A 55,878-nucleotide genomic window follows, 5' to 3' on the forward strand; every position below is an offset into this window, starting at 1 on the left:
AACGCCACCGCCACCGCGATCATCACGATCTCCAGCAGGAACGTCCTTCTCATGCGGTCACCTCGCGGTTGCGCAGGTAGTAGACCTGGATGAGGCTGACGGCCGCCACGAACAGCGCCAGCACCAGCGCGATGGCGGTGCTGTAGCCGAACTTGCCGAACACGAACGCCTGCTTGTACAGCACCGTGGACAGGGTCTCCGTGGCGTAGCCGGGGCCGCCGTTGGTGGCGGCGAAGATCTGGTCGAAGAGCTTGAGCCCGCCGATCGTGGAGAGCATGAGATTGATCGTCACGGCCGGGGCGAGCAGCGGCCAGGTGACGTAGCGGAAGCGCTGGAACGTGCCCGCTCCGTCGATCATCGCCGCCTCGTGCAGCTCCTTGGGCACGCCCTCCAGCCCGGCCAGGAAGATGACCATGGAGTAGCCGGCGTACTGCCAGACGACCATGCCGGCGATCGACCAGAGCGCGACCGACGGGTCGCCCAGCCAGTCCACCTGCAGGCCGAGCAGGCCGTTGAGGCCGGCTGACGGGTCGGGGTTGTAGACGTACTTCCACAGGAACGCCACCATGACCGGGCTGACGACCACGGGCGCGAAGAAGATCACCCGCAGCAGCGCCCGGCTCTTCAGCTTGGCGTTGACGCCCAGGGCGAGCAGCAGGCCGACGCCGTTCTGCACGGCCACGATGGCCACCGTGAGCAGCAGCGTGTTGCCGATCGAGCCCATGGCCTGCTCGTCGTGCAGGAGCGTGCCGAAGTTGGCCAGCCCGACGAAGGACATGTCCTGGCCGATGCCGCTCCAGTCCGTGAAGGCGTACACCACGCCGGCAGCGGCCGGGTAGAGCACGACCAGCGCGTAGACGACGAGGGCGGGCGCGGCGAACAGCCAGGACGGGGAGGCGGCGCTGAAGCGCCGCCTGCGCCGCGAGACCGCCGACCGCCGCCGCATGGTCAGGGAAGTCACTTCTTGTATGCCTCGTCCATCTTCTTCAGAGCCTCGTCGATGCTCGACTTGCCGGCCAGCAGCTCCTGGATCACCGCGAAGTGCACGGGCTGCACCTCGGCGTTGGGCCAGCGCTGGTCCATGAAGGGCACCGCCCGGTCCTTGGTGAACGGCAGGAACGACTCCACGGCCGGGTCGATGGTGGACGAGGCGTCCTGGGTGAGCGGGATGGCGGCGATGGTCTTGGCCCAGGCGTTGATGTTCTCCTGCTTGCCGAGGAAGTCGATGAACGCCTTGGCCTGCTCGACGTTCTTGCCCTTGGCGTTCGCGCCGAGACCGACGACCACGCCCGCCGGGATCCACACCTGGTTGGCGTCGTCGGCCCCGGGCACCGGGAACATCGACAGGTCGTCGGGCGAGGAGGCCGCCTTGCGGAAGTCGGGCAGCACGGCCGACACCTGGATCGCCATGCCGGCCTTGCCGGTGGCCACCATCGAGATCTGCTGCTCGAACGTGGTGCCGTTCGGCTTGTCGTTGAAGAAGCCGCGCTTCTGCAGCTCCAGGTACATCTCCATGGCCTGCCGCCAGCCCGACTGGGCGAACGTGGTCTGCCCGGCGAGCTGCTTGTCGTCGAACGTCGGGTCCTTGGCGTAGACGGTGGAGGGCACCAGCGCGTACGTGATGAGCTGGGTGACCCACGGCGTCTGCGCGCCCAGCGCGATCGGCACGATGCCGGCCTTCTTCAGCTTGTCGCAGACGGACAGGAACTCCGTCCACGTGGTCGGCGGCGCGTCCACGCCCGCCTTCTGGAAGGCCTTCTTGTTGTAGACGGCGCCGATGACCGACGAGCCGGCGGAGTAGATGTAGGTCTTGCCGTCGAGCTGGAAGGCGGGCTTGAAGCCGGCCGGGATCGTCTGCGTCCACGCCTGGGCGGACAGGTCGGCCAGCAGCCCGGCCTTGGCGATCTGGCTCATGGACATGGCGCTGCCGTTGCCCGGATAGACCACGTGCAGGTCGGGGCCGTTGCCCGCGCCGAGCTGGGTGCGTACGGAGGTCTGCACCTGGTCGGTGGGGGCGTACGAGGCGGTGAGCCGCACATCCGGCTTGACCTTCTGGTACGCGGCGATCAGCTCGTCCAGCGGCGCCTTCTGGTCGGCCACGCCCACGGCCTTCAGGTCGACGGCCGCCGCCCCTCCTCCTCCGGTCGTGGCGGTGGTCTCGGGCTTGGTCGAGCAGGCGGTGGCCGCCGCCGCCACCGCGAGGCCCCCCATCATGCGGAAGAACTGGACCCGGCTCATTCGGGCGTCGCGCAGATCGGTCATGTCATGTCTCCTCGCCCGGCGCTGGGGAGCCGATACGAACGTTTTAATGACGGGCCTGTTAAGTTAACAGCCAACATTGTTAAATCTGAGGGATGTCGGGAGGCTACGAGTCGCCCGAGGCGGGTGTCAAGAGTAGGATCCGCAACCGTCGTAACGAGGGTGAGGGCTTTGGTGAAGTCGCGGCAGCACACCTCCGGCAAGTCCGCCCGGTGGCGGGACATGGCCGAGCACATCGTCCGGCGGGGCTCAGCCACGGTGACGGAGCTGGCGGAGAGCTTCGAGGTGAGCGTCATGACCGTGCACCGCGACCTCGACGAGCTCGAGCGCCAGGGCATGGTGCGCAAGGTCCGCGGCGGCGTCACCGCCCAGGCCTCCAACGTCTGGGAGAGCAACATCGCCTACCGGCTCCAGGCGCACACCGCGGAGAAGGACGCGATCGCCAGGGTGGTGGCCGGGCTGATCGAGCCGGGCAGCTCCGTCATGCTCGACGACTCCACCACGGCGCTGGCCGTGGCCCGCCACCTGGGCGAGCTCGCGCCGCTGACCGTCCTGACCAACTTCCTCGAGGCGATCAGGCTGCTCGCCGGCACCCCCGACATCCGGCTCATCGCGCTCGGCGGCGAGTACCACGCCACCCACGACTCGTTCCTCGGGCTCGGCTGCGTGGACGCGGTCGAGGCGGTCAGCACGGACGTGGTCGTGGTCTCCACCTCGGCGGTCTCCGACGAGTACGCCTTCCATCAGGAGCAGGAGATCGTGCTGGTCAAGCGGGCGATGCTGCGCTCCGGCACGCGGCGGATCCTGGCCGTGGACGGCTCCAAGCTGGCCAGGGTGGCCCTGCACAGGGTCGCGCCGCTCGACGACTTCGACGTCGTCGTGGTCGACTCGGGCGCGCCCGCCGAGATGCTGCAGCGGCTGCGCGACCGGCACCGGCGGGTCGAGGTCGCCGAGTTGTAACAAGATTCTCTGTGATTTGTAACTTAAGCCTTGTTAAGACCTTGCCTGCTTGCTACAAAGTGAGGGCTTTCGCCCGCTTTCGCCCCCCATATGAGGAAGCAGCATGCACACGCGCCGTTCATTCCTCGGTCTCAGCGCTTTAGCCCTGGCGTTCAGCACCGACCTCGCCGACCCGTGGACGGCCGGCGCCACGGTCAAGGGCGACTATCCCTTCCAGCTCGGCGTCGCCTCCGGAGACCCGCTGCCCGACCGGGTGATCCTCTGGACCCGGCTGGCGGTCAGGCCGCTCGAGCCGCTGGGCGGGCTGCCGTACAACAAGATCAAGGTTGATTGGGAGATCGCGGAGGACGAGGGCTTCACCCGGCGCGCGGGGCACGGCTCCGTCTGGGCCACCCCCGAGTACGGCCACTCGGTCCACGTGGATGCCAAGGGCCTGCGCCCAGGCCGCGAGTACTTCTACCGCTTCCGCACCGGCGGCGAGCTCAGCCCGGTGGGCCGGACCAGGACGGCGCCCGCGCTGCGGAGCAGCCCCGAGTCGCTCCGGCTGGCCTTCGCCTCGTGCGCGTCCTGGCAGGACGGCTACTACTCGGCCTACCGCCACCTCGCCGAGGAGAACCCCGACGTGGTCTTCCACCTCGGGGACTACATCTACGAGTACGGCATCGTGCCCTCGGGCGGGAACCGCAACACGCCGGTGCCCGAGCAGTTCCGGGTGCAGTGCGACACGCTCGACCGCTACCGCGTCCAGTACGGCCTCTACAAGAGCGACCCCGACCTGCAGGCCGCGCACCAGGTGGCGCCGTGGATCGTCACCTGGGACGACCACGAGGTGCTCGACAACTGGGCGGGCAGGTACGGCCCAGGCGGCGAGGTGACCGAGCAGGACTACCTGGTGATCCGGGCCAACGCCTTCCGCGCGTACTGGGAGAACATGCCCATCCGGGTGCCCGCCGTGCAGGGGCCCGACGCGCGTATCTACCGCCGCTTCTCCTTCGGGGACCTGGCCGAGTTCAACGTGCTGGACACCCGCCAGTACCGCGACGACCAGGTCTGCGGCGACGGTCAGCAGATCGACTGCGCGGAGCGGCTCGACCCGGCGCGCCAGATGCTCGGTGCCGAGCAGGAGAAGTGGCTGCTCGACGGCCTGGGCGCCTCCCGCGCCAAGTGGAACGTGCTGGCCCAGCAGATCGCCATGATCCAGCTCGACTACGACGCGGGGCCCGCCCAGAAGCTCAGCATGGACCTCTGGGACGGCTACAAGGCCGCCAAGGACCGCGTGCTGAACGGCATGGTCGAGCGGCAGGTCAGCAACCCCGTCGTGCTGACCGGCGACATCCACTACAACCTGGCCGGCGAGCTCAAGTCGAACTTCGACGACCCCTCGTCGCGCACGGTCGGCGTGGAGTTCGTCGGCACCTCGGTCACCAGCGGCGGCAACGGCAACGCGAGCACCGGTCTGCCGCCCGGCGGCAGCGACCCGGTCAACCCGCATCTCCGCTTCTCCAGTTACCAGCGCGGCTACGTGTCCTGTGAGGTCACCAGGAGCCAGTGGCGGGCGGACTTCAAGGTGGTCCCGTACGTGGACCGGCCCGGCGCGCCGGTCTCCACCAGGGCCAGCCTCGTGACCCTCGACGGCCGGCCCGGCCTGCACGCGCTCTGACAGGAAAGGACCGATCATGCGACTCCTCACCGCCGCGCTGGCCGCCGCCACCGTCCTGACCGCCACGGCCGCGGCCTGGCAGCCCACCGACCCCCCGTCGGTCCCCTCGGTCAAGATCAAGCCAGGGACCTCCAAGGGCACCGGCAGGCTCACCCCGATCGCCGGGTCCGACCGCGTGGTCGCCCCGCTCGGCGTGGACCCCGCCTGCCCTGCCAAGATCGAGATCGGCATGCGCAGCGACGCGAAGGCTCCCTCGTACGCGAACCTGTCCGTGGAGATCGACCAGCCGCTGACCGCCTCCCGCTCGATGCTGACCAGCTATCTGCCGCCCGGCTACGAGCTCGGGGCGAAGCTGCTGATCGCCGTCCCGCCCACCACCTCCGAGGGTTCGTACGCGCTACGGCTCAAGACCCCGAGCCAGACGCTGTCCGTTCCGGTGCAGGTGGTGACCCTCGACCAGCTCGACAACGGCGGCAATGTCGCGCTCCGCCGCCCGGTCACCGCCTCGTCCCAGCACACCAACGCCAACTACCCGCCGTGCAGCGTCGCGGACGGCGACTCCGGCTCCAACGGCTGGGCCGGCGGCAACGGCTGGAACGACGCCACGGCCAGGGCCTGGCCCGACACAGTGGCGATCGCGCTCGGCGGCCCCAAGCAGATCTCCCGTGTGGACCTCTACACCCTGCACACCGAGCGCTACCCGGCCTCGATCTTCGGGCTGCGCGACTGGGACGTCCAGGCGGGGCTGAACGGCCAGTGGCAGACGGTGGCGCAGGTCCGCGGCAACACGGCGGGCTTCGTCCGCTCCGACTTCACGCCGGTGACGGCGGACGCGGTCCGCATCGTCGCCCTGGCCTCGAACGGCGCCAACGACTACACCCGCATCACGGAGGTGGAGGTCCGCTGAGAGAAAAATTCTCGCCAAAGCGCTGAACCTGTCCATCGGGGGTCTGCCCGTTCGTCGTGAGGGTGTCACGACAACACACGGGGCGCCCCCGAGCGGGCGCTGGACAGGAAGGCGCGTCATGCCCGATTTCCTCGCAGCCACCTACGCTCTGCGTCCGCGCAACGACTTCGCCCGCTCCGCGCTGCCCGGCTCCCCGGTCGAGGCCGTCAGGCGGCGGAAGACCTGGACGTTCCGGCTGCCTTTCGCCGGCGTGCTCATCAGGCGTACCGTCGAGCCGGTCAACTAGGAGGAGCCATGCGGTACGTGATGTTCGTCTGCGACAACGACTCCGTCGGGGTGCCCATGGAGGACGCCGACCCCGCCGCATGGGTGCGGGAGATGGACGGCCGGGGAGTACGCCTGCAGGGTGCCCGTCTGCGGCCCGGCAGTGACGCCACGACCGTCCGGGTGCGTGGCGATGAGGTGCTGCTGTCCGACGGGCCGTTCGCCGAGACGAAGGAGCAGATCGGCGGTTTCGACCTGATCGAGTGCGACAACCTCGACGAGGCGATCGAGATCGCGTCCAAGCACCCCTCCGCCAGGTTCGGCTGGGTCGAGGTGAGACCGCTTTGGGAGGAGTGAACAGCCGGTCGAGAGGAGGCTGCTTTGGCAGGAGTGACGGCCGAGGTCGAGGCGGCGGTCGCCGAGGCCTTCCACCAGGAGTGGGGCCGCGTCGTCGCGACCCTGATCCGGGTGACCGGCGACTGGGATCTGGCCGAGGAGTGCGCGCAGGAGGCCTTCACGCTGGCGCTGGAGCGCTGGCCGCGCGACGGCCTCCCGGGCCGCCCCGGCGCCTGGCTCACCACGACGGCGCGCAACCGGGCCGTGGACCGGTTGCGCCGCAGGTCGACCGAGGCGGCCAAGCTAAGGGAGGTGGCCGCGACGGCGGCCGTCGAGGCGTCCGAGGATGACGCCTTCGGCGCCGGAGACAGCGGCGTCCAGGACGACCGGCTACGGTTGATCTTCACCTGCTGCCACCCGGCGCTGCCGCTGGAGGCGCGGGTGGCGCTGACGCTGCGGACCCTGACCGGCATGACCACGGCCGAGATCGCCCGGGCCTTCCTGGTCACCGAGGCGACGATGGCCAAGCGCCTGGTCAGGGCCAAGGGCAAGATCAGCAATGCCGGCATCCCGTACCGGGTGCCGCCGGCCCACCTGCTGCCGGAGCGGACCGGCTCGGTGCTGGCCGTCCTGTATCTGCTGTTCAACGAGGGCTACTCCGCCAGCACGGGCAGCGACCTGGTGCGGTGGGACCTGTGCGCGGAGGCCATCCGTCTCGCCCGCCTGCTGGCGCGGCTCATGCCGGACGAGCCCGAGGCGTACGGCCTGCTCGCGCTCATGCTGCTGCACCACTCCCGCCGCGCCACCCGCGTCGACGCCGCCGGCGGGCTGGTGACCCTGGAGCGCCAGGACCGTACCCGATGGAACCGGGGCGAGATCGACGAGGGCGTCGCCGTCCTGGAGGCGGCTCTCCGGCATGACCGGGCAGGACCGTACCAGCTGCAGGCCGCCATCGCCGCCTGCCACGCCACGGCCGCCGACGCGGCCGACACCGACTGGACGCGGATCGCCGAGCTCTACCGGCAGCTGGTACGGGTCGTACCGTCGCCGATAGTGCGGCTGAACCAGGCAGTCGCCGTCGCCATGGCCGACGGACCGGCAGCGGGACTCGAGCTGGTGGAGACCCTCCACGCCTCCGGCGCGCTGACCGGCTACCACCTGCTGCCCGCCACCCGCGCCGACCTGCTCCGCCGCCTCGGCCGCCGCGCCGAGGCCGCCCGCGCCTACCGCGAGGCGCTCGACCTGGCTCCCACCGAGGCCGAGCGTCGCTACCTGGCCGACCGGCTCGCCGAGACCGTTCCCGGCGGCGGCGACTGAGAGAGCGGGGTCCGGCGGAACGAGGCTCACCAGGCGGGCCGGACCTCGCTGAACAGCCGGAGCGTCACCGGCCGCAGCCGCCACCTGGGCCAGCGCAGCTGCAGCGGGGAGAACGAGGCAGCCAGAACGATCTTCAGGTACGAGTCCCCGGCGCGCCCGAAGGGCACCTGGACGCAGAGCCCGGACACCCTGGTGACCGCCTCCCGGCTGCCGAGTCGCAGCCGGCCGACTCCTCGCACGTCGGGGCCGCCGTCGAGGCTCACCGAGTCCCAGAAGAGGGGCTCAGGCGCCCCCGGGAAGGTGAGCCGCAATTTGAAGCCCGCCAGCGATCCGGCCGGGCTCAGGTAGAAGGAGCCGTGGAAGGCACGCGTCCCGGCGCCGGTCGACAGGATCGCCTCGCTGGCGTCCATGGCGATCCGCCAGGCGCCGGGATCGGTGTAGGAAGCTGGGGCCAAGGTTCACCTCGCTGTGGAGTGCGCCGCACCTTTCAGGCCCCGCCCGCTGAGACGACGCCTACTAGAGAAGACGTCATTCCTCCTTCAAGTGTGACATCTCCCCGGCCTTGGCCCGGTTGCCCCAGCCTTTCCTCGCGCAGGCAAAGAAAAACGGGCCTGAGCCCGCACTGATGCGGACCCAGACCCGTGACGCGCGTCAGGTCAGGCGGCGACGATGTTCTCCGCCTGCAGGCCCTTCTGGCCCTGGACGACGTCGAAGGACACCTTCTGGCCCTCGGTCAGCTCGCGGTAGCCGCCGTTGGCGACGATGTTGGAGTAGTGAGCGAAGACGTCGGCGCCGCCGTCGTCCTGCGCGATGAAGCCGAAGCCCTTTTCGGCGTTGAACCACTTCACGGTTCCAGTAGCCATGTCGATCTCCTTCAGATACATGCGTAGACGGGCCAGGATTCGACTCGAATCCCGTGTCGCCGTGATGAGCCCATCCGGAGATGACCGGTTAAGAAAAACGCGCCTGCAGATCATGCTCTGTCAGGCGCGCATAAAGTCTTTATGGGTACCACAACTGCAACTTCCCTCAGTCTAGCACACGTTCGCCGTGGTCACCCCGCCACCGGCAGACTGCGGTCCAGACCGGTGATGCGCAGCAGCTTCGACATGAACGGCCGGGGCGAGGACAGGGCCACGGTGATGCCCATCGGCCGGGCGCGCTGCTGGATGCCGACCATGACGGCCAGGCCGGAGGCGTCGCAGAACGACACGTCGGACAGGTCGAGGATGAGCAGGCTCGTGCTGGACTTCAGGATGTCCAGCAGCCGCGAGCGCAGCGCCGGACTGGTGAACATGTCGAGCTCGCCGGACAGGCGGACGGTGGTCGGCGCCGACGGATCGCCTCTGCCGAGCGGGAAGGCGTCGACGACGGTCACGCGGTGCTCCGATCGGCGAAGAGACGCGGGCGGCTCCCGGCGGGGCGCGCCTTCCGTGTCCTGGTCGGCGAGGTGTCCGCCCTCGTTCTCCCATCCGGCCAGGTCGCCGGCCTCCGGTGGGCCGGCGGCCGACCCGGCGGGCCGGGGAGCGCCGGGCGGGCCCGCCGCCTGGTCGGGCACGGCGCCGCACGGGACGACCAGCAGCCTGACGGATCGACCTCCATCGAGGGTCAGGACGATCAGGTGCGGATCGCCCTCGCGCAGGCAGTCCACCCGGACCTGCCGGCCACGGGCCGGGATGCGGTGCGGGATGTCGTCCCAGGCATCGGCATGCAGACCGACGCGCAGGGTGGTCCGGCCCAGCCGCTGGTCGGCCGCGGCGATGAGGCCGGGCAGCTCGGCGGCGGCGTCCCCGGAGTACGGCCACCACGTTCCGTCCCTGGCGCTCTGCGGGTCAAGAACGGGATCCAGCCAGAACCGGACCGTGGAGCGCGCACCGGCGACGGCGCTCGGCGGCGCGGGATGCAGTGTCGAAGTCATGATCGTCGGCCTGTCTGGATATGCCAACGTACGAAAAGTCCTCGGTGTATTCAGAATATCTCCGGATCCCGAAATCATATTCTTTCAGAAGTAAAATGCCGGTCAGCGGTGGTACGCGAGGCTGTGGACGGGGTGCTCGCCCTCCGTCTGCAGGCGGTACTCCTGTCCGGACCTGGCCCGGTTCTCCTCGATGACCCGCTCGGACGGCGCCTTGTCGCCGCCCATCAGCGCGTCCTGCATCTTCTGGAAACGCTCGTGGGCCTCCTGGACGTACCCGGTCCCCAGGGTGGTGTAGTCGATCTGGGTGGCGATCAGCTCGCGCAGGTACGCCTTGTTCGGTTCGAAGGTGACCGGGGCGGGCAGCTCGGAAGCGCACACCTGCTCGGGGTCGCGCCCGTCGTGCCGCTTGAACAGCTCGCCGGCCAGCCGCAGGTGCTCCAGCTCCATGTTGAGGTGGAGCTCCCAGATGTTCTTCACCCTGGGGTCGGACTCGGTCTCCATGAACGAGTAGTACATGTAGCACTCGTTGTACTCATGGTTGAGCAGCATCTCCCACCAGCTCTCGCCCGGGTCCACCAGCGATTCGTAGTGGGTGACGTGCTCCTCCTCGATCAGGCCGATCTCCTGGTAGAGCCGGCGCGCGATCGGCTCCATGTACATGGGGCCGACGTTCATGTAGAAGTTCATGGTCTGCTGCTCGGCCGCCATGATCGTGAGCGCGTGCAGCTTGGAGATGGGCGCGGTGGTGCTCCGGTCGTACGGCTCGCGCACGTTGTCCACCGGGTCCCGATGATGCAGGTACGTCGGCCGCCCCGGCATCACCTCGGTCAGCCCGTCCACGATCTTCTCGGCCTTGCGGCGCTCGATCATCTCGTACAGGTTCGCGTACCGGTAGAGGTGGTCGAAGTCCTCCAGCACCCCGAACTGGTAGGCCTGCTTCAGGTACCCGTCCGGCTCCATCCGGGCCACCCACGCCGTCAGGTCCACCGCCACCTGCTCGTAGGCGAGCGTGGTCTCCAGCACCGACGACACGCCGGGCAGCAGCCAGTTGACCGCCTTCTGCTGCTGCGCCTCGATGTAACGCACGCGTGCCAGCTGCTGCTTGAGGTCGATGTTGTCGCAGTGGCGGGCCAGGTGGTGGCTGAAGAAGATCGCCTCCGTCTCGATCCCGTTCATCGCGATGATCCGGCACCGCGTGTACGGGTCGGCGTGGTCGGGATCGATCGGATCGACGTTCAGCTCCCGCCAGTTACGCAGCTGATCGTCCAGCGGGATGCCCCGCTCCCGCAGTGGGTTGAAGGTCATGTGAACAGCGCTCCTTCGAGGCAGGCCGACGGACGTCGGATTGCGGCCTACCCGTGGCAATATCCGCACTACACCGCCGATGCCCCCAGAGATGGCAATGCTCCCGAGACGGTCACCACCGCCACATCCCCACCCGTACCGGGACCCCGGGAGAGGCGTGCACGAGCGGCCGCCCAGAAGGCGCGGGCAGCCCGGCGGCCTGGAGCAGGCTCTGGTCCAGATCGGTCAGCTCGGCCCGGCGCAGCGGCCACGGCGGGTGCTCCACCGGCGCCGCCGCCAGCCGGCCGGCCACGCGGGTGAACAGCAGGAAACGGGCGGTCAGGAAGCTCGCGATCCCGTCGCGCTCCTCCCTTTCCACGGGCAGTCCCGCCGTCACGTCAGCGTCGCACCACGCCTCACCGCGCCGCGGCCAGAGCCGGCTGCACCGGTAACGCGTGTGGGCGCCGTCGGAGCGCACCGACATGTCGGACCAGAAGTACGGCAGCCAGTAGCCCGCGCGGCCTCCGAGCGCGGCGGCGAGCCGGCCGGCGTCCAGCGACAGGAACCAGATCCCGCTGCGCCCCCGGTCGTCGCGGACGTAGGTCCGCACGTTGGTCTCCGGGAACGTGGACAGCACCGGCAGCGTAGGTGTGCCGGTCAGGCGCACCCCGTCCATGCGGAAAGGCGTCAGCCCCACCCAGGCCGCCCCGTCGTACGTCTCGACCGTGAGGCAGCCCGGCACCAGGCGCCGCACGAGGTCCGGCGGGTAGCGCCAATGGATGAAGGTGATGTCCGACCAGCGGTGGTACATCACCGGCCGGGCAACACGAGGAGACGGCACCTCGCATATCTGCCCGTCAACGGCACCGACATTCCCTTGCCAAAGCGGAAAGGAATCTTCCGCATTGGGGCCTAGCGTTCTTCCCATGGCAGACCAGAGAGAGATCCGCCCCTTCCGTATCGAGATCCCGCAGGCCGACGTGGACGACCTCCGGTCCCGGCTGGCCGCCACGCGCTGGCCGCGCTCGCCGCAGTCCGGCGACTGGAGCCGCGGCGTTCCCGTCGCCTACCTGAAGCGGCTCGCCGACTACTGGGCCACCGGGTACGACTGGCGCGCGCAGGAGCGGGCGCTGAACGCGGTCCCGCAGTTCACGACCGAGATCGACGGGCAGACGATCCACTTCTTCCACGCCCGCTCCCCCGAGCCGGACGCGCTCCCGCTCGTTCTCACGCACGGCTGGCCGAGCTCCCCCGTGGAGTTCCTGAAGCTGATCGGCCCGCTGACCGACCCGCGTGCCCACGGCGGCGACCCGGCGGACGCCTTCCACGTGGTCGTGCCGTCGCTGCCCGGCTACGGCTTCTCGAACCCCATCGGCGAGGGCGGCTTCAACCTGTTCGGCGTGGCGCGGGCCTGGGCCGAGCTGATGAGCAGGCTCGGGTATGAGCGGTACGCGGCACAGGGCACCGACGTCGGCACCGGGGTGACCGGAATGCTGCCGATGGTGGATCCGGGCCGCGTGGCCGGCCTGCACCTCACCGGCACCGGCGCCGCCCCGCCCTTCGGTCCCGCGCTCGAGCTCGATGAGCTCTCGGCCGCCGACCGGGCCCGGGCGGAGCGGTTCAACAGGTTCAGGGAGGAGGGCATCGGCTACCTGCACATCCAGGCCACCCGGCCGCAGACCCTGGCCTACTCGCTCAACGACTCCCCGGTCGGGCAGCTCGCCTGGATCGTGGAGAAGTTCGCCGAGTGGACCGACCCGGCCGCGGCGCTCCCCGAGGAGGCCGTCGATCTGGACCAGCTGCTCACCAACGTCAGCCTCTACTGGTTCACCGGGTCGGGGGCCTCCACCGCCCACGCGGTGTACGAGGGGATGCGGGCCTGGCGGGCCTTCGCGGCGCAGCAGGAGGCGGGGCCGCAGGCCGAGCACTCCGGCCCGCCGGTGGGGGTGGCCGTCTTCGCCGCGGACTCCACGATCCGCGCTCTCATGGACCCGAAGGGGGAGATCGGGCACTGGTCGGAGTACGACCGGGGCGGCCATTTCGCCGCGATGGAGGTCCCGGACCTGCTCGTCGACGACATCCGGACCTTCTGCCGGGGCCTGCGCTGACCGGAGCCTCACGCCGGGCGCCCGCCGTCACGCACGGGCAGCGCCGCCTCGAGCCGGTAATGGCCGTCCCGCGACGCGGTCGTGAGGCGGCCGCCGCGGGCGGCGAGGCGCTCGGCGAGATTGGCGATCCCCTGGCCGGGTTCGGCGGTGCGGCCGGTCACGCCGTCGCCGGTCACGCCGTCGCCAGTCACGCCGTCGCCAGTCACGCCGTCGCCAGTCACGCCGTCGCCGGTCACGCCGTCGTTGGTCAGGCGGAGGCGTACCTGGTCGTCGGCGGCTGACAGGGCGATCGTCACGTGGCGTGCCTGGCTGTGCCGCAGCACGTTGGTGACGGCCTCGCGGACCACGACGGCGAGCAGGGCGTCGTCGGCCTCCTCCGGCACGGGTCCGGCGTCGATCAGGACCGTCGCGCCGGAGGCCTCGAGGACTTCGCGCGCGGAGTCGAGCTCCGACCGCAGCCGCAGCGCGGGCTCGCGCTCGCCGGGGATGGCACGCAGGTCGGCGAGGGCGTCGCGGGCCACGGTGACGATGCCGGCCAGCTCGGCCTCGGCACGGGCCGGGTCGCGGGCGGCCAGCTCGGCCTTGACGGTGATCGCGGACAGGCAGTAGCCGATCAGGTCGTGCACGTCCTGGGCGATCCTGCGCCGCTCCCGAGCCGCGGCCAGCCCGGCGAGCGCGAGCCGCGACTCGCGCACCTGGTAGACCAGCCGGGTCACCGCGGTCAGCCCGTAGAACATCGCCGACATGCCCGCCACCTCCTGCAGGGCGGCCGGCACGCCCGCGGGCGAGCCGTACCGGATGATGAGCACGATCGGCACGCTGCCCACCACGACCGCGTAGAGCGCCCACGCGAGCCGCCACGAGGGGATCACGATCAGCAGCGCGGCGGCGGCCCACCCGACCAGCTGGTAGTACGGGCGGTGCGGCTCGAGCAGCGGCAGCCACGCGATCACCAGCTGGGCGGGCAGCGTCCAGGCGGCGTGCCGCGGCCACGTGCCGGGAGGGCGCGGCAGCGCGTGGTACGCCTGCAGGCCGACGACCGCGATGACCGCGGCCCAGTACGCCACCCGCAGCCCGACCGGCACCTGCGCGCGGGCCACGACGATGATCGCGGCGACCGGGACCCACAGGTAGACGACCGTCAGGATGGGCACCGCGAGGCGCGGGGTCAGATCGCCGGCCGGCGGCATGGGCGCCGGCTCGGGTCGCCGCCTGGCCTGCTGCGCGGCCTGCCGGGTCAGCGGCGGGATCTCCGCGGCGCGCCCGGCGGCGGCCAGCCCGATGACGCCGGACAGCGCGGAGCCGAGCACGGCCTCCAGGGTGTGACCGGCCCGCTCGCGCTCCTCGGCCACCGTCTGGGCGGCCAGTTCGGCCCGGGTGGCGTGCAGCTCGTCGCGCAGATCGCTGAGCCGGGTGAGGGCGAAGACGACCAGCCCCTGCGTGGCCGTGTTGCCGACGGCGTTCACCCAGACGTAGGGGTCGGCGCCGAGGTTCAGCAGGCCCGCGGCGGCTGCCACGCAGGTGAAGAGCGCCCAGCGCACCGGGCCGCGCGCGACCAGCAGCGCGGAGGCGGCGAAGAACGCCGACGGGCCGCCGAACGGCACCGGCCCCGCCCAGGCGAACAGCACCGCCTGTCCCGCCACCAGCCACCAGCCCCGCAGCCGCCTGGTCCGCGGTAACGAGCACAGGACCTGCAGGCCGAGGGAGAGCAGGGCCGGCACGCCCGGCAGGCCGCCCGTCGCGGGGATCGTGAGGAGGACGAGCACCACCAGGATGATGAGCGTGGACACCCGTTCCCCACCGCGACACGATCTTCAGCGTTCCCGCCAAAGCATCCCACAGGCCGTGCCGCGCCCCCGCGTACGGGTTCAGCCGAAGACGCCTCCGACCATGCCGTAGAGGTAGGCGACCACCATGAAGGCCACCGTGACGAGCCCGAACGCCGTGTACGAGATCCGTCCCGCCGGCCCCCACCACCCCTTCCACCAGGCGCACACCGAGCAGGCCGCGACCCCTCCGCTGAGGACGAACGCCGTCGAGGAGGCGGTCAGGGCCACCGTGAGGAGCGGGGATCCGAGGAAGACCGCGTCGGTGGGCGCGACGGCGATCGTGACGGCGAAGCCGTACGCGAAGAGCAGGACGAGCGCGCTGGTGAGCCAGGCGAGCCACCACGCGGGCCGGTGCCGGGCCGGACGCCCGCGGAGCCTGCGTACGAGCGCGGCCACCGGGATCCCGAGCGCGGCGACCAGGAACGCGGTCAGCCCCGCGTAGACCAGCCACACGTGGAGCGCGGCGCCGGAGCGCTGGAACGTGGCCGCCTCCTCCTGGTGGCCGCCGGCGAGCAGGCCGTGGCCGTCGAAGGCGATGCGCTCCTGACCGCCCCGCTCGGCGAACAGGCCGGGGCCGATGAGCTGCCACGCCTGGTCCGGCTTGGCGGAGTCACGTGACAGGCCGGTCGTGGTGATCGTCCCGTCGCCCGTGGACTCCACGGTCACGGTCTTGAACAGCGCCCCGGCCTGCAGGAGGTCGCCGCGGATCCTGGTCGAGGTGTACGTGCCCGCGTACCCGGAGGTGTCCCCGCGCACCGGCCGCGGATCGTCCGCACGGCCCGGGAAGTAGCGGTCGACGATCTGGTTGATCAGGTCGTGGGCGGCCGTCGTGGGGTCCTCGCCGTTGTAGACGACGTAGACGCCGCTCCTCTGGTCGGGCAGCAAGGCGAGGACGTGGTGGAAGCCGTTGATGTCGCCGCCCTTGTAGAAGATCCGGTGGCCGTTCCTGGACAGCTCCTCGAGGCCGTACCCGATGCCGGGGAGCCGCTCGTCCTGCGTGTAGTGGCGGCGCATCATGGTGGCGCCGATGTTCCGGCCCAGCCGGGGGTCGTTGCCGAGCAGCGCGATCATCAGGCGGCCCATGTCGGCGGCGGTGGTGACGGGTCCCGCCCCGGAGGCGGGCGACCCGTAGTAGCGCTTGTACGGAACGTCCCCGTTGTACCCCTGGGCGAGGGTGGCGGTCAGCGGGCCGGGCAGCGGCGCGGCGAACGACGTGCCCGTCATGCCGAGCGGCGTCAGGATGTGCTGCCGCACGTACTCGGCGAACGGCTGTCCGGAGGCCACCTCCACCAGGTGGCCCGCGAGGTTGTAGGCGTAGTTGTCGTAGGCGAGCACGGTCCCCGGCGGGCGCACCCGTTCCGGCTGACCGTCCTCGACCACCTTCGCCAGTGGCGGGGCGGCGGCCGGATCGTCCCAGGACGAGCCGAGCACGTCGTCCTCGAACCCGGCCGTGTGGGTCAGCAGGTGCTCCAGGGTGACCGGCCGCCCGGGGAAAGTGTCCTTGATCTTGAAGGTCTTCAGGTACGTGTTGACGTCGGCGTGCAGGTCGAGCCTGCCCTGCTCGACCAGCTGGAGCGCGGCGATCGCGGTGAACGTCTTGGCCGTCGAGGCCGTGAAGAACCCCGTGCGGGCCGCGTCGACCGGTACGCGGCCCGCCAGGTCGGCGTAGCCGTACCCCTGGGCGAACACCTGCCGCCCGCCCGACACCACCGAGACCGCCGCGCCGGGGATCCCGTGCCCGGCGAGCTGCGCCGGCACCACCTCGTCGACCAGCGTCCCGACGCCTGCCATATCCGTGGCCATATCTGTGACCAGGTCCGTGGCGGCGGTGGCCGTACCGCAGAGGCCGGACACCAGCAGCGCGGTCATCAGGCCGAGGAACAGGGCTCTCTTCATACCTCCAAGATCGCGAGGCCGGACGGTCGCGGACCAGTGCCTGGCACCTCGATCCGGGATGTGAAATACACGAACCGGACACCGGAAATATCATGGTCCTTTCTGCTTCGGGGGGAGTCGAGGGTGATCCGGGTGCTGCTGGCCGAGGACATGCACCTCATCCGGGGCGCGCTGGCCTCGCTCCTGCGCCTGGAGCCCGACATCGAGGTCGTCTCCGAGGTGCCGTCCGGGGACGCGGTGGTGCCCGCGGCGCTGGAGCACCGGCCCGACGTCGCGGTGCTGGACGTGCAGATGCCCGTCATGGACGGGATCGAGGCCGCCGCCGAGCTCGGCAGACGCCTCCCCGGCTGCCGCGTGCTCATGCTCACCCAGCTGGGCCGCCCCGAGGTCCTGCGCAGGGCGCTCGCAGCCCGGGTCGGCGGCTTCATGCTGAAGGACGCTCCGCCCGCCGACCTCGCCGCGGCCGTGCGCCGCGTCCACGCCGGGGAGACGGTGATCGATCCCGCCCTCGCCGCGGCGACCATCACGGCCAGGGAGAACCCGCTGTCACCGCGCGAGGTGGACGTGCTGCGCCTGGCCGCCGGCGGCGACGACCTCGCGGAGATCGCGGCCGCGCTGCACCTGACGAAGGGCACCGTACGCAACTACCTGGGGGCGATCGTCACCAAGCTCGACGCCCGCAACCGGCTGGACGCCGTCCGGATCGCCACCGAAGCCGGCTGGCTCTGAACATTTCGTAAAAGTCCGAAGCATGGCGGTATGAGCGGCGATCAGGGCTAGCCTGCCGTTCCATGATGTACGGCCCCCAACAGCCACCGTTCAACCCCTCGTATCCCCCGCGCCAGCCGCCGCCCGCCTTCGCGCCGCCTCCCGTGGTGATCGACGTCGGCCGTGACGCCAAGGTGAAGGCGCTGATCGGCGGGTCCGTCGCGGGGGCCATCGGCCTCATCTCGATCTTCTCCGCGTTCACCGGGCAGACGACGGGCGGCTCCGGCTCGGCGGTCGTGGTGCTGATCCTCGGGCTGGTCTTCCTGCTCATCGGGCTGCTGCCGATCATCGCCTGGCGCAAAATCAGCCGGCCTCGCCGGCTCGTCTTCGACGGCTTCGGCGTGCGCTGGGACGACCCTCAGGGCAGGCCGTGGGCCGTTCCGTGGAACGAGCTGTCCGGGGTGGGCATCTCGCGTACGCAGCAGCGCCGGGTCAAACTGGCCGACTACCTGATCCGCAGGACGATGGTCCGCCTCGATCTCTTCCCCGCCGACCATGGCTTCCGCGCGCGCCATCCGGACATGGAGCCCCTGTGGGAGTTCCACACGGTCAAGAACGGCTACCGGCTCCCGCTGGGCTCGAACCCCAAGTACATCCCGGTCATCGAGCACGCGATGCGCCAGTACCGCCCGGCCGTCTACCTGGGCATCCGCGACGAGGGCTTCATGGTGGGCCTCGTCTGAGCCCCGGCCCGCCGCCTCCTCAGCCGAAGTCGAGGAAGACGGTCTCCTTCTCGCCCTGCAGGTGGATGTCGAACCGGTAGACACCCTCGCGCTCCTCCACCGGCACCAGCGTCCGCCTGCGCTCCGGGGGCAGCGAGTCGAGGAAGGCGTCCTGGCCGAAGTAGATGCGGGTGTAGAGGTGGTGGAGCAGGCCGCGGGCGAACACGCAGACGCTGATGTACCCGGTGCCCGGCGGCAGCGTGCGCAGGGTCCAGCGGCCGTCGCCGTCGGTGGGCACCCGGCCGAAGCCGGTGAAGTCGACGCCGTGCCTGCCGAGCAGCGTGCCGCTCACGGGGTCGCGCCGGAGCGTGCCCGGCGCCCCCCGCAGGCTGCCGGACAGGTCGGCCTGCCAGAACTCCAGCAGCGCGTCGGGCACCGGCTCGCCCGCGCCGTCGTACACGTATCCGTGGACGGTGATCCCGCCCCCGTCGCTCGGTGGGGCCAGGTCGCCGCCACGGGGGATCGGGAGCGCGAAGCCGTAGAACGGGCCCACGGTCTGGGAGGGGGTGGGGTTCATCGGCCCTCCTCCATCCAGGTCGCGGCGGGGCCGTCCAGCACGATGTCCCACCGGTAGCCGAGCGTCCACTCCGGCACGGACAGGCCGTGGTCGTAGGCGCAGACCAGCCGCTGCCTGGCCCGCTCGTCGGTGACGGAGTTGAGCACGGGGTCGTACGGGAACAGCGGATCGTTCGGGAAGTACATCTGCGTCACCAGCCGCTGCGTGAAGGCCGTGCCGAACACGGAGAAGTGGATGTGCGCGGGCCGCCAGGCGTTGACGTGGTTGCGCCACGGGTACGCGCCCGGCTTGATCGTGGTGAACGTGTAGCGGCCCTCCTCGTCGGTCAGGCAGCGGCCCACGCCGGTGAAGTTGGGGTCGAGCGGCGCGGGATGGTCGTCGCGCTGGTGCAGGTACCGGCCGGAGGCGTTGGCCTGCCAGATCTCCACCAGCTGACCGCGCACCGGGCGCCCGTCACGGTCCAGCACCCGCCCCTGCACAGTGATCCGCTCCCCCAGCGGCTCACCGAGGTGCTGCCTGGTCAGGTCCGAGTCGAACGGGCTGACGTCGGCGACACCGAAGACCGGCCCGGTCAGCTCGGCCGCCTCCGGATCCTTCAGCGCGACGAGCGGCTGCTTGGGGTGGCGCAGCACGCTGCTGCGGTAGGGGGCGAAGTCCCGATCGGGATGGTCGGCCGCCGCTCCGCCGCGGGCCGTGTGCACCTCGGCGATCTCGCGGTCGATGTCGGCTTGGGTGAGGGGCGAGGTCATGTGCGGCTACCTTCCAGGGCGAATACCAGGCTCATGTGCGGCCACCTTTCCGGGACGACGGCCACGTTCATGTGCGGCTACCTTTCCAGGACGACGGCCAGGCCCTGGCCGACGCCTATGCAGAGGGACGCGAGCCCGGTGCCGGAGCCGGCGGCGGCGAGCCGGTGGGCCACGGCGCCGGTGATGCGGGCGCCGGAGGCACCGAGCGGATGGCCCAGGGCGATGGCGCCGCCGTCGGGGTTGACGATGGCGGGATCGAGCTCGGGCAGCTCGGCCAGGCAGCCGAGCACCTGCGCGGCGAACGCCTCGTTCAGCTCGACGGTCGCGAGGTCCCCGAACTCCTTGCCCGCCTTGGCCAGGGCCTTCCGCGACGCCTCGACCGGGCCGAGCCCGAAGTAGCGGGGCTCGAGCGCGCTGGCGGCGCTCGCGGTGATCCGCGCGAGCGGCTCGCGGCCGCGCAGTCCGGCCTCGTCGGTCAGCAGCAGCGCCGCCGCGCCGTCGTTGAGCGGCGAGGCGTTGCCCGCGGTGACGGTGCCGTCCGCCCGGAAGACGGGCTTGAGCCGGGCCAGCTTGTCCAGGCCGGTGTCCTCGCGGATGCCCTCGTCCCTGGTCAATCCGGCGATCGGGGCGATCTCGCGCTCGAACGACGCCTTGGCCGCCTTCTGGTGGCTGCCCAGCGCGTACGCGTCCTGCTCCGCCCTGGCGATGCCGTGCTTGTCGGCGATCAGCTCGGCGCCCTCGCCCAGGGACACGGTGTGCTCGGCGGGCATCGCGGGGTTGACCAGCCGCCAGCCGAGCGTGGTGGAGACCAGCTCCTGCCCGCCTGCGGGGAAGGCCCTGTCCGGCTTGGGCAGCACCCACGGGGCCCGCGTCATCGACTCCACGCCGCCGGCGATCACGGCGGAGGCGTCGCCGAGGGCGATCATCCGGTACGCCTGGATGACGGCCTCCATGCCGGACCCGCACAGCCGGTTCACGGTCGCGCCCGGCGTGGTCACAGGCAGCCCGGCCAGCAGCGCGGCCATGCGGGCGACGTTGCGGTTCTCCTCGCCCGCGCCGTTGGCGTTGCCGAGGATCACCTCGTCGGGGGCCTCGACGTCGTTGCGCTCGGCGATGGCTTTGACGACGTGCGCGGCCAGGTCGTCGGGGCGGATCCCGGCCAGCGCCCCGCCGTGTCGGCCGAACGGCGTGCGGACGGCGTCCACCACGTACACGGTCTTCATGCGAGAACCTCCGTCTCCGTACGGTCGCGCAGCTCGGCCACGCTCACCCCGGGCGCGGTCTCCACCAGCCTCAGCCCGTCGCCGGTGACGTCGAGCACGCCGAGGTCGGTGATGATCCGGTGGACGCACCCCTTCCCCGTGAGCGGCAGCGAGCACTCCTCGACGATCTTCGGCGTGCCGTCCTTGGCGGTGTGCTCCATGATCACGACGACCCGCCGCGCGCCGTGGACCAGGTCCATCGCCCCGCCCATGCCCTTGACCAGCTTGCCGGGGACCATCCAGTTGGCCAGGTCGCCGCGTGCGGAGACCTGCATCGCGCCCAGCACCGCCACGTCGATGTGCCCGCCCCGGATCATCCCGAACGACAGCGACGAGTCGAAGAACGCCGCGCCGGGGAGCACGGTGACCGTCTCCTTGCCCGCGTTGATCAGGTCGGGGTCCAGCGCGTCGGGGGCCGGGTAGGGGCCGACGCCGAGGACGCCGTTCTCCGAGTGCAGGACCACGTCCACGTCCGGCGGGAGGAACGACGGGATGCGGGTGGGCAGCCCGATGCCGAGGTTGACGTAGTCGCCGTCGCGCAGCTCGGCGGCGGCCCGCGCGACCATCTCGTCCCTGGTCCAGCTCACGAGGTGGTCCTCCGCTCGATGCCCTTGTCGGCTGCCTGCTCGGCGGTGAGGACGAGGATCCGCTGGACGAACACGCCGGGCAGGTGGACCTCGTCCGGGTCCAGCTCGGTCAGCTCCTCGACCTCGGCGATCGTGACCCGCCCGGCCATCGCGGCGAGGGGGTTGAAGTTGCGCGCGGCCTTGTTGAAGACGAGGTTGCCGTACCGGTCGCCCTTGGCGGCCCTGACCAGGGCGAAGTCGGTGGTGATGCTGCGCTCCAGCACGTACTGGCGGCCGTCGAACTCGCGGACCTCCTTCGGCGGGGAGGCCGCCGCGACCGTGCCGTCCGGGTGGTGGCGCAGCGGCAGGCCGCCGTCGGCGACCGGCGTGCCGACCCCGGCGGGGGTGTAGAAGGCAGGGATGCCGGCGCCGCCCGCGCGCAGCCGCTCGGCCAGGCTGCCCTGCGGGGTCAGCTCGACCTCCAGCTCCCCTGCCAGGTACTGCCGGGCGAACTCCTTGTTGTCGCCGATGTACGAGGCGGTCACGCGGGCGATGCGCCCGGCCGCCAGCAGGACCCCCAGGCCGCCGCCGTCCACTCCGCAGTTGTTGGACACCACGCCGATGCCGGTCACGCCGGTGTGGTGCAGAGCCTGGATCAGGACGTTGGGGATGCCGCTGAGGCCGAAGCCGCCGACCGCGAACGACGCACCGTCGCGCACCCCCGCCAGCGCCTCCTCGGCGGTCGCGACCACCTTGTCTCTCCGCACGACGCTCCATTCACCCGGGAGTGTTCGCATGGTGAACATTAGTTCACTATTGTGCTGTCGAGTATGCGTACGGGACCGCGTTCATGTCAAAGCCCTTGATCGGGCGGAGAGGGGGCCGGATGGAGGCCGCAGGCGCCCTGGAACGCGGCCTGACCGTGCTCAGGGCACTGGTCGCCGGCCCGGCCGGGCGGGCGCGCGCCACCGATCTCGTGCGCGCCACCGGCCTGGCCAGGTCGACCGTCGACCGCGTCCTGGCCACGCTGGTCCGTCTCGGCTACGTCCGAGCCGAGGGGCGGGACATGCTGCCGGCGCCGCCGCTGATGGAGCTGGGCGAGGCCTATCTCGCCTGTGACGGACTGCGCGACCCGCTCGCGCCGCCGGCGGAGCGGCTCGCGGAGGAGCTGGACGAGTCCGTGTCGCTGGCCGTCCAGGACGGTGACGGGGTGCGTTTCATCGCCCAGTTCACCCGGCGGCGCACCATGTCGGTCGCCTTCCGGGTCGGCGACCTGCTGCCCGCCACCCGGTGTGCGGCCGGCCTGGCCCTGCTCGATCCGTCGGCGCCGTGGGCCGAGGACGACCAGCTCATCGAGCCCGGCCTGATCGCGGTCGCGGTGCCCGTACGGGATCCGGAGGGGCGAGCGGTCTGCGCGGTGAGCGTCGTCAGCCACACCAGCCGGCACACCGCCGCCGGCCTGCGCGACGCCGTGCTCCCCCGGCTGCGCAAGACGGTCGCGGCCATGGAGGCGGCCCTGCTGGAGCCGCCGCCCCCGCCCCGCCCGCGGCCCGCCGCCACGGATGCCTCGCGCGCCACCAAGCAGGAGCTGGGTGCGGAGTTCCTGCAGTCGCTGGCCCGCGGGCTGGCCGTGCTGGTGTCGCTCGGCTCGGCCCGCGGAGGCCTCAGCCTGGCCGACGCCGCCAAGGTCACCGGGCTGCCGAGGGCCACCGCGAGGCGGTCGCTGCAGGTCCTGGAGCGGATGGGCTACGTCGCCTCCCGCGGCTCCCGCTTCGCGCTGCTCCCCAAGGTCATGGAGCTGGGCTACGCCTCCCTGTCGGAGCGCACGCTCGGCGAGGTCGTCCAGCCGCACCTGGCCGACCTGGTCGCCCGGGTCCACCAGTCGGCCTCGGTCGCGGTGCTGTCCGGCGACGACGTCCTGTACGTGGCGCGCGTGCCCACGGCGAGCATCATGACCGTCGACATCACGGTCGGCACCCGCTTCCCGGCGTACGCCACCTCCATGGGCCGGGTGCTCCTGGCGGACCAGCCCGAGGAGCGCCTGGCCGGCGTCACGCCGGAGCGGCTGACCCGTCACACGATCACGTCACCCGCCGGGCTGCGTGCCGCCGTCCGGCAGGCCGCCGAGGACGGCTATGCCCTGGTCGACCAGGAGCTGGAGGAGGGAGTGCGGTCGATCGCCGTGCCGGTCCGCGGCCGGGACGGACGGGTGGTCGCGGCCGTCAACGTCGCCACCCACGCCAGCCGCGCGAGCCGGGACGAACTGCTCCGCGACGTGCTGCCCGCCCTGACCGAGACCGCCGCCAGGGTGGCGGCCGACCTTCGGCACATCCCCGCGGGGCCGTGACGCCGGCCTCGGCAGATCAGTCGCGTACGCCCATCGCGCCTCTCGGCGGCGCGATCAGGCCGTACATGACCAGGGCGCAGAGCGCGATCGAGACTATCGACCACACGGGGAAGGCGGCCATGAAGGCGAAGTGCCCGATCATGGCGAGCCCTGCCAGGATGACCCCGACCACGCGGGCCCACATCTGCCCGGCCAGGACGCCGATTCCGGTGGCGAACAGCAGCACGCCGAGCGCCAGCCAGATCCAGCCCCACGCGGTGTAGTTCCACACCAGCAGCCGGCCGCCGGGCGTGACGAAGAAGTACGTCTTGAACAGGGCGATGACGCCTTCGATGATGTTGAAGACGCCCAGCACCATGGCGAGCGTGCCGGCGAATCCGAGCCAGCCGGAGAAACCGGCACCAGGGTGAAAGGCCCGTCCGAACGGTGTTGACGTCGTCATGATCGTCTCCTTGCCGGTGAGTTGAAACCTCCGGGCGATGCATCCATGCCCGAAATGCCCGGCAGCAACAATGCACGTCGGCAAAGCTATGTCTCCACCTGGGCAAAGGCGACTCAAAATCAACCAAGTGCCTTTCTGCTCATTTTGCCAAAAAAGGAGAGACCCTTGGCCGACATATCTGTTTGAAAAACGACAAAGTGCAGTGGAAACCGTTCACCGAATAATGTGGGTTGTGGAGGCTCGGTCACCGACGCGGTGACCCGAGCACCTGAGTCGTTGGAGCATTCATGACCATGACCGCACCGACTGTTTCGTGCCGGCTGCCCGCGGAGCTCAACACCTTCGTCGGCCGGCGACACGAGATCGCCGAGGTCAAGCGGCTGCTGTCCGAAGCCCGGCTGGTGACACTTGTGGGCGTGGGCGGCGTCGGCAAGACGCGCCTGGCCCTGCGGACCGCGTACGACCTGCGGCGCAGCTTCCGCGACGGCGTATGGCTGGTCGAGCTCGCGGCGCTGGAGAGCCCCGAACTGCTGGCGCAGACGGTGGCGGAGTGCCTGGAGATCCAGGACCGTTCCGTACGACCGACCCTCGAGGTGCTCGTCGACCACCTGCGTGACAAGCAGCTGCTCCTGATCCTGGACAACTGCGAGCACCTGATGGACGAGTGCGCCGTGATGGTGGAGACGCTCATGCGCTCCGTGCCCGGCCTGCGGATCCTGGCGACCAGCCGGCAGTCGCTCGGCGTCGCCGGAGAGCAGACGATGCCCGTGCCGACGCTGCCCATCCCCGACTGCAACGGCTCGTGTCCCTCCACCGAGTCGCTGAAGCAGTTCGACGCGATCAGGCTGTTCGAGGAGCGGGCCCAGGCGGTGCTCCCCGGATTCGAGGTGTCCGAGGCCAACCAGGAGATCGTGGCGCGCATCTGCTGCCGTCTCGACGGCATCCCGCTGGCCATCGAACTGGCGGCCGTACGGCTGCGGGCGATCTCCGTGGAGCAGCTGCTGGCGCGGCTCGACGACCGGTTCCGGCTGCTCACGACGGGTTCGCGCACGGCCATGCCCCGCCAGCAGACGCTGCGGGCGCTGATCGAGTGGAGCTACGGACTCTGCACCGACCAGGAGCGGCTGCTGTGGGCCCGGCTGTCGGTGTTCTCCGGCGGCCTCGACCTGGAGGCGGCCGAGCAGGTGTGCTCCGGGGACGGCATACTCGCCGACGAGATCGTCGACCTGGTGGTCGGCCTGGTGGGCAAGTCGGTGCTGGCCCGCGAGGAGCACGGGCCGACGGTGCGCTACCGGTTGCTGGAGACGATCCGCCAGTACGGCCGCGAACGGCTGCGCGAGTCGGGCGAGGAGGCGGAGCTCAAGGCCCGGCACCGCGACTGGTGCCACGATCTCGTGACGCGCGCGCAGCACGAATGGTTCGGCCCCGATCAGGTGAACTGGTTCAAGCGCCTGCGCATCGAGCACGGCAACCTCCGCACGGCGCTCGACCACTGCCTCACGACGCCGGGCGAGGCGGAGCGCGGCCTGGCCATCGCCACGGCGCTGCGGTTCTACTGGATCGCAGCCGGCTCGCTGCGCGAGGGACGCGGCTGGCTCGACCGCCTGCTCGTCGCCGACGCCGCACCGACCTCCACCCGCGCCGGCGGCCTGTGCCTCAACGCGCGGCTGGCGGTCCTGCAGAGCGACTTCGCGCCGGCCGCGCGGATGCTGGAGGAGTGCCACGACCTGGCCAGGCGGCTCGGCGACGCGCGCATCCTCGCCGGCGCCGCGTACGTCTCCGGCCTCGCGGCCCTGATCCGGCGTGACTTCCCCGGCGCGGTCGCCTACCTCGGCGAGGCGGTCGAGGCCCACCGCGAGTCCGGCGAGGCCATGGGCATGGTGAACGCGCTGCAGTACCTCGCCACCGCCCACTCGCTGCTGGGCCACTCCGAACAGGCCCGGAGCCAGTACAAGGAGTGCCTGGCGCTCTGCGAGGCACGCGAGGACCACTGGTTCAGGTCGTACACGCTGTGGTTGTACGGGATCGAGCTGTGGCGGCAGGGCGACACGGCCAGCGCGGTCGAGATGGAGCGGGAGGCCATCCGGCTCAAGCGGCCCTTCGACGACCGGCTGGGCATCGCCCTGTGCACCGAGGCGCTGGCGTGGATGGCCGCCGACGACACGACGGAGCGGGCCGCGGTGCTGTTCGGCGCCTCGCAGGAGAGCTGGCGCTCGTTCGGCGCTCCCCTGCTCGAGTACCTGTCCGACTACCACGACGCCGCCGAGGCGGTGGCGCGGGAGCGCCTCGGCGGACGCGCGTTCGAGGCCGGGTTCCGCAAGGGCACCGGACTCACCTCCGCCGAGGCGATCGCGTACGCCATGTGCGAGAGCGCCCAGGTGGCCGAACCGGCGCGCAAGGCGGTCTCGCCTCTCACGCGGAGGGAGATGGAGATCGCCCAGCTCGTCGCCCAGGGGATGACGAACAAGGCGATCGCGTCCACGCTGGTCATCGCGCAGCGCACGGCCGAGGGGCACGTCGAGCACATCCTGAACAAGCTGGGGTTCAACTCCCGCGCCCAGATCGCGGCCTGGGTCGGCGAGCAAGGAGAGCTCCTTCCGGGAGGGACCCCGTGAAGGCCGGCTCCCACCTTCTGTACGACAAATCCAGCTTTGTCGGACGGACGCGTGAGCTGTGCGCGGTGCGGAAAGCGCTGAGCAAGACCCGGCTGCTCACCCTGACCGGCGTGGGCGGCGTCGGCAAGACCCGGCTGGCGCTCAGGACCGCGGAGCTCCTGCGGGAGGTGTACCAGGACGGCGTCGAGGTGGTCGAGCTCGCCACGCTGGAGACCGGCGACCTGCTCGAGCCGGCGGTCGCCACGGCGCTGGGGCTGCGCGACGGCCGTCCCGACCTCATGGCCGTGCTGCAGGACTACCTGGCGGGCCGGCGGATGCTGCTGGTCCTGGACAACTGCGAGCATCTGAGCACGGTCTGCGCCCCGTTCGTGGAACGGCTGCTGCGGACCGCCCCGCGGCTGCAGATCCTGGCGACCAGCAGGCAGAGCCTGGGGGCCTACGGCGAGCAGGTGCTGAGGGTCGCCCCCATGCCGATCCCGAACCCCGGGGCCACCCTGCGGGAGGTCGCCCGCCAGGACTCCGTGCGCCTGTTCGTGGAACGCGCGGCGGGCGTCCTGCCCGGCTTCACGCTGCACTCCGGCAACGTGGCGTGCGCGTCGCGGCTGGTGCAGCGCCTCGAAGGGATCCCGCTGGCGATCGAGCTGGCCGCGGTACGGCTGCGCACCCTGCCGCTCGAGGAGCTCATGCGTGAGCTGGACGAGCGGTTCGACGTACTGGCCGCGAAGGCTCCCGCCGCACTGCCCCGCCACCAGACGCTGCGCGCGACCATCGACTGGAGCTTCCGCCTCTGCTCGACCGGCGAGCGGCGGCTCTGGGGCCGGCTCGGGATGTTCCCCGCCGGAGCCGACCTGGAGACCGCGGAGGCGGTGTGCTCGGGCGAGGGCATCGACCGCCTCGACGTGCTCGATCACCTGGCCGGGCTGGTGGGCAAGTGCGTTCTGGTCAAGGACGGGCCCTGCTACCGCCTGCCGGAGAGCCTGCGCGCCTACGGCTGCGAGCAGGTGTCGCCCGCCGAGCTGCGGCAGCTGCGCAGGCGCTACGTCGACCATTACCGCAACCTCGTGGAGCGGCACCGGGTCGACGAGATGGTCCCCGAGCAGGTGGACCGGTACCTGCTGCTGCAGCGGGAGCTGCCCAACATCCGCGTGGCCCTCGAGGCGTGCGTGAGCGAGCCCGCGCTGGCTCCCGTGGGAGCGGGCGCCGCGGCGGCGATGTGGTGCTTCTGGCTGCTCGCCGGCTCCCTCACCGAGGGCCGCTACTGGCTGGAGCGCGCCCTCGAGCACGTGCCGGACGAACACCCGGTACGGGCGGCCGCGCTCTGGACCGACAGCATGCTCGCCATCCGCCAGTGCGACCTCCTGGCGGGGTTGCCGAAGCTGCACGGCTCCATGGCCATGGCCCGCGAGTCGGGCGACCAGAAGCTGCTGGCGCACGCCATCCGCACCGCGGCCGTCGCGGCGTTCCTCGCCCACGACGCCCCGCGCGGCCTCGCGCTGCTGCGGGAGTCCCTCGATCTCCACCAGTCCATCGACGACCTCGACGGCGTCATGTTCGCCATGTACGTCGGCGCCACGTACGGTTCCAGCGAGGACCCGCGCCAGGCCGCCGAGTACGGCCGGCAGCTCCTGGCCCTGTGCGAGCGGCAGAACGCCCTGGTCTTCCGCGCGTACGCCCAGCTGGCGCTCGGGGTCGCACACTGGAACCTGGAGAACACCGCGCAGGCCGAGGCGCTGGTCACGACGGCCACTGAGTTCACCGGGGGCATCAACGACAGGTGGTGCCTCACCCAGTGCCTGGAGGTGCTGGCGTGGATCGCGGGCGCGCGGGAAGAGCATGACAGGGCCGCCGAGCTGCTGGGGGCGGCGCACGCGATGTGGCAGACGGTGGGGGCCTCGCCCGAGTGGATGAATTATCACATGAAGTCGCACGAGCGCTGCACGCGACAGGCCCGCTGCGCGCTGGGCGGACCGGGGTTCGCGGCGGCCTTCCGCCAGGGGGCGAGGCTCAGCCCGGAACGCGCCGTGGCGTACGCACTGGGCGGCGCCGCACGGACGCGCACCGGACGACCGGACGTGTGAGACCTCTTGCACGAAGGCCGCGCCGACCGGGGACGCGCCGGTCAGGCACGGGGCGAGAGGCGGAAGACGCGCAGCTCGCGGCCCGAGCGGTCGGTGTACCCCTGGTAGAGCGGCCAGAAGCGGGTGAGCGCCCGCCACGCCTCCTCGCGGTCGGCCCCGGCAAGCAGACTGGCCGTCACAGGGATGACGCGCCCGCGGAAGGTCACCGTGGCCTGCGGGGTCTTGAGCAGGTTTCCGCTCCAGGCGGGGTGGTGCTCGCGGCCGAAGTTGCTGCCGACCACCAGGAAGGTGCCGCCGTCCTCGGGCAGGCAGGCGAGCGGGCTCTCGCGGGGCTGCCCCGACTTGCTGCCCGTCGTGGTGAGCAGCAGGTGGGGGATCATCTGGTCGCCCATGAGGACCCGGCCGCCGGTCACGCGGTTGACGAAGCGGTCGAGAGGCGGGACGATCTTGGGCGCGACCCGGGCGAAGCCCCTGGTCCCCGCGAGCCACTGGAAGAACGGGCGCAGCCCGGCACTGACCCGGGCCCTCACCCCGCCGCTGGACTGCTGCTCGACCACGGTGACCTCACGTCCGGTTCAGGGCTGGCGCTGCTGACGGGGGCCCAGGATACTTCCCAACCAAGCGATAGGTCTACTCCGGGTCGGCGCAGCACTCCTCAGGTGCCTGGGCGGTCGATCCGGTAGAGGTAGTGAGCGGGCCCGTGGATCGGGTTGTCCGGTTCGAGCTCGCACTCCGCGATCCGGCGCATCCCGGCCTTCTCCAGCGCCCGCCAGGAGGCGCGGTTGGCGGCGGAGACCGGCACCATCACGCACGAGGCGTCCGGCAGCTCCTCCCACGTCCGCTCCAGCACCGAACGGATCATCTCCGTCCCGAGTCCCCGGCCGACCTGGCCCGGATCGCCGATGAGGTAGTCGATGGAGACCGTGCCGTCGGGGACGGGGACGACGGCCGCCAGCTCGTCCACGTAGTGCGGATAGTCCGCCAGCCGCGACCGCTGGACCAGGCCGAGCGGCCGCCCGTCGAGGAACACGAGCAGGTCCTCGGACGGCTCCTCTCCCCTGGCGGCGGGGCCGAAGTCGCGCGCCACCGCCTCCGCCGAGGTCTCGTGGTTCCACCACAGCGCCACGTGCGGCTGCTCCAGCCACGTACGCAGCAGGGGGAAGTCCTCCTGGACGAGTCGACGCCATGTGATCATCAGAACGCTCCGGGCGTGAGATGCCGTCTGTAGTCGCGGGTCTGGCGGTCACGGTGGCCGCACGAGGGATGGCACCACCGCCGACACGAATCCGTGACCCGCTTTACCGGGAGAGGCTCCGTCCCGAGGATCGGGAGCTCGACAGCCGTCACGACGCTGACGTTAGCAACGCATGCCAACCGTCAGCATCCGATTATTTGATCAAAGATCACGCCAGGCCGGTCAGCGGCGCCGACCAGCTGCAGGGCGGTTTCGGTTGGGGACCCGGCCTCGGCGGTGTAGGTGATGAGCACCTGGTCGGGTTCGTCCGGGATGCGGAGCGTCTCGTGGTCCAGGGTCAGCTCCCCACCAGCGGGTGGTGGAAGGCCTTGCGGCCGTGAGTCTTGTCGACGACGCCGTGCTCGGCCCACCGGTGGCGGAAGTCCTCGCTCTTCATCGACAGCTCGCCGACGAGCGCGGCCAGCACCGGGTCGCCGGGGTACGCGCCGGCCTGACCCGCTCCGGCCACGCCACCCAACCCACAAACCCTCTACGGCCAACCACCACCGAACACCCCGGTGCACGTGGTCCAGCAGCGTCTGGGGGCCATCGGGCAAGACGCCCCGGCGTAGCGCCTGCGCGGGATGAGGGGCGAGGAGCCGAAGGGCGGGCCGCCGTGGCCCTTGGCGCAAGGCGGGTTCTAGCGCCCCACGTCCGTGGCCGAGGGCCTGGGCCGGGCACCGAGGGCGCCGAGCAGGTAGTGGCGCTGGCGCAGGGTGAGGTCGCCGATGCTGGCGCCGCTGCCGATCCCGCCCTTCCGCAGCACTCTGGTGATCTCGGCGGCGCTGCGCCCCGGCAGGGCCCGCAGCAGCGACTCGACGTCCGCGCTGATGGTGGTCAGCTCGCTGCGTGACAGCAGGGCCTCCACGCCGAGCCGCCCGCCCGCCACAGCGGCGCGCAGCTCGGAGGCCGTCATCGGCATCGGCTCGCGCGTGGGTTCGGGCCGGGGGGACGGAGTGCGGGTGGGCTGGACGAGCGGCACGTCTGCCTCACCGGCGGCGGCGATGGGGACGGCCAGCTCGGGCATGTCCTCGACGAGAACGGTCTCCGCCGCGACCAGCAGGCCGCCCACGGAGAGCACGCCCGCCGCGGCGACGGCCACGTGGCGCCGCACCAGCCGGCCGCTGCTGCGGGCGATCTTCAGCCCGATCACGGCAGTACGCACCAGCACGCCGGTGAGCAGGCCGAGCAGGATCGGCACGCTCTGCGGGGGGATCGGCGCCACCGCGGCCAGCACGACACCGGCCGCGGGGCTGAGGCAGGAGAGCGCCAGCCAGGGAGCGCGGCGTTTGCTCGCCATGTCGAGCATGGCCGTCATGGCCAGCCCCTCACCGGCCGAGTGGATCATGAGAGCGGCCACGACGATGGCCGACGCCGCCAGCACCAGAGTGGCGCCCTCGATCATGCGGTGCAGGCTCAGCGCGACGGCGGTGCCCACGCCTCCGTACACCGCGGCGCTGACGGCCTGCTTGACGCGCCTGTGCAGGCCGGGGGCGTGCTGCCCACGCTGCCCGGTCTCGTGCGGGTGTCCGTGGCGGGTGAAGTACGTGATGATGGCGAAGCCCACCACCCCGGCCAGCGCCACGAGCCACAGCGGCACTTCGGTGGCGTGGGCCTCACGCCAGGCGTCGGGCATCACGTCGGTCAGGGCGGTGACGAGCATGAGCGCCGAGGCGACGGCCAGCCAGATGCTGATCTTGGCGGCGTTGCGCTGGGCCAGATGGGCTCCGGCCAGCGTGGACAGCGCCACCAGGCCCACGGCGGCCCACACCGTCCAGGCGGGCATGGCGGCGTCAAGGCCCGTGTCCTGCAGCGCCGACTGCAGTGCCGGCCCCCCGAGCGGCAAGGACATGTCACAGCCTTTCTGGCGAGAGTGCGTGCGGAACGGCACGAACGGAACGGCAGTGCGAACGGAACGGCAGTGCGAACGGAACGGCAGTGCGAACGGAACGGCAGTGCGAACGGAACGGCGGTGCGAACGGAAGGCAGCGCATACCGAACGGCAGCGCGTACTGAGCGGCTCGATCAGGGCGCGGCGACGGGACCGGTGCGCGCGCCGTGTCCGCTGTGCGCGACGAGACCGCCGTGCGGGCCGTCGCCGGGACGCGCGCCGTCGACGATGCGCGCCACGGGACCGGTGTGCGCATCGGCGTCCACGTGCGCCACGGGACCGCTGCGCGCCCCATCGCCCACGTGCGCGACGGGATCGGCATGCGCGCCGCCGCCCGGGTGGGCGCCAGCGCCGGGCGCGCCAGGGCTGCACGTGGCGAGGCCCGACGTGGCCTGCCCGGGCAGGGCGTGGCCAGACGTGCCGTGGCCAGACGGAGCGATGTCAGGCATGGCGGGGTCCTCCAGGGCGCCGCGCAGCCGGCCGAGCTGGGCGCGCAGGCTGTCCTGCAGCTGCCGGCCGTGGTGCGACAGCGCCGCGTCGAACTGGTCGAGCTGCTCCTCGACGGCCTCGCGGTAGGCCACGCGGGCGGTCCGGGCAAGCGCCTCCGCCACGGCGGCGGCCTCGCGCCGCACCCGCTGAGCCTCGGCGCGAGCCTCGGCGAGGATCTGGCGGGCCTCCTGCCGCGCCGTCTCCACCGTCTCCTGCGCGGCGCGCTCCGCTTCGGCGAGCGTGTCGGACGGGCTCGGCGGGACGGGGATGTTCGCGAGACGCTCGCGCAGGTGGGCGTTGTCCTGCCAGAGCAGGCCGAGCGTCGTCTCCACGCTGGCCAGGAACGCGTCCACCTCGGCCAGGTCGTAGCCGGCACGCAGCCGGACCACGCTGAAGACCTGATGGTGCACGGCGGCGGGGGTCAGCAGGGCGAGCTGGCCGGGGCCCGCCGCATGGACCGGCAGCGCGCCGGAGTCGTCGCCGACAGCGTGACTGAACGGAAGCTGGAGGCGATGGTCGTGTTCTTCGTGCTTGACGTGCATGGCAGCGCTTCACCGAGCCCTTCGGCGCGACCTTTACCGTTTGACCAGGAAACTTATACGCTCAGTAGTTGACACGTTACCTTGTGCTTAAACGTCCGGGCAGACGCTTACGGGTAAAGCCACCCGGATGATCTGTGACCGGAGTCACATTCACGGCCTGTCCCCTGAAGGCGTTCTCGTTCGTCCTGTCGCCGGAAACCGGCTTCAAGGAAGGTTCGAGATCATGAGCCAAGTGATCGTCATCGAGTTCGTCTCGCTCGACGGGGTCGTCGAGGACCCGGACGGGCGGGACGGGACGCCCTGGGGAGGATGGGCGTTCCGCTACGGGCCCGAGTCCGTGGCCGGCGACAAGTTCGCCCTCGGGGAGGTGCTGGACTCCGGCGCCATGCTGCTCGGCCGGCTCACCTGGGAGCGCTTCTCCCGCATCTGGCCTGCCAGGGACGATGAGTTCTCCAGGAAGATGAACGCCCTCCCCAAGCTCGTCGTCTCGCGATCCCTGGAGCGCGTCGAGGAGTGGAGCAACTCCGCCCTCCTGCGGGGCGAGCCGGCCGAGGAGGTGGCCGAGCGGAAGAAGCGCCAGACTATCGTGGTGGCGGGCAGCACCGGCGTCGTCGACGTGCTGAGGGCCCACGACCTGATCGACGAATACCGTCTGCTGGTGTTCCCGGTGGTGCTCGGCCAGGGGCGCCGCCTGTTCGACCGGCCGGGGCCGCCCGCCGGGCTGAGCCTCGAGTCCGCCGAGCGGGTGGGCCAGGCCGTCCGCCTGGTCTACCGCCGCGAACCAGCCCAAGGAGACCACCGATGAGATACGCACTGCTCATCAACGAACGCCCCGAGGCCTACGAAGGCCTCAGCGCGGACGAGCGCGCTGCCATCAGCGCCGAGTACACCACGCTGATGAAGGACGAGCGCATGCTCGGAGGCGAACGGCTGCAGCCGGCCGAGACCGCGACCACCGTACGGGTCCAGGACGGCGAGATGCTGGTGACCGACGGGCCGTTCGCCGACACCAAGGAGATCTTCGGCGGGTTCTACATCGTCGAGGCCGGGGATCTCGACGAGGCCCTCGAGCTCGCCGCCCGGATCCCGGCCACCCGCCTGGGCGGCTCGGTCGAGGTGCGGCCGCTGGTGGAGCTCTAGCCGGTGCTCGAGGAGATCTTCCGCGACCAGTGGGCACGCGTGTTCGCCGCCCTGGTGAGCTACAGCGGCGACATCGACGTCGCCGAGGAGGCCGCGCAGGAGGCGTTCGTCATCGCCGCCGAGCGCTGGGGCCGCGACGGGCTCCCGGACAATCCGGGGGCCTGGCTCGTGGTGACGGCGCGCAACCGGGCGATCGACCGTCTGCGGCGCGACCGTACCCATGCGGACAAGCTCCGGCGGCTGGACCGGCCGGAGCCCTCCGAGGAGGTGGCGATGAACGAGACGTCGATCCCCGACGAACGGCTCGAACTGTTCTTCATGTGCTGCCATCCGGCGCTCGCGGCGGAGGCCCAGGTCGCGCTCACCCTGCGGGCGCTGGGCGGCCTGTCGACGCCGGAGATCGCCCGGGCGTTCCTGGTGAGCGAGGAGACGATGAAGCGGCGGCTCTCCCGTGCCCGCACCAAGATCCGGGCGGCCGGGATCCCGTTCGCGATCCCCCGCGAGGACCGCCTGCCCGCCCGGCTGGGCGCGGTGTTCGCGGTCCTCTACCTGATCTTCAATCAGGGGTACGGCGACGGCCGGGCCGACCTGACGGCCGAGGCGATCCGGCTGGCCCGGATACTCCTCGACCTCATGCCCGGCGAACCCGAGCCCGCCGGACTGCTGGCGCTGATGCTGCTGCACGACTCGCGGCGCGCGGCCCGGGTCCGCGACGGCGAGATCGTCGTGCTCCACGAGCAGGATCGCGCCCTGTGGGACACCGCGCAGCTCGAGGAAGGCCAGGCGCTGCTGGACCGCGCACTCGCGCTCGGTGCTCGCGGCGCCTACACGGTGCAGGCGGCCATCGCCGCGCTCCAGGCCGAGGAGCGCATCGACTGGCCGGCCGTGGCCGCGCTCTACGACCGGCTGCGTGAGCTGACGGGCTCCGCGGTCGTGGAGCTCAACCGCGCCGTCGCGATCGCCGAGGTCGAGGGGCCGCGCGCGGCCCTGGCGATCGTCGACGCGCTCCCCCTCGACGGCTACCGCTACTTCCACTCCACCCGGGCCGAGCTCCTGCGGCGCCTGGACGACACCGAGGGGGCGCGGGCGGCGTACGAGAGGGCGCTCGCGCTGGCGACGACCGAGGCCGAGCGCCGATTCCTGAACCGCCGGCTCGATCAGCTCTGACGGCTCTTGCCTCGACTTTACTGACCTGTCAGTATCGGGGCGTGAGCGATCAACGCGAGCTCAGCGCCGCCGGTCAGCGGCTGCTGGAGGTGGCCACGGAGGTCTTCTACGCCGAAGGCATCCGCGCGACCGGCGTCGACGCGCTGGTGGCCCGGGCCCAGGTGTCCAAGCCCACGCTGTACGCCCAGTTCGGGTCCAAGGAGCAACTGGTCGCGGCCGTGCTGGACCGGCGGCGGGCCGCGCGGCAGGCGGCCATGACCGCGTTCCTCCAGCAGTGCGCGGCGGACGGAGCCGAGCGGCTGCTGGCGGTCTTCGACTGGCTGGCGGAGGGGCACGGCCAGGAGGGTTTCCGCGGCTGCCCGTTCACCAACGCCGCGGTGGAGCTGCCCGACGCGGGGCATCCCGCGCGCGAGGTCATCTCGGCCTACAAGGACTGGCTGCGCTCCACGCTGACCCGCCTGGCGGCCGAGGCCGGCCTGCCGCGGCCGGAGGAGGTCGGCTTCGGGCTGCTCCTTCTCATCGACGGGGCCAACGCGCGGGTGGTGGTCGACGGGGATCGTACGGCGATGCGCAGGGCCAAGCAGGTGGCGGCCAGGATGATCGGAGCAGACCATGGATGAGCTGAAGCCGGGCCTCGAGCACACGTTCCGGTTCCGGGTGCCGGAGAGCAAGATCGTCGCGGCGCTCTATCCGGAGTCGCCGGAGTTCGCGGTCATGCCGCCGGTGTTCGCCACCGGGTTCCTCGTCGGGCTGATCGAGTGGACGTGCGTCCAGGCCGTCGTGCCGTGCCTGGACTGGCCGCGCGAGCAGACGGTCGGCACGCACGTCGACCTCAGCCACGCGGCCGCCACGCCGCCCGGCCTCGAGGTGACCTGCCGCGTGCGGCTGACCGGGGTGGAGGGGCGGCGGCTGCGGTTCGAGGTGGCCGCCGACGACGGGTACGACGTGATCAGCACCGGCACCCACGAACGCGCCGTCATCGACACCGCCCGCTTCACCGGGCGCGCCCGCTCCAAGGGGGCGCCGGCGTAGGACGTCGACCCGCACCCGCCTCGCGGGCCTCACCGGTTCGTGCTCGCGGTGTCGAGGCACCGGCGGATGGCGGTTCTGGCCCGCTCGTAGGCGTTCGGGTCGTCGTGCAGCAGCGAGACGGCGTTGGCCGTCTCCATGAACGCGATGAGCTCGAACGCGAGCTGGTCGGGATCCGTGTCGCCGGCGAGCTCGCCGAGCTGGCGGGCGTCGTCGACGGCGCGCGCCACGAAGCGGGTCCAGTCGAGGCTCGCCGCGGCGGCGGCGTCCCGCACCCGGCCCGGACGGGCGTCGAACTCCGCGTTGACGGCGAAGAAGAAGCAGCCGCCCGGGAAGACCCGCCGCTGCGAGTAGCTCAGCCAGTTCTCGCACAGCCGGCGCACCCTGCCCAGACCCGGCGGCACGGTCAGCGCGGGCTGGACGACCTCCTCGACGTACACGGCCGCCGCGGCGCGGACCGTGGCGAGCTGCAGCTCTTCCTTGGAGCCGAAGTAACCGAACAGGCCGCTCTTGCTCACGCCGAGGTCCGTGGCCAGCCGGCCGATCGACAGCCCCTCCAGCCCGTCCTGCGAGGCGATGTCCGCCGCCCTGCGCAGGATCACGCTGCGTGTCCGTTCGTCCCGCGGTCTTCCCGCCATCTCCACCCCTTCATGCACGAACGTTCGGTTCACGATAGCCGCTTGACCTCTGGCTCGGCACGCTCCTATTCTCGGCACGAACGTTCGTACTTAGAAAGGCGGATGATGGCTGAACTCCCAGCCGAGGACCTCCGGGACCTGCATCGGTGCGCGCTGGACCTCGCCGGAAGAGCGATCGCCCAGGTCGCCGCCGTGGACCTGGACCGGCCCACGCCGTGCGCGGAATGGAACCTGGGCGACCTGCTGCGGCACATGGTGGGCGAGAACCACGGCTTCGCCGCCGCCGCGGACCCGCCGGCGCAGCAGTCCGTCCGGGACGGCGGCGACCTCGGCGACGACCCGTTCGGCGCCTTCCACGACTCCGCGGCCGCGGTCATGAAGGCGTTCGCCGCCCCTGACTTCTACGACCGCCAGGTCGAGATCGGCGGGTTCGGCGTCTTCCCCGGGCGGGTCGCGATCAGCATGCACCTGGTCGACTGCCTCGTGCACGGATGGGACGTCGCCACGAGCATCGACACCTTCTACCGGCCCGACCCCGAGCTGGTCGCGTCCGCGCTGGCGATGGCCTCCCGGTGGCCGGACACGCCGAAAAGCCGCGGTCCAGGCGCCGCGTTCGACACCAGGGTTCCGGTGCCCGACGACGCCCCTGACTTCCACCGGCTGCTCGGCCTGCTGGGCCGCGACCCGTCGTGGGCGGCGCCATGCTGACGAGCCGCTGGACACCTGGAGAGGCGGCCGGCACCACCGGGTCGGTGCTGGTCAGTGTCACCGACTTCCAGGCCGACCGGCTGCGCGACCTGCCCGGCGTCTACCGGGCCGGGCTCTCCCTGCGCCGGGCCTGGCCCGACCTGCCCGGCGCGGTCGGCATGTGGCTCTGGACGGAGCCGCTGCGCGGCCGGTGCGGCTCGGTGTCGATCTGGCTGGACGAGCAGGCCCTGCGCCGGTTCGTCGGCCTGCCGGAGCACGTCGCCATCGTGCGGCGCTACCGCGGGCGGGGCCGGCTCAGGTCCACCACGTGGACGACCACACGGTCCGACCGCGGCGTCTGGGCCAAGGCCAGGGCCTACCTGTCCGAAGAGATCAGGACTCCGTGACCGGCGGGCACGAGGTGCTGCGCGTCCTGGCCGACCGGGTCGGCCGCGGCAGCCGTCCCGGGCAGCGGCAGGACGGCTACCGGGTGGCCCTGGCCATCGAGGGCGGCGGCATGCGCGGCACGATCTCCGCCGGCATGGCCCTGGCCCTGCACGAGAGCGGGGTGGCGCACGCCTTCGACGCGGTCTACGGAGCGTCGGCAGGGGCCATCACCGGGGCCTGGCTGCTCAGCGGCACTCCCGAGCGCCTGACCGGCTGGGCCGAACCCGGCTACGCCAAGGCGATGATCCGTCCGTCCAACCTCCTGCGCGGCCGGCCGATGGTCGACGTGCGCAACCTGGTCGAGCACCTGTACCGCGAGGTGGCCTGGATGGACTTCGACGCCGTCCTGGCCAATCCCGTCGAGTACCACCCGCTGGCCACCGACGTCCACACCGGGCGGTCCACCGACCTGCGCCCCTACCTGACCGGTCCCGTGGAACTGCGGCTGGCGCTGCGGGCCAGTGCCGCGCTGCCGTTCCTCGCCGGTCCGCCGGTCGAGCTGGCCGGCCGGTTCTACTACGACGCGGGACTCGCCGAGTCCATCCCGTACCGCACCGCCCTGGCGCAAGGCGCCAGCCATGTCCTGGTCCTGCGGTCGCGTCCCGCCGCGCCCGGGACGGCCGCCCGCCGCGGGGCGCGACCCTCCTACGGAGCGCGCCTGATCGCCGCGACCGTTCTGCGGGGGTATCCCGAGGCGCTGCACCGGAGTTACCTCACGCGCGCCCACCGCCTGCTGCACGACGACGCGGTGCTCACGCGGTACGACCAACCGGCTCCCCCGGTGTCCCGCCTGCCCGTCGGCGGCCGGCCCCCGGCGGATCCGGCGGTCCTGTCCGTACGCCCCGGGCCCGGCACCCCCCGCATCGGTCGCCTCACCCGCGACGGCGAACCGCTCAGGGCCGCGCTCGAAGCCGGGCGCGCGGCGGTCGACCGTCTGTTACGCCCGCTCGACCGGCTGACCGCCGGCTGAAGATTCCCCCCGCTACTCCCCTGGAGGTCACACCATGGTCAAGTCGCTGCTGTACACCGGTCCGGCACTCGACGACCTGCACGAGCAGTACGCCAAGAAGGGCCGCATCGACGAACGGGCGGCGGTGCGCGCCCGCTGCGAGGTCGCCATCGACGCGCCGGTCGAGACGGTCTGGGACGTGCTGGCCACCCCGGCCGCCTGGTCCCGTATCGAACCGGCGATCCACGACGTGCGGTTGGACGGTGCGGTCGAGCCGGACACGTCGTTCTCGTGGGTCAACGGCAAGGCGAAGATCCAGTCCCGGTTCGCGGTGGTCCGCCGGGACGAGGAGCTCACGTGGACGGGCGTGAGCTCCGGCGCCCGAGCCGTCCACCGGCACCTGCTGCTGCGCCGGGCCGACGGCGGCACGGACCTGGAGGTCAGCGAGTCCATGGCCGGGCCGCTGCTCGGCCTGTTCTTCGGCGAGGCCAAGCTGCAGGCGGCGCTGACGTCCTGGACGGCCGGCATCAAGCGAGCCGCGGAGGACGTCGGGCGCGGCATCGCCTCCTGAACGCCGACCTCGTCACCGTTGGGTGTACGACGTACACCTTGATGGTTTACTGTGTACACCGTGAGCACTTCGAACACAGCGGAGAAGATCGCCGTCGCTGCGCAGACCGTTCTCGTGAGCGAGGGTGTTCGGGCCGTGACCATGCGGCGGGTGGCCGACATGGTCGGCGTGTCCCCGATGGCCACCTACAAGCACTATCCGAGTCGCCAGGCGCTTCTCGACGCGGTGGCCGAGCGGGCTTTCCGCGAACTGGCCGAAGGGTGGGGAACCCGGGTCACGGGCGGCTCGTGGGAGGACCGGGCGTTCGGCCTCATGGAGGATTTTCTCGACTTCGCCCTGGGTCGGCCGCATCTGTACGGCTTCCTCATGACGGAGCGCCGCCCGCAGGCCCGTCGCTTCCCCGACGGCTTCGAAGACGGCGGGTCGCCGTTCAGCATGCTCGTCGTGCTGGTCGAGGAGGGCATGCGCGAGGGGCTGCTGCGCAAGGACGACCCGCTGGAGGTGACGCTGGCGCTGACGTCGTCCGTCCAAGGGCTCGTGCAGCTCTACCTCGGTGGCCGCATCGGCCTGGAGGAGGACGGCTTTCGCGGGTTGTGCGAGCGTACGGCGCGGAGGATCTTCGATGGCATCCGGGAGTGAGCGGCGGCCCCGCTGGAAGCGCAGGGCGTGGATCGCGGGCGTGGCGGTCCTCGTCATCCTGGTCGCGGCGGCGGGGTACGGGGCCTGGTTCGGCAGCGAGCAGGCGATCGGGGTCGTGCACTACGGAACGAGCAACACCAGGGTGCTCACCGTGCAGGGTGATCTGGTGACGCTGGAGCAGACGCCGGAGTCCGGCAAGCCCGGCACGTACTGGCTGGAGTGGAGCGGCACGTACTCGATGCTCGGCGACGTCGTGTCGCGCGCTCCGGGCCGGGTGACGCGCAAGGTGCTGCGAGGCCCGACCCCTTCCGTGGGCACCCCCGGCTGGTTCGGCAACGTTCCGCCCGGCGATCCCGAAGTCGCCTGGGGGATCGGCTACACCGAGATCATGGTCCACACGGAGCTCGGGCCCGCGCCCGCCTGGTACGTGCCCGGCAAGGGCGCCACCTGGGTCGTCGCCGTTCACGGGCAGAACGGGCGGCGCAAGGCGGAGCTGAAGATCCTGCCCGTCGTGCACCGGCTCGGGCTGCCCTTCCTGGACATCAGCTACCGCAACGACGAAGGGGCACCGCCCTCGCCCGACGGGCTGCTGCACCTGGGCGACTCGGAGTGGCGCGACCTGGAGGCCGCCCTGCGCCAGGCGCAGACGATGGGGGCGCGGCGGTTCATCCTGTACGGCACCTCGATGGGCGGCCAGATCGCCGGGCAGTTCCTGGACAGGTCATCGCTCGCGAACCTGGTCGACCGGGTCATCATGGACGCGCCCATGATCGACGTGCGGATGACCGGGGAACAGGGCGCCAGGAACTTCCATCTGCCCGCCTTCGCGGCAGGGCTGTCGAGCCAGGTCATCAAGTGGCGCACCGGGGTCGACACGGACCGGCTCAGCCTGATCCGCCACCCACCGAAGATCAGGCCGCCCCTCCTGCTGATCCACACCGTGCCCGACACCGACCACCCGATCCAGGAGGCGCGCGACCTCGTCGCCGCCGGCAGGCGTCTGGGCTGGAAGATCCAGTTCGAGCCGTTCGCGCAGGGCGGCCACACCGAGGCGTGGAACGTGGACCGCGCCCGCTACGACCGGCTCGTGCGCGACTTCCTGTCCCCCGCCCGGGGCACCCTGTAGAGGCCCTCAGACGCGAGGCTGCGTCACGAACGACATGACGGCCTCGGCGAACGCGTCCGGCCGCTGTTCAGGCAGGCAGACGCCGGCGCCGTCGATCACCTGCAGCTCGCACCCCAGCGCCCGCGCCAGGGCGGGCTGGTCGGGCAGCGAGTACGCGTCCTGCGCCCCGCACAGCAGCAGCGTCCGGGTTCGTACGAGCGGCAGCCGCGACGCCATCCCGTACGCCCCCACGGCGGCGTGACCGTCCTGGAGGCGGTCCACCACCTGCAGGGCGTCGATCACGAACCGCGTGAGGTCGTCCTCCTGGCCCGCATCGTAGAAGGCGCGCCGCTGCCGCCACAGCTCGGTGACGTGAGCGCCGTCGGCCGCCGGCCGTACATGATCGACCTGGGGCAGGTCGCGCACCCGCTCCCGGCGTCCGGGCGTGACGTGCGGCATCGCCGAGAGCACCAGCGCCGACAGCCGCGACGGGTCGCGGGCCGCCACCTCCAGCGCGATCACGGCGCCCGTGTGGTGCCCGACGAGGGCGACCCGGGAGAGGCCGAGCGCGTCGAGCAGCGCCTCGACGCCGTCGGCGAAGCGCTCGATGCTGAACTCGCCGGTACGGGCCGACTGCCCGAAGCCGAGCGTGTCCATGGCCATGGCGTGCACGCTGCCGCCCGCGATCGGCAGCACGCGGATGTACTCGGTCCACGACCGCGGGGTCTGGTGCAGGAAGAGCACGGGGGTGCCGCTCCCGCATTCGGCGAGGTGCATCTGGCCCAACCGCGTGTCCACGTATCGACGCCGCACGCCTGTCATCGGTCACCACCGTTCCGCTGATGCCGGGTCTCCGCAGCGGATGCTAGCCGAGCCCCGGCCTCAGGGCTCCATCCCTGTGCGGAGCAGCGCCCACGCCCGTCCGGCGACCACCCGCCGGCGCGGCGCCGGGGTCTTGGCGAGGACCCCGGCGAGCATGCCGACGACCAGCACGAGGTCCTCGGCCGTGATGTCGTCGCGGACGGCGCCCGCGCGCCGGGCGGCGGGGAGCACGCCCCCGGGCCGCGGTCAGCGCGTACGGGCGCATCGACGTGCTGTGCCACAACGCCGGGATCATGGACACCATGGCCCTGCCCGCCGACATCCCCCTCGAGCTGTGGGAACGGGTGCTGCGGGTCAACCTGACCGGCACGTTCCTGGTCACGCACGCGGTCCTGCCGCACATGCTGCGCCAGGGCGGCGGCGCGATCGTCCCGGTGGACGGCGGCTGGTCGGCGGCCTGACCGCCGATCACCGCGGCGGCGACGCGATGGCGGCCGCCAGGTCGGGCGGGACGCGGCTCGCCACCCGCACGGCCGAGGCATGGTCGCGGACCAGGTCGTGGAGCCTGTATCGGCCGGGGGCGGGCTCCTGCACGAGATGGGCGTCCGACAGCTGGTCCAGGAGCTGTCTGGCCTGTCGTTCGGTCGTCCTCAGCAGGGCGGCGGCCGCGACGACGCCGAAGTCCGTGCTGGTACGCGAGCCCAGCACCCGGTACGCGTGCCGCTGTTCCGTGGACAGCCTTTCGTAGGACAGGTCCAGGGCGGCGGCGACGCTGTGCCGTCCGGCACTCAGTTCGGCCAGCGGGTCGTCCGTCAGCCGGTCCAGGAGATGCCGCACACTCCAGGTGGGATGCGCCCGGAACCGGACGGTGGCGATGCGGACGGCGAGGGGCAGCAGCCCGCAGCGCCGCACGACCTCGGTCAGGACATGCACCGGAGTGCCCATGACGCGCTCCCGCCCGGCCATGCGGGTGAACAGGGCGACCGCGTCCATCGTCGGCAGTGTCTCCAGTGACAGGCTTCGGATGTCGTCCAGGCAGGTGAGGCGGCGACGGCTGGTGACGATCAACCGGCAGTTCGAGCCGGCGGGCAGCAGGGGAAGGATCTGCTGTTCGTCGGCGGCGTCGTCCAGCACGATCAGGACCTTGCGGTCGGCCAGCACGCTGCGGTACAGCGCGGCACGGTCATCGAGGTGCCGGGGAATGTGCTCGCCGGGCACGCCGAGCGTGCGGAGCAGCCGGGCGAGCGCTTCGCCCGGTTCGATCGGCGTCATCGAGCGCGCGTGGCCGTGGAGGTTCACAAAGAGCTGCCCGTCGGGATATCGAGGCGCGAGCCGGTGGGCGGCGCGCACGGCCAGCGCCGTCTTGCCCGTTCCGGCCATACCGTCGATGGAGACGACTGTCACCGTGTTCGCGCCCTGGTACGCCTCCAAGATCGCCAGCTCGCGTCTCCGGCCCACCAGCGTCGCGACATCGGCGGGCAACTGCCGGGGAACGGTCAGCGCCGCCGGCGGTGGGCCGGTCCCCTCCGGATCATCGCGATGGGCGGGAGCCGGCAGGCCGCGGGTGACGGCGACCAGCATCGCCTGCTCTTCGCCGTCCAGCTCCAGCGCCTCTGCCAGCAGCAGGATCGACCTGGTGCGCGGGTGCCAGAGCCGGCTGCTCTCCAGCCGGCGGACCGTCCGGACGTTGAGACCGGCTCTTTCGGCGAGTTGCTCCTGGGTCAGCAAGGCCCGCTTCCGCCACCCGCGCAGCAGCGCCCCCGCAGGCGGCTCCGCAGGCGGCTCCGCATCGGGCTCCCGCACGACTTCCACATGCCGGGAAACGGCCGACAAGCCGGCCCAGGGCTTGCAGCCGGCCATTGCCGGAGCCGGTCCTCTCGTTGTGTTGATGATCGACACCCCCGTTCTCATCGTCGCCCTGCGGCGAAGACAGATGTCCATCGAATCCGGGTTCGCGCCGTTCAAGCCACTGGTCGGACGACATTGGACGAAATCGGACGGCAGGCGTGGTCGCGATTGGCCAGAATGAGCGCCATGGACGAGCGGGAGGAGGGCGGCCGTTCGGACGACGTGTGCCCCTACCAAGGTCTTGCGCCGTTCGAGACGGCGAAAGCCGGGCTGTTCTTCGGGCGTACACGGGCGACGCTCAGCCTCCTCGAACGCCTGGGACGGCGTTGGGCAGAGCGCGGATCCATCCTGCTGGTCTCGGGCGCCTCTGGTGTGGGCAAGTCGTCGCTGTTACGGGCGGGGCTGATACCGGCGCTGGCCGAAGGCAGGCTGCCACTCACCGGATCACAGCGTTGGCCGCGCCTGCTCATCACACCCACCGCGAAGCCGTTCCACGCGCTTGCCGAAGCGTGGACGCAGGCGTTCGGCGGGCCCGCCGGAACATGGGACGAGCAGTTGCGGGACGATCCACGGCGGGCACTGTCGGGAGCTCTCTCCCCCGCCGACCGTCTCGTCCTGGTGGTCGACCAGTTCGAGGAGCTGTTCACCCTGGTGACCGACGAGCAGGAGCGCCAGGCGTTCGTCAGGACCCTGGACACCATGGCCGAGGGCCCGCACGGCGCCGGAGTGGTCATCGGCGTGCGCGCCGACTACTGGGACCGCTGCGCCGCCTACCCGCAGTTCGCCGAGGCCATCCAGGACGGTCAGGTCATCGTCGAACCGATGACGGAGTCGGACCTGCGGCTGGCCATCACCGGCCCCGCGGCCGCGGGCGGCCTGGAGATCGAGCCCGGTCTGGTGGAGACCATCCTGGGCGAGCTGGGCGTCGACCGGGCCGAGGGTGATCGCTACGAGGCCGGGGTCCTGCCCCTGCTCTCGCAGGCTCTGCGCAACACCTGGGAGAGACGTGAGGACGGCACCCTGACCGTCCGGGGCTACGAGGAATCCGGCCGGGTCCGCGATTCCGTGCGCCGTACGGCCGAGGAGGTCCTCGGGCGGCTGCCGCCTGAAGACCGCAAGACCGCGCTCAGGCTCTTCCGGCGGATGACACTGATCACCGCGGGAGGCCGGGTGGCGCGGCGCAGGGCGACGCTGGCCGAGATCCACGCCGCCGCGGCCGCGCACTCCGCGGAGCGGCGGGACCAGGTCGAGGCGCTGCTGTCCGCGTTCGCCGGCCGGCGCCTGCTCACCCTGCACGAGGACACCGCCGAGATCGCCCACGACGCGCTCCTGACCGCCTGGCCCACCCTGCGGCAGTGGCTCGAACCCGACCTCGCCGCGCAAGCGGTGTACGACCAGCTCGTCGAGGACGCCGCGCAGTGGGCCGACCATCACCGCGACCCCGCATTCCTCTACCGGGGCGCCCGGCTGCTGGCCGTGGACGACAACCGGCCCCGCTGGGAGCGCGACCCCGACAGCTTTCCGCCGTCCGGCCCCACCGTGGAGCGCTTTCTCGCGGCCTCCATACGGGAGACGCGGCGAGCGGGCCGCCGCCGCCGTCTCGTCATGGCCGGCCTCGCGGTGCTGTCGGTGCTCGCCCTCATCGCGGCAGGCGTCGCCGTCAAGGCCGCGAACGACGCCGACTGGCAGCGCAGGAAGGCGAGCTCCCGCCAGCTCGCGGCGCAGAGCGAGGTCACCGGCGACGCCCCCCTCGCCTCGATGCTCGCCGTGGCGGCCTGGCGGATCGCCGAGACCGACGAGGCCCGCAACCGCGTGCTGTCCGCGGCGACCCGCACCGCCCGGGGGAACTTCAGCGCGGACTCGAAGCCCCTGACGGCGCTGGCGTTCACCCCCGACGGTTCGACCATCGTGACAGGGAGCGACGACGGCACCGTACGGTTCTGGGACGCGGCGTCGCGTCGGCAGCTCGGCGCCCCGATCAGCCGCCGGAAGTTCGAGTGCTCGGGCATCAAGCTGGCCCTCAGTCCCGACGGCCGTACGCTGGCCACGGCGTGTGGCAGCACCGTCCGGTTCTACGAGGTGGCCACCCATCGCGAGCCGGGCCCCCCGCTGGAGCACACCGAGGTCGTGTCGGCGATCGCGTACAACCCGGACGGGAAGACCTTCGTGACCGGCGACTTCAGGGGCGTCGTCCAGCAGTGGGACGTGGCCACGCACCGTCCGCACGGCGCGCCCATGGGCCGCCCCGACGACGGGCCCGACCTGTCGAGCATCATCCACGGGGTGGCCTACAGCCGGGACGGGAAGATCCTGGCCGCCGGGGGCAAGGACAAGACCGCCCGTCTCTGGGACACCGCCACCTCCCGCCAGCTCGGCGCTCCCTTCGCCGGACACCGCCAGGGCGTCGACGCGGTCGCCCTCAGCCCGGACGGCACCCTGCTCGCGACCCTGGGCTATGACCGGACGGGGCGCCTGTGGAGCACGGCCACGCACCAGCAGATCGGGATGCTCAAGGACCGCACCGCCGGTTACGAGTCGATCGCCTTCAGCCCGGACGGCACCCGGATCGTCACCGGCGGGGACAGCGGCCGTACCGTCCTGTGGGACACGGCCAGCCGACAGCAGTTGCTCCTGCTCGCCGACAACTACAGCAGCGTCGGCAGCGTGGCGTTCAGCCCGGACGGGAAGCTGATCGCCGCCGCCGGCGGCGACGGCGTGGCACGGCTGGCCGACGCCCGGACCCACCTGCAACTCGGGACCGCCATGCCCGCGCTGGGCGCCGTCGCGCTGAGTCCTGACGGACGGGTCCTGGCCGCCGGCATGCCCGACGACAAGAACCCGGCGATCCAGCTCTGGGACGTGGCCACCCAGCGTCCCCTCGGCCCTCCGCTGAACCCCGGGGGCCCTCGCCGTGCGGTGTACCGGCTCAGCTTCGCCCCCGACGGGCGGACGCTCCTGTCGGAAGGCGCCGACGGCCTGCGGCTCTGGGATGTCGCGAGCCGCCGCGAGATCGTCCATGAAAGGACGCTCTCGGCCGCCGTGATCAGCGCCGACGGCAGGTTCGCCGCCGCCCAGAAGGACAAGTCCATCGTGTTCTGGGATTTCGCGCGCCGCAGTGAGACCGGGCCGCGCATCACCGTCCCCGACCACACCGACCTCATCACGGCGATGGCGATCAGCCCCGACGGGGCCACTGTGGCGAGCGCGGGCTTCGACAACCGGGTACGGCTCTTCGACGTGGCCACCCGCCGCGAGATCCCGGGCCCGTCGTACGCGGCCCAGGGCGGGTTCGTCAACGCCATGGCGTTCAGCCCCAACGGTCAGAGGCTGGCGTTCACGGCCTCCGACTACAGCATCCGGCTGTGGGACGTGCCGCGCCGCCGCGCGGTCGGCGTCGGCCTGATCACCGAGGACGGCTCGGCGAACACGCTCGCGTTCAGCCCGGACGGCGAGATCCTCGTCACCGGCATGTCCAACGGCGACGTGCAGCTGTGGGACCTGCGGACGTACCGGCGGCTCGGCTCCCCGATGGTCGGCCACACCAAGGGCGTGACCGCGCTCTCCTACAGCCGGGACGGCACGACCGTCGCCACGGTGTCGGACGACAGGACGGCGCGGCTGTGGAACGTCCGCACGCCCCCCGACCTGGTGGCCGCGGCGTGCGCCAATGCGGGCCGCTCCCTCACCCGGGAGGAGTGGGAGAATCTGGTACCACAGGAGAAATACCGCGAGACGTGTCCGTGACCCTGGCTCCCACCGCGGAGAGAGCGAGCATGTTCCTTCGAGGTTTCCGGCGACGGACAGGCAGGCCCGTCCCGGAACTGGCCGCGCTGTTCCGTTCGATCATCGACGGCGGCCGGCAGTTCCACCCGCTCGCGTCCGACTTCCTGGAACACTTCATGGACGGCGCGGGCGCCTCCAGGACGATGTCCCTGCGCTGGCTGCGCTCGTTCAAAGTGATCAAGAAGGCCGAGCGCAAGAACCAGCGCCGCTTCGAACGGCAGCTCGCCCGGGAGGCGGGGCGGCTGCGCGACGGCGCGTCCACGTGGCTGCACGACCACTGGGACGCGCGGATCAACGCGTTCATCGGTACGGAGCTGTTCTACGTCAGCAGGGTGAGCCTGCTGCGCTCGCAGGGCTCGTTCGTCCTGACCCGGGACGGGCCGGAGGTGCGGATCTCCGGCACGGTCCGCCACCGCTGGTTCGATCCCTATGACTGGGATCGCGGCCGGTGGGTCTACATCCCCCGGCACGGGTTCGTTCCGATCGCGGTCGGCCGGGAGCTGGTCGAGGCCGACGAGGCACGCAACTTCCTGATGGAGTCACGCCATGTCCAGACATTGGAGGGGATGTTCCTGGACGGCCGGTGGCCGCACCGCGGCAGGGCGAGGTTCGAGTGGTCGCTGGTGAGGACCGGGCGCCGGTGATCGCGGACCGTCCCTCTCAGCCCGATCCCGCCCAGGCCGGCAGCGTGGCGGACTTCGTCCGGTCGCTGGTCCAGCTCAGGCAGTGGGCGGGGCAGCCGTCTCTGAGCAGGCTGCGCTCTCTCGGCGGCCAGACGGTGACCCCGGACGGGGCCATGGTCGACGCGCTGCCGAAGAGCACGACCTCGCACGTTCTGCGGCAGACTGACAGGCTGCCGCGGTGGGATTTCGTGAGAGCCTTCGTCACCGCCTGCCTACGCTCCTGCGACGTTCCGGACGAACTGATTCCCGAAGAGCTCGAACGCTGGCGAGCCGCACGGACGGCCCTGGCCGAACCGGTCGCTCCACCCCCTTCCGGCGCCGAGGAGCGGACGTCCCCGGCCATGCCGCCGGAGCCTCGAGAAGATCACGCACTCGAGCTGCTGTCACGGCGAGTGGTCCGGGAAGAGGACAGGGCGCGGAAAGGGCTGCTGAGCGGCTACAACATCGCGCCCGTCTCCTTCGGGCTGTACGCCGACTCGATCCGTCGCGACGACGTACCCGGCGAGTTGGCGGACGATCTGCACTCGATCGGCCGGCTCTTCACCGGCCTGCGCCCGCAGCGCCTGCTCGTCGTGGGCGCATCGGGATCGGGCAAGACGGTGCTCGCCATCGAACTGGTGCTGCAACTCCTGGAGCCCTTCGTGGCCGCCGACGGACGGCCCGGTCACCCGCGGATGGTGCCGGTGCGCCTGAACGCGGCCCGATGGACCTTGGGAAGGCCGTTCGAACCATGGCTGGCCGAGCAGCTGGTGCAGGACTTCGGGCTCGCGCTCGAGGACGCCCTGCGGCTGGTACGTGATCGCCGGGTACTGCCGGTGGTGGACGGACTGGACGAACTGGACCCCGAGCCGTCGATGGGCTCACCCCGCCGGGCGATCGGACTGCTGACCGAGCTCAACCGGTACAGCGACCTGTCCGGGCGACGGCCGGGGGCGGTCGTCGTGACCTGTCGAGCCGATCGTCACGCCGAGCTGCGCGCGGCCGGGGTCGAGCTCGACAACGCCGCCCGGATCCATCTCCACAGCCTGACCACCGAACAGATCAGCACGTACCTGCACGCCCGCTGGCCGGACGGCCATCTTTGCGAAAAGCACCGCGACGACATCCATGCGGCACTGTCCGGACCGGCGGGGAAGGCCGTTCACACCGCTCTCGCCACACCCTGGCGACTGCTGCTGACCGTCACCGCCGTGGAGGCCGGTGCCGATCCCGTCGAGCTGCTCCGGGTGGATCCGCGCACCGACCCGCGTGAGGGAGCGGTGTCGATCGGCCGAAGGTTGCTGGAGGCGTACGTCCCGGCGGCGACCGGCCTCACACCCCGCGCCGCCCTGGGCACTCCGTACCGGTCCCGTCAGGTGCGATCGTGGCTCGTGCACCTCGCGGACCACCTGCGCTGGCAGGCCACCCGCACCGCCGAGGAGGACCGGCCGCCGCCCGGTCTGACGGCGATCGACATCGTCCCCCACCTGCTGTGGCCGATCGGCGGCCGGCGCCGGGTCCAGGCGTTGCACTGCCTGTGCAGTGTGATCTTCGCGGTCATCGCCATGCTGGCCTTCTGGACGGGCTCGGCGGTCGACAGCCCTGGCGACCTGCGTGCCGGACTCGACCCGGAACAGCTGCTCACCTTGGCCCTCATGGCGGGCTGGGTGGCCGTCGCAACCGGCCTGTCGCTGTCGCCGTGGCCGGCCGCAGCCGGTGGGCGGGCCGATGTCCCTCGCGGGCGGCGCATCACCGGCGGTCTGCTCGGCGCCCTGGCGGGCCTCCCCGTCGGAGTGCTCGGTGGCCTGGCCGGGCTGGTACTGACCGGAGAACGCATCTTCGGTCCCGTCTTCGCCGTCGCCGCGGGGGGAACCGGTGGGCTGGCGCTCGGAGCGGTCATCGGGCTGACCGCCGCCGGTCGGCGCGGGGCCGAGCGCATGACCGTGTCCGAGGTGGTCCGCACCGAACTCGTCACCCTGGTGGGCTTCGGACTGTGCGGCGCGCTCACCGGGCTGGCGCCGCTGCGGCTGTCCCACGCCGGCCCGGTGCCGCTGGCCGCGGGCGTCACCGGGGCCTTCGTGCTGGCCTTCACGCTCGGGGTGCTGTTCAAGATCACCACTGGCGGCTGGAGCAAGGACGCGGAGCTCGCCCACCCGCGGGAAGCCCTTCACCGCAACCTGACGATCGGGCTGGCGTTCGGCCTCACCGGCGGTGTGGCCGCGTTTCTGGTGTTCGTCATGAACCAGGACATCGTCGAGTCACTGGCGTGCGCGATCGTCGGCGGCGTGACCTTCGGCCTGGCCTTCGGCGCGATCGCCTGGACCCGCACCATGATCGGGCTGGTCGTCGCGGCCATGCGCGGTCTGCTTCCGTTGCGGCTGTGGGACTTTCTCGACTGGGCCTGCGAGGCACGGCTGCTGCGCGTCTCCGGCGCCACGTACCAGTTCCGGCACCGCGAGCTCCAGGACTTCCTGACTCCGTCCGGGAGCGCCGGGAAGGGGACCGGCCGCCTCTGGGCTGGGAGGAGGCGGGCCGGTGCGCGCTAGTGCGTGCGGGCTGAGTGGGGCGGGCCGGGATGCGCTAGTGTGCGCGGACCTCGCGGTCGGCGTCGGCGGGCCGGTCGGGGGGCGCCGGGTGGGCGGCGGTGCGCCGGCCCGGGATGGCCAGGACGATGAGTGCCGCCACCAGGGCCACGCCGCCGCCGATGATGAAGCCGGCGCGGAAGCCGGCCTCGGACGGCAGCGTCGCGGGACCGAACTTGATCGTCAGGTTGGCCAGCACCGCCCCGAGCACGGCGCTGGCGCAGGACGTGCCGATCGAGCGCATCAGGCTGTTGAGCCCGTTGGCGGCGGCCGTCTCGGTGAGCGGCACGGCGCTCATGATGATGGACGGCATGGCCGCGTACGCGAAGCCGATCCCCGCGGCGACCACCGCGGAGAAGACCAGGACTCCCCACGCGTGGTCCATGAGTCCGAGTGCCATGAGGTAGCCGGCGGCGATGATGACGGTGCCGAGCAGCAGGGACGTCTTGGGTCCCCGCGCCGCGGACAGGCGCGCCGCCACGGGCGAGATCGCCATCATCATGAGCCCGGACGGCGCCATCCACAGGCCGGCCTCGACCATCGAACGTCCCAGGCCGTAGCCGGTGGCCGCGGGCAGCTGCAGCAGCTGGGGCGTGATCAGCGACATCGCGTACATGGCGAAGCCGATGACGATCGAGGCCAGGTTGGTCATCAGCACCTGGCGGCGCACGCTGGTGCGCAGGTCGATCAGCGGCGCGGGCCTGCGCAGCTCCCACCATCCCCACAGCAGCAGGATCACCGCCGCGGCGGCGAACATCCCGAGCGTGGTGCCGCTCGTCCAGCCCCAGTCGCTGCCCTTGGAGATCGGCAGCAGGAGCAGGACCAGGCCGGCCGCCAGCCCCGCCGCCCCGACGAAGTCGAAGCGTCCCGGCGACTTGACCGGCGACTCCGGCACGATCAGCAGGATCAGGACGCTCATCAGCAGGCCGAGCCCGGCCGCGGCCCAGAACAGCGCGTGCCAGCTGACGTACTGGGCGACGAGCGCGGCGGCGGGCAGGCCGAGCGCGCCGCCCACACCGAGCGAGGAGCTCATCAGCCCGATGGCCGAGCCGAGCCGCTCCGGCGGCAGCACGTCACGCATGATGGCGATGCCCAGCGGGATCACGCCCATGCCGAGCCCCTGCAGCGTACGGCCGATCACCATGGGGGCCAGCGAGTTGGCGGGCGCGCACACCAGGGAGCCGGCGGCCAGCAGGAGCGCGCTGACCATCATGACGCGGCGCTTGCCGTACAGGTCACCGAGCCGTCCCGAGACGGGCATCGCCACCGCGCCGGCCAGCAGGGTCGCGGTGATGGCCCAGAAGGCGTCGGCGGGGGTGGTGTGCAGCAGCGTCGGCAGGGTGGCGATGAGCGGGACGATCAGGGTCTGCATCAGCGAGACCGTGATGCCCGCCGCGGCCAGCACACTGATGATCGCTCCGCTGCGCTGGGCGGCGGACGTCGAACTCATGAGTTCTCCGAATCTCGCGTGGATATGCACGATGCATACGGTGTGTATCCTACAGTTCCCTATATAGAGGGATCTTCGAGAAGCGGTGGGGTGGGACTCGTGCGCGAGGAGATCGTTCACATCGAGCGCGAGCTCATGCTCATCGGCCGCTACAAGGAGCTGGCGGCGACGGCCGCGCCTGTCCAGGAACGGCGGCTCGAGCGCGGCAGCAGCTACATCCTGCTCAGCCGGCTCGAGGCCGAGGGACCGATGTCGATCGGCCAGCTCGCGCAGGCCTTCAGCCTCGACACCTCCACCGTCAACCGGCAGACCGCCGTCCTGCTCCGCGAGGGCCTGGCCGAGCGCATCCCCGACCCCGAGGGCGGGATGGCACGCAAGCTCCGCATCACCGACGAGGGCCTGCGCCGGGTCGCCGGGGAACGCGAGTACCGGCTCAACGGCCTGGCCACGGTCCTGAAGGACTGGTCCCCGGAGGAGCTGGCCTCTTTCGCCGAAGGCCTGGCGCACTTCAACGCCAGCATCGAGCACTAGAGGCGGGCGGGGCGGTCCCGTCAGTCGCGCACGCCCGCCACCTCGACGATGGTCTTCAGCAGGTCCCGCGGCGGGTCGGCCAGCCCACGCCGTACGGCTTCCGCCAGCGGGACCGTCTGCACCGGCAGCTGATCCACGCGGACGTGCCCGCCGTGCAGCAGGGCGACCGCCCCGCGCACGTCGGTGTCCCACCGGTGCGAGGCCGACCCGAGGACGCGCTTCTCCCCCAGCACCACGTCCAGCGCGGGAAGGGCGGCCGGTTCCGGCGTCACGCCGAGCAGGACGGTGGTGCCGCCGCGCCGGCAGAGCGACACCGCGCCCGTGACAGCGGAGGCCGTCCCCGCGCTCTCCACGACGACGTCGGCGCCACGCCCGCCGGTCAGCTCGCGCACGGCGGCGTCCGCGGCGTCGCCGGGAGAAGCGGCGACGAGCCCGCATGAGCCGGCCAGCGCTCGGCGGCCCGGATCCGGGTCGACCGCGACGATCGCCGCCGCGCCGCGGCACCTGGCCACCTGGGCGACCAGCAGCCCGATCGTGCCGGCCCCCACGACCGCGACCACGGCGCCGGACACGTCACCGGCCTTGTCGAGCGCGCGTACGGCGACCGCCGCGGGCTCGGCGAAGACGGCGACCTCGGCGGGGAGGCCGCCGGGCAGGGGAACGCAGCGATCGGCCGGCGCCACCAGGTACTCCGCCAGCCCGCCGTCGTCCTGCAGCCCGAGCGCCGCCCCGCGCTCGCACAGCGGGTACTCCCCTCGAGCGCACCACCAGCACCGGCCGCAGCCCAGCACGACGTCGGGCACGACCGGGGTGCCGGATGCGAGGGTGACGCCCGCGCCGGGGTCCACCACCACGCCGACGATCTCGTGCCCGAGGGTGAGCGGCGCCGCCCGGCCGGTCAGCGGGTGCGGCGACACGGGCACCACGATCGGGCCCGAGTGGTACTCCTCCACGTCGCTGCCGCAGATGCCGCAGAGCGTGACCGCGATCAGCACCTCGCCGGGGCCGGGCCTGGGCACCTCGACGTCGTCCAGCCGGACGTCGCCGCGCCCGTACCAGCGCAGTGCCTTCATGCCCGCGTCCCGGTCAGCCGCGTCGTCACGCCTGGACGCCCGGTGAGGCCCTCGGCGAGCTCGACGCCCAGCCCCGGCCGCCCGTTCAGGCTCACCCGGCCGTTCTCCACCGGCGGCAGGCCGGTCGCCAGCTCCTCGTACCACGTGTGGCGGAACGCGCGCACGCTCTCTTGCACCAGCGCGTTGGGCTGGCTCAGGGCGAGGTGGACGCAGGCCGCGAACGAGACGGGCCCGGTGCAGTCGTGCGGCGCGAACGGCAGGTCGTACGAGTCGGCGAGTGCGGCGATCTTGCGGGCCTCGGTCAGCCCGCCCGTCCAGCCGATGTCGACGATCGCGACGCGGATCGCCGAGCGCTCCAGCAGCGCGCGGAACGAGCGCTGCCCGGTCAGCGTCTCGCCGGTGGCGAGCGGCACGGATGTCGCGGACTGCAGCGTGGCGAAGGAGGTGTGGCTGTCGGACCGCAACGGGTCCTCGACCCAGTAGGGGGCGAAGCGCTCGAGCTCTCCGACCAGGCCGAGCGCGGCGTGCAGGCTCCAGAGCCCGTGCAGCTCGACCATGACGTCCATCTCGGGGACGGCGTTCTTGATCTCGTCGAGCACTCGCAGGCCGGCACGTAAGTCGTCCCGCTCCAGCCGCATGCCGCCGGTGCGCTCGGCCGCTTCGTCGAACGGCCACACCTTCATGGCGCGCAGCCCCTCGTCCCACAGGTCCTTGGCCAGTTCGCCCGGCCGTTCGAGGAAGCCGCGCAGGTCCTCGTACCCCGACGTCTCCGCCAGACCCCAGTTGGACACGGCCTGGCGCGGCTCGTTCTTGACGTACGAGGGCCCCGCGCAGGTGTTGTAGACCGGCAGGCTGTCCTGGTAGGGCCCGCCGAGCAGGGTGGCCACCGGCTGGCCCGCGGCCTTGCCGAGCAGGTCCCACACCGCCATGTCGATCGCCCCGTTGCCGCGGGTCTCCACGCCGCTGCCCTGGAAGCCCACGTGCCCGGTGAGCAGCCGGCGCAGCCGCTCCGGGCTGGGCAGCGGCGCGCCCACCAGCTGCGGCGCGACGGTCTCGTGCAGGTACGCCTCGACCGCCTCGGCCCCGAAGAACGACTCACCGAGGCCGGTCCGGCCGTCCTCGGTGTGCAGCCGTACCAGGAGCACGTTGGGCTGAATCGGGCATCGGATGGTTTCCAGGCCGGCGGCTCGGATGCTCATGATTCGAGGACCATATCTGGTCAGACCAGCAACCTACAAGACCTTGACAAGGACATATTCACCAGGGAAGCTCGGGCAATCTGGTAAGACCAACGTCGGGACGGATGTTGAGACTATGACGTTGACCCACAGCCCCTTAGCGATCACCATGTGGGACTTCTCCTGGCTGGAGCGGCGCTGGGACGGCGCCGGCTACCAGGACTGGGACCGCGCGCTCGGCGAGCTGGTCGAGCGGGGCTACGACGCGGTGCGCATCGACGCCTTCCCCCATCTGGTCGCGGCCGGCCCGGAACGGACGTGGCGACTGCTGCCCGTATGGCACTTCGAGGCGTGGGGGGCCACCGAGCCGGTCTCCGTACGCGTGCTGCCCGAGCTGCTGGAGTTCATCCAGGCGTGTGCGGCCCGGGGACTGCGGGTGGCGCTGTCCTCCTGGTTCAGGAAGGACGAGCTCGACACCCGCTCGCGGATCCGGACCGCGGCCGACCTGGCCCGCATCTGGGACGTCACGCTCTCGGCGATCGAGCGAGCCGGCCTCGGCGACTCGATCTACTTCGTCGACCTGGTGAACGAGTGGCCGCTCGCCATGTGGGCGCCGT

At 71.6% G+C, this 55,878-nt stretch carries 55 protein-coding genes and 2 pseudogenes (2 of these 57 running past the window's edge); 29 read left to right on the forward strand and 28 right to left on the reverse strand.

Annotated elements, in window-relative coordinates; genetic code table 11:
* The 3 genes in view from ABD830_RS01990 to ABD830_RS02000 are tightly spaced (each overlapping or abutting the next) and all read right to left on the reverse strand, a layout consistent with a single transcriptional unit that may run on beyond the window.
* Positions 1-53: the 5' end (the start) of a carbohydrate ABC transporter permease gene (locus ABD830_RS01990; protein ID WP_344984512.1), read on the reverse strand. Its footprint begins 760 nt before the window's first position; only the first 53 of its 813 coding nucleotides appear in the window; the start codon lies at positions 51-53; its stop codon lies beyond the left edge, outside the window.
* A complete protein-coding gene (locus tag ABD830_RS01995; protein ID WP_344984516.1) occupies positions 50-961 on the reverse strand; it encodes a carbohydrate ABC transporter permease in 912 nt (303 codons plus the stop codon). The genes ABD830_RS01990 and ABD830_RS01995 overlap by 4 nt, the downstream gene beginning before the upstream one ends.
* Complete coding sequence (locus ABD830_RS02000; RefSeq protein WP_344984517.1) at positions 958-2,262, reverse strand: extracellular solute-binding protein; 1,305 nt, start codon at positions 2,260-2,262, stop codon at positions 958-960. Before ABD830_RS02000 ends, ABD830_RS01995 begins: the two co-directional genes overlap by 4 nt.
* Positions 2,263-2,433: 171 nt before the next feature.
* Here ABD830_RS02000 and ABD830_RS02005 point away from each other — a divergent pair, with 171 nt between their 5' ends.
* The 6 genes from ABD830_RS02005 to ABD830_RS02030 all read left to right on the forward strand — a co-directional run bounded on the left by ABD830_RS02005 (position 2,434) and on the right by ABD830_RS02030 (position 7,703).
* On the forward strand, positions 2,434-3,219 hold the full coding sequence (locus ABD830_RS02005) for a DeoR/GlpR family DNA-binding transcription regulator (RefSeq protein WP_344984518.1): 786 nt from the start codon (positions 2,434-2,436) through the stop codon (positions 3,217-3,219).
* Positions 3,220-3,322: 103 nt separating this feature from the next.
* Positions 3,323-4,879 (forward strand): alkaline phosphatase D family protein, encoded by a 1,557-nt coding sequence (locus ABD830_RS02010; RefSeq protein WP_344984519.1) that lies wholly within the window; start codon positions 3,323-3,325, stop codon positions 4,877-4,879.
* 16 nt (positions 4,880-4,895) lie between these two features.
* Complete coding sequence (locus tag ABD830_RS02015) at positions 4,896-5,786, forward strand: discoidin domain-containing protein (protein ID WP_344984520.1); 891 nt, start codon at positions 4,896-4,898, stop codon at positions 5,784-5,786.
* Positions 5,787-5,904: 118 nt separating this feature from the next.
* Complete coding sequence (locus ABD830_RS02020) at positions 5,905-6,072, forward strand: hypothetical protein (RefSeq protein ID WP_344984521.1); 168 nt, start codon at positions 5,905-5,907, stop codon at positions 6,070-6,072.
* An 8-nt stretch (positions 6,073-6,080) separates the two neighbouring features.
* Positions 6,081-6,407, forward strand: a complete 327-nt coding sequence (locus ABD830_RS02025) for a YciI family protein (protein ID WP_344984522.1) — start codon at positions 6,081-6,083, stop codon at positions 6,405-6,407.
* 33 nt (positions 6,408-6,440) lie between these two features.
* Positions 6,441-7,703 carry an RNA polymerase sigma factor gene (locus tag ABD830_RS02030; RefSeq protein ID WP_344987603.1) on the forward strand — a complete coding sequence of 421 codons (1,263 nt, stop codon included), beginning with the start codon at positions 6,441-6,443 and terminating at the stop codon, positions 7,701-7,703.
* 26 nt (positions 7,704-7,729) lie between these two features.
* Here the strand turns inward: ABD830_RS02030 and ABD830_RS02035 are convergent, their stop codons facing one another.
* From ABD830_RS02035 to ABD830_RS02055, 5 genes are all read right to left on the reverse strand, one after another.
* The gene (locus tag ABD830_RS02035; RefSeq protein WP_344984524.1) at positions 7,730-8,158 is read right to left on the reverse strand and encodes a hypothetical protein; all 429 of its coding nucleotides are present in this window, start codon (positions 8,156-8,158) and stop codon (positions 7,730-7,732) included.
* A 201-nt stretch (positions 8,159-8,359) separates the two neighbouring features.
* The gene (locus tag ABD830_RS02040) at positions 8,360-8,566 is read right to left on the reverse strand and encodes a cold-shock protein (RefSeq protein WP_344984526.1); all 207 of its coding nucleotides are present in this window, start codon (positions 8,564-8,566) and stop codon (positions 8,360-8,362) included.
* 191 nt (positions 8,567-8,757) lie between these two features.
* Positions 8,758-9,621, reverse strand: a complete 864-nt coding sequence (locus ABD830_RS02045; RefSeq protein WP_344984527.1) for an STAS domain-containing protein — start codon at positions 9,619-9,621, stop codon at positions 8,758-8,760.
* Between the two features lie 102 nt (positions 9,622-9,723).
* The gene (locus ABD830_RS02050) at positions 9,724-10,926 is read right to left on the reverse strand and encodes a hypothetical protein (protein WP_344984528.1); all 1,203 of its coding nucleotides are present in this window, start codon (positions 10,924-10,926) and stop codon (positions 9,724-9,726) included.
* A gap of 112 nt (positions 10,927-11,038) precedes the next feature.
* A complete protein-coding gene (locus ABD830_RS02055) occupies positions 11,039-11,716 on the reverse strand; it encodes a YqjF family protein (protein ID WP_344984529.1) in 678 nt (225 codons plus the stop codon).
* A 115-nt stretch (positions 11,717-11,831) separates the two neighbouring features.
* On the opposite strand from ABD830_RS02055, the gene ABD830_RS02060 reads away from it, so the two are divergent.
* Entirely contained in the window at positions 11,832-13,013 is a 1,182-nt protein-coding gene (locus ABD830_RS02060) for an epoxide hydrolase family protein (protein WP_344984530.1), read from the forward strand.
* 8 nt (positions 13,014-13,021) lie between these two features.
* Here ABD830_RS02060 and ABD830_RS02065 read toward each other — a convergent pair whose 3' ends face one another.
* Together ABD830_RS02065 and ABD830_RS02070 are read right to left on the reverse strand one after the other, a co-directional pair.
* Positions 13,022-14,803, reverse strand: coding sequence for a sensor histidine kinase (locus ABD830_RS02065; protein ID WP_344984531.1), 1,782 nt, complete (start codon positions 14,801-14,803; stop codon positions 13,022-13,024).
* Between the two features lie 78 nt (positions 14,804-14,881).
* On the reverse strand, positions 14,882-16,738 hold the full coding sequence (locus tag ABD830_RS02070) for a serine hydrolase domain-containing protein (protein ID WP_344984533.1): 1,857 nt from the start codon (positions 16,736-16,738) through the stop codon (positions 14,882-14,884).
* Positions 16,739-16,861: 123 nt separating this feature from the next.
* On the opposite strand from ABD830_RS02070, the gene ABD830_RS02075 reads away from it, so the two are divergent.
* Both ABD830_RS02075 and ABD830_RS02080 read left to right on the forward strand, forming a co-directional pair.
* A complete protein-coding gene (locus ABD830_RS02075; protein ID WP_344984535.1) occupies positions 16,862-17,467 on the forward strand; it encodes a response regulator transcription factor in 606 nt (201 codons plus the stop codon).
* Between the two features lie 62 nt (positions 17,468-17,529).
* Complete coding sequence (locus ABD830_RS02080) at positions 17,530-18,189, forward strand: hypothetical protein (protein WP_344984536.1); 660 nt, start codon at positions 17,530-17,532, stop codon at positions 18,187-18,189.
* Between the two features lie 19 nt (positions 18,190-18,208).
* Here ABD830_RS02080 and pcaG read toward each other — a convergent pair whose 3' ends face one another.
* The 5 genes from pcaG to ABD830_RS02105 all read right to left on the reverse strand — a co-directional run bounded on the left by pcaG (position 18,209) and on the right by ABD830_RS02105 (position 22,089).
* Positions 18,209-18,745, reverse strand: a complete 537-nt coding sequence (gene pcaG / locus ABD830_RS02085) for a protocatechuate 3,4-dioxygenase subunit alpha (protein ID WP_344984537.1) — start codon at positions 18,743-18,745, stop codon at positions 18,209-18,211.
* Positions 18,742-19,494 (reverse strand): protocatechuate 3,4-dioxygenase subunit beta, encoded by a 753-nt coding sequence (gene pcaH / locus ABD830_RS02090; protein ID WP_344984538.1) that lies wholly within the window; start codon positions 19,492-19,494, stop codon positions 18,742-18,744. The genes pcaG and pcaH overlap by 4 nt, the downstream gene beginning before the upstream one ends.
* A 77-nt stretch (positions 19,495-19,571) precedes the next feature.
* Positions 19,572-20,717, reverse strand: a complete 1,146-nt coding sequence (locus ABD830_RS02095; protein ID WP_344984539.1) for a thiolase family protein — start codon at positions 20,715-20,717, stop codon at positions 19,572-19,574.
* On the reverse strand, positions 20,714-21,343 hold the full coding sequence (locus ABD830_RS02100; protein WP_344984540.1) for a CoA transferase subunit B: 630 nt from the start codon (positions 21,341-21,343) through the stop codon (positions 20,714-20,716). Before ABD830_RS02100 ends, ABD830_RS02095 begins: the two co-directional genes overlap by 4 nt.
* Positions 21,340-22,089, reverse strand: coding sequence for a CoA transferase subunit A (locus ABD830_RS02105; protein ID WP_344984541.1), 750 nt, complete (start codon positions 22,087-22,089; stop codon positions 21,340-21,342). Before ABD830_RS02105 ends, ABD830_RS02100 begins: the two co-directional genes overlap by 4 nt.
* A 119-nt stretch (positions 22,090-22,208) precedes the next feature.
* Between ABD830_RS02105 and ABD830_RS02110 the strand changes: the two genes are divergently transcribed.
* Positions 22,209-23,669 carry an IclR family transcriptional regulator domain-containing protein gene (locus tag ABD830_RS02110; protein ID WP_344984542.1) on the forward strand — a complete coding sequence of 487 codons (1,461 nt, stop codon included), beginning with the start codon at positions 22,209-22,211 and terminating at the stop codon, positions 23,667-23,669.
* 16 nt (positions 23,670-23,685) lie between these two features.
* Here the strand turns inward: ABD830_RS02110 and ABD830_RS02115 are convergent, their stop codons facing one another.
* The gene (locus tag ABD830_RS02115; protein WP_344984543.1) at positions 23,686-24,111 is read right to left on the reverse strand and encodes a DUF7144 family membrane protein; all 426 of its coding nucleotides are present in this window, start codon (positions 24,109-24,111) and stop codon (positions 23,686-23,688) included.
* 287 nt (positions 24,112-24,398) lie between these two features.
* On the opposite strand from ABD830_RS02115, the gene ABD830_RS02120 reads away from it, so the two are divergent.
* Positions 24,399-26,726, forward strand: coding sequence for an ATP-binding protein (locus ABD830_RS02120; protein ID WP_344984544.1), 2,328 nt, complete (start codon positions 24,399-24,401; stop codon positions 26,724-26,726).
* 65 nt (positions 26,727-26,791) lie between these two features.
* Complete coding sequence (locus ABD830_RS02125; protein WP_344984545.1) at positions 26,792-28,804, forward strand: ATP-binding protein; 2,013 nt, start codon at positions 26,792-26,794, stop codon at positions 28,802-28,804.
* Between the two features lie 41 nt (positions 28,805-28,845).
* Here the strand turns inward: ABD830_RS02125 and ABD830_RS02130 are convergent, their stop codons facing one another.
* The 5 genes and pseudogenes from ABD830_RS02130 to ABD830_RS02150 form a co-directional block, all read right to left on the reverse strand.
* Positions 28,846-29,361, reverse strand: coding sequence for a nitroreductase family deazaflavin-dependent oxidoreductase (locus tag ABD830_RS02130; protein WP_344984546.1), 516 nt, complete (start codon positions 29,359-29,361; stop codon positions 28,846-28,848).
* Positions 29,362-29,459: 98 nt separating this feature from the next.
* Complete coding sequence (locus ABD830_RS02135) at positions 29,460-29,999, reverse strand: GNAT family N-acetyltransferase (protein ID WP_344984547.1); 540 nt, start codon at positions 29,997-29,999, stop codon at positions 29,460-29,462.
* Positions 30,000-30,181: 182 nt separating this feature from the next.
* A pseudogene (locus ABD830_RS54080) lies at positions 30,182-30,435 on the reverse strand (MmyB family transcriptional regulator).
* 243 nt (positions 30,436-30,678) lie between these two features.
* Positions 30,679-31,890 carry a ZIP family metal transporter gene (locus ABD830_RS02145; RefSeq protein ID WP_344984549.1) on the reverse strand — a complete coding sequence of 404 codons (1,212 nt, stop codon included), beginning with the start codon at positions 31,888-31,890 and terminating at the stop codon, positions 30,679-30,681.
* Positions 31,891-32,063: 173 nt separating this feature from the next.
* Positions 32,064-32,960, reverse strand: a complete 897-nt coding sequence (locus ABD830_RS02150; RefSeq protein WP_344984550.1) for a DivIVA domain-containing protein — start codon at positions 32,958-32,960, stop codon at positions 32,064-32,066.
* Between the two features lie 223 nt (positions 32,961-33,183).
* Between ABD830_RS02150 and ABD830_RS02155 the strand changes: the two genes are divergently transcribed.
* Genes ABD830_RS02155 through ABD830_RS02175 form a run of 5 tightly spaced genes read left to right on the forward strand, consistent with a single transcriptional unit; the run spans position 33,184 to position 36,299 of the window.
* Entirely contained in the window at positions 33,184-33,765 is a 582-nt protein-coding gene (locus ABD830_RS02155) for a dihydrofolate reductase family protein (protein ID WP_344984551.1), read from the forward strand.
* Positions 33,762-34,100: a YciI family protein gene (locus tag ABD830_RS02160; protein ID WP_344984552.1), complete on the forward strand. Its 339-nt coding sequence runs from the start codon at positions 33,762-33,764 to the stop codon at positions 34,098-34,100. The genes ABD830_RS02155 and ABD830_RS02160 overlap by 4 nt, the downstream gene beginning before the upstream one ends.
* Positions 34,101-34,103: 3 nt before the next feature.
* Positions 34,104-35,267: an RNA polymerase sigma factor gene (locus ABD830_RS02165; protein WP_344984553.1), complete on the forward strand. Its 1,164-nt coding sequence runs from the start codon at positions 34,104-34,106 to the stop codon at positions 35,265-35,267.
* Positions 35,268-35,308: 41 nt separating this feature from the next.
* On the forward strand, positions 35,309-35,887 hold the full coding sequence (locus ABD830_RS02170) for a TetR/AcrR family transcriptional regulator (RefSeq protein ID WP_344984554.1): 579 nt from the start codon (positions 35,309-35,311) through the stop codon (positions 35,885-35,887).
* Complete coding sequence (locus tag ABD830_RS02175; protein ID WP_344984555.1) at positions 35,880-36,299, forward strand: thioesterase family protein; 420 nt, start codon at positions 35,880-35,882, stop codon at positions 36,297-36,299. Before ABD830_RS02170 ends, ABD830_RS02175 begins: the two co-directional genes overlap by 8 nt.
* 29 nt (positions 36,300-36,328) lie before the next feature.
* Here ABD830_RS02175 and ABD830_RS02180 read toward each other — a convergent pair whose 3' ends face one another.
* Entirely contained in the window at positions 36,329-36,934 is a 606-nt protein-coding gene (locus ABD830_RS02180; RefSeq protein ID WP_344984556.1) for a TetR/AcrR family transcriptional regulator, read from the reverse strand.
* A gap of 105 nt (positions 36,935-37,039) precedes the next feature.
* On the opposite strand from ABD830_RS02180, the gene ABD830_RS02185 reads away from it, so the two are divergent.
* From ABD830_RS02185 to ABD830_RS02210, 6 genes are read left to right on the forward strand one after another with little or no spacing between them, the layout of a single operon-like run.
* Complete coding sequence (locus ABD830_RS02185; RefSeq protein ID WP_344984557.1) at positions 37,040-37,642, forward strand: TIGR03086 family metal-binding protein; 603 nt, start codon at positions 37,040-37,042, stop codon at positions 37,640-37,642.
* The gene (locus ABD830_RS02190) at positions 37,636-38,028 is read left to right on the forward strand and encodes a hypothetical protein (protein WP_344984558.1); all 393 of its coding nucleotides are present in this window, start codon (positions 37,636-37,638) and stop codon (positions 38,026-38,028) included. Before ABD830_RS02185 ends, ABD830_RS02190 begins: the two co-directional genes overlap by 7 nt.
* Entirely contained in the window at positions 38,025-39,038 is a 1,014-nt protein-coding gene (locus tag ABD830_RS02195; protein WP_344984559.1) for a patatin-like phospholipase family protein, read from the forward strand. The genes ABD830_RS02190 and ABD830_RS02195 overlap by 4 nt, the downstream gene beginning before the upstream one ends.
* Positions 39,039-39,072: 34 nt before the next feature.
* On the forward strand, positions 39,073-39,588 hold the full coding sequence (locus ABD830_RS02200; RefSeq protein WP_344984560.1) for an SRPBCC family protein: 516 nt from the start codon (positions 39,073-39,075) through the stop codon (positions 39,586-39,588).
* A gap of 60 nt (positions 39,589-39,648) precedes the next feature.
* Positions 39,649-40,227, forward strand: coding sequence for a TetR/AcrR family transcriptional regulator (locus ABD830_RS02205; protein WP_344984561.1), 579 nt, complete (start codon positions 39,649-39,651; stop codon positions 40,225-40,227).
* Positions 40,211-41,353, forward strand: coding sequence for an alpha/beta hydrolase family protein (locus tag ABD830_RS02210; protein ID WP_344984562.1), 1,143 nt, complete (start codon positions 40,211-40,213; stop codon positions 41,351-41,353). Before ABD830_RS02205 ends, ABD830_RS02210 begins: the two co-directional genes overlap by 17 nt.
* A 6-nt stretch (positions 41,354-41,359) precedes the next feature.
* Here ABD830_RS02210 and ABD830_RS02215 read toward each other — a convergent pair whose 3' ends face one another.
* Both ABD830_RS02215 and ABD830_RS02220 read right to left on the reverse strand, forming a co-directional pair.
* Positions 41,360-42,154, reverse strand: a complete 795-nt coding sequence (locus ABD830_RS02215; protein ID WP_344984563.1) for an alpha/beta fold hydrolase — start codon at positions 42,152-42,154, stop codon at positions 41,360-41,362.
* 60 nt (positions 42,155-42,214) lie between these two features.
* The gene (locus tag ABD830_RS02220; RefSeq protein WP_344984564.1) at positions 42,215-42,385 is read right to left on the reverse strand and encodes an SbtR family transcriptional regulator; all 171 of its coding nucleotides are present in this window, start codon (positions 42,383-42,385) and stop codon (positions 42,215-42,217) included.
* 20 nt (positions 42,386-42,405) lie between these two features.
* On the opposite strand from ABD830_RS02220, the pseudogene ABD830_RS02225 reads away from it, so the two are divergent.
* Positions 42,406-42,615, forward strand: a pseudogene (locus ABD830_RS02225) (SDR family NAD(P)-dependent oxidoreductase); the annotation flags it as partial.
* 7 nt (positions 42,616-42,622) lie between these two features.
* On the opposite strand, the gene ABD830_RS02230 reads toward ABD830_RS02225, so the two are convergent.
* The gene (locus ABD830_RS02230; protein WP_344984565.1) at positions 42,623-43,957 is read right to left on the reverse strand and encodes a helix-turn-helix domain-containing protein; all 1,335 of its coding nucleotides are present in this window, start codon (positions 43,955-43,957) and stop codon (positions 42,623-42,625) included.
* Between the two features lie 231 nt (positions 43,958-44,188).
* On the opposite strand from ABD830_RS02230, the gene ABD830_RS02235 reads away from it, so the two are divergent.
* From ABD830_RS02235 to ABD830_RS02245, 3 genes are read left to right on the forward strand one after another with little or no spacing between them, the layout of a single operon-like run.
* Entirely contained in the window at positions 44,189-47,746 is a 3,558-nt protein-coding gene (locus ABD830_RS02235; RefSeq protein WP_344984566.1) for an nSTAND1 domain-containing NTPase, read from the forward strand.
* Between the two features lie 29 nt (positions 47,747-47,775).
* On the forward strand, positions 47,776-48,429 hold the full coding sequence (locus ABD830_RS02240) for a hypothetical protein (RefSeq protein ID WP_344984567.1): 654 nt from the start codon (positions 47,776-47,778) through the stop codon (positions 48,427-48,429).
* Positions 48,426-50,993 carry an NACHT domain-containing protein gene (locus ABD830_RS02245; protein WP_344984568.1) on the forward strand — a complete coding sequence of 856 codons (2,568 nt, stop codon included), beginning with the start codon at positions 48,426-48,428 and terminating at the stop codon, positions 50,991-50,993. The genes ABD830_RS02240 and ABD830_RS02245 overlap by 4 nt, the downstream gene beginning before the upstream one ends.
* 34 nt (positions 50,994-51,027) lie before the next feature.
* Here the strand turns inward: ABD830_RS02245 and ABD830_RS02250 are convergent, their stop codons facing one another.
* Positions 51,028-52,479: an MFS transporter gene (locus ABD830_RS02250; protein ID WP_344984569.1), complete on the reverse strand. Its 1,452-nt coding sequence runs from the start codon at positions 52,477-52,479 to the stop codon at positions 51,028-51,030.
* Between the two features lie 90 nt (positions 52,480-52,569).
* Between ABD830_RS02250 and ABD830_RS02255 the strand changes: the two genes are divergently transcribed.
* Positions 52,570-53,010 (forward strand): MarR family winged helix-turn-helix transcriptional regulator, encoded by a 441-nt coding sequence (locus ABD830_RS02255; RefSeq protein WP_344984570.1) that lies wholly within the window; start codon positions 52,570-52,572, stop codon positions 53,008-53,010.
* Between the two features lie 20 nt (positions 53,011-53,030).
* Here the strand turns inward: ABD830_RS02255 and ABD830_RS02260 are convergent, their stop codons facing one another.
* Both ABD830_RS02260 and ABD830_RS02265 read right to left on the reverse strand, forming a co-directional pair.
* On the reverse strand, positions 53,031-54,083 hold the full coding sequence (locus ABD830_RS02260) for an alcohol dehydrogenase catalytic domain-containing protein (RefSeq protein WP_344984571.1): 1,053 nt from the start codon (positions 54,081-54,083) through the stop codon (positions 53,031-53,033).
* A complete protein-coding gene (locus ABD830_RS02265) occupies positions 54,080-55,282 on the reverse strand; it encodes a mandelate racemase/muconate lactonizing enzyme family protein (RefSeq protein ID WP_344984572.1) in 1,203 nt (400 codons plus the stop codon). The genes ABD830_RS02260 and ABD830_RS02265 overlap by 4 nt, the downstream gene beginning before the upstream one ends.
* A 115-nt stretch (positions 55,283-55,397) precedes the next feature.
* Between ABD830_RS02265 and ABD830_RS02270 the strand changes: the two genes are divergently transcribed.
* Positions 55,398-55,878, forward strand: the 5' end (the start) of a protein-coding gene (locus tag ABD830_RS02270) for a cellulase-like family protein (protein WP_344984573.1). The gene runs 641 nt beyond the window's last position; only the first 481 of its 1,122 coding nucleotides appear in the window; it begins with the start codon at positions 55,398-55,400; its stop codon lies beyond the right edge, outside the window.

It is taken from the genome of Nonomuraea helvata, assembly GCF_039535785.1.
In the GTDB taxonomy this organism is placed as follows: Bacteria; Actinomycetota; Actinomycetes; order Streptosporangiales; family Streptosporangiaceae; genus Nonomuraea; species Nonomuraea helvata.

Excerpts from the sequence above, each read along its gene's own strand:
- ABD830_RS02000 (WP_344984517.1), bottom strand. The coding sequence starts at position 2,262 with ATGACCGATCTGCGCGACGCCCGAATGAGCCGGGTCCAGTTCTTCCGC.
- ABD830_RS02010 (WP_344984519.1), top strand. The coding sequence starts at position 3,323 with ATGCACACGCGCCGTTCATTCCTCGGTCTCAGCGCTTTAGCCCTGGCG.
- ABD830_RS02015 (WP_344984520.1), top strand. The coding sequence starts at position 4,896 with ATGCGACTCCTCACCGCCGCGCTGGCCGCCGCCACCGTCCTGACCGCC.
- ABD830_RS02020 (WP_344984521.1), top strand. The coding sequence starts at position 5,905 with ATGCCCGATTTCCTCGCAGCCACCTACGCTCTGCGTCCGCGCAACGAC.
- ABD830_RS02025 (WP_344984522.1), top strand. The coding sequence starts at position 6,081 with ATGCGGTACGTGATGTTCGTCTGCGACAACGACTCCGTCGGGGTGCCC.
- ABD830_RS02040 (WP_344984526.1), bottom strand. The coding sequence starts at position 8,566 with ATGGCTACTGGAACCGTGAAGTGGTTCAACGCCGAAAAGGGCTTCGGC.
- ABD830_RS02045 (WP_344984527.1), bottom strand. The coding sequence starts at position 9,621 with ATGACTTCGACACTGCATCCCGCGCCGCCGAGCGCCGTCGCCGGTGCG.
- ABD830_RS02050 (WP_344984528.1), bottom strand. The coding sequence starts at position 10,926 with ATGACCTTCAACCCACTGCGGGAGCGGGGCATCCCGCTGGACGATCAG.
- ABD830_RS02055 (WP_344984529.1), bottom strand. The coding sequence starts at position 11,716 with ATGTACCACCGCTGGTCGGACATCACCTTCATCCATTGGCGCTACCCG.
- ABD830_RS02060 (WP_344984530.1), top strand. The coding sequence starts at position 11,832 with ATGGCAGACCAGAGAGAGATCCGCCCCTTCCGTATCGAGATCCCGCAG.
- ABD830_RS02070 (WP_344984533.1), bottom strand. The coding sequence starts at position 16,738 with ATGAAGAGAGCCCTGTTCCTCGGCCTGATGACCGCGCTGCTGGTGTCC.
- ABD830_RS02080 (WP_344984536.1), top strand. The coding sequence starts at position 17,530 with ATGATGTACGGCCCCCAACAGCCACCGTTCAACCCCTCGTATCCCCCG.
- pcaG (WP_344984537.1), bottom strand. The coding sequence starts at position 18,745 with ATGAACCCCACCCCCTCCCAGACCGTGGGCCCGTTCTACGGCTTCGCG.
- pcaH (WP_344984538.1), bottom strand. The coding sequence starts at position 19,494 with ATGACCTCGCCCCTCACCCAAGCCGACATCGACCGCGAGATCGCCGAG.
- ABD830_RS02095 (WP_344984539.1), bottom strand. The coding sequence starts at position 20,717 with ATGAAGACCGTGTACGTGGTGGACGCCGTCCGCACGCCGTTCGGCCGA.
- ABD830_RS02110 (WP_344984542.1), top strand. The coding sequence starts at position 22,209 with ATGGAGGCCGCAGGCGCCCTGGAACGCGGCCTGACCGTGCTCAGGGCA.
- ABD830_RS02115 (WP_344984543.1), bottom strand. The coding sequence starts at position 24,111 with ATGACGACGTCAACACCGTTCGGACGGGCCTTTCACCCTGGTGCCGGT.
- ABD830_RS02120 (WP_344984544.1), top strand. The coding sequence starts at position 24,399 with ATGACCATGACCGCACCGACTGTTTCGTGCCGGCTGCCCGCGGAGCTC.
- ABD830_RS02135 (WP_344984547.1), bottom strand. The coding sequence starts at position 29,999 with ATGATCACATGGCGTCGACTCGTCCAGGAGGACTTCCCCCTGCTGCGT.
- ABD830_RS02145 (WP_344984549.1), bottom strand. The coding sequence starts at position 31,890 with ATGTCCTTGCCGCTCGGGGGGCCGGCACTGCAGTCGGCGCTGCAGGAC.
- ABD830_RS02150 (WP_344984550.1), bottom strand. The coding sequence starts at position 32,960 with ATGCACGTCAAGCACGAAGAACACGACCATCGCCTCCAGCTTCCGTTC.
- ABD830_RS02155 (WP_344984551.1), top strand. The coding sequence starts at position 33,184 with ATGAGCCAAGTGATCGTCATCGAGTTCGTCTCGCTCGACGGGGTCGTC.
- ABD830_RS02160 (WP_344984552.1), top strand. The coding sequence starts at position 33,762 with ATGAGATACGCACTGCTCATCAACGAACGCCCCGAGGCCTACGAAGGC.
- ABD830_RS02175 (WP_344984555.1), top strand. The coding sequence starts at position 35,880 with ATGGATGAGCTGAAGCCGGGCCTCGAGCACACGTTCCGGTTCCGGGTG.
- ABD830_RS02180 (WP_344984556.1), bottom strand. The coding sequence starts at position 36,934 with ATGGCGGGAAGACCGCGGGACGAACGGACACGCAGCGTGATCCTGCGC.
- ABD830_RS02185 (WP_344984557.1), top strand. The coding sequence starts at position 37,040 with ATGGCTGAACTCCCAGCCGAGGACCTCCGGGACCTGCATCGGTGCGCG.
- ABD830_RS02190 (WP_344984558.1), top strand. The coding sequence starts at position 37,636 with ATGCTGACGAGCCGCTGGACACCTGGAGAGGCGGCCGGCACCACCGGG.
- ABD830_RS02200 (WP_344984560.1), top strand. The coding sequence starts at position 39,073 with ATGGTCAAGTCGCTGCTGTACACCGGTCCGGCACTCGACGACCTGCAC.
- ABD830_RS02210 (WP_344984562.1), top strand. The coding sequence starts at position 40,211 with ATGGCATCCGGGAGTGAGCGGCGGCCCCGCTGGAAGCGCAGGGCGTGG.
- ABD830_RS02215 (WP_344984563.1), bottom strand. The coding sequence starts at position 42,154 with ATGACAGGCGTGCGGCGTCGATACGTGGACACGCGGTTGGGCCAGATG.
- ABD830_RS02235 (WP_344984566.1), top strand. The coding sequence starts at position 44,189 with ATGGACGAGCGGGAGGAGGGCGGCCGTTCGGACGACGTGTGCCCCTAC.
- ABD830_RS02240 (WP_344984567.1), top strand. The coding sequence starts at position 47,776 with ATGTTCCTTCGAGGTTTCCGGCGACGGACAGGCAGGCCCGTCCCGGAA.
- ABD830_RS02250 (WP_344984569.1), bottom strand. The coding sequence starts at position 52,479 with ATGAGTTCGACGTCCGCCGCCCAGCGCAGCGGAGCGATCATCAGTGTG.
- ABD830_RS02260 (WP_344984571.1), bottom strand. The coding sequence starts at position 54,083 with ATGAAGGCACTGCGCTGGTACGGGCGCGGCGACGTCCGGCTGGACGAC.
- ABD830_RS02265 (WP_344984572.1), bottom strand. The coding sequence starts at position 55,282 with ATGAGCATCCGAGCCGCCGGCCTGGAAACCATCCGATGCCCGATTCAG.